Source organism: Hymenobacter tibetensis (assembly GCF_022827545.1).
GTDB classification, from domain to species: domain Bacteria; phylum Bacteroidota; class Bacteroidia; order Cytophagales; family Hymenobacteraceae; genus Hymenobacter; species Hymenobacter tibetensis.
Window position 1 is genome coordinate 305,686 of record NZ_CP094669.1, and the last position, 57,671, is coordinate 363,356.

Sequence of the window (57,671 nt, forward strand, 5' to 3'; positions counted from 1 at the left end):
AGGAGCGTGGAAACCATAGTCCATTAGGCGCTTGGCAATGTCTTCTACCTCGATGCCGGCCTTCTTGAACTGGCGGCAATCCAGAATCATTTCGTGGGCGCAGCGGCCATTGGCACCCGTATAGAGCACAGGGTAATGCTGCTCAAGGCGAGCCTTGATGTAGTTGGCATTCAGAATAGCAATGCGCGTAGCTTCCGTTAGGCCTTCACCACCCATCATGCTGATGTAGGCGTAGGAAATAGGCAGAATGCTAGCCGAGCCCCACGGAGCCGAGGACACGGCCCCGCCAGTGCGGCCATCCGCATCTACCACCACGTGGCCAGACAGGTAAGGAGCCAGATCAGCTACTACGCCGATAGGTCCTACGCCCGGTCCGCCGCCGCCGTGCGGGATGCAAAACGTTTTATGCAGGTTGAGGTGGCACACATCGGCGCCAATGGTGGCGGGGGAGGTAAGGCCCACTTGGGCGTTCATGTTGGCTCCGTCCATGTACACGCGGCCACCGTGCTGGTGGATGGTGGCGCAGATGTCGATAATGGTTTCCTCGTACACGCCGTGCGTGCTGGGGTACGTCACCATCAGGCAGCTTAGCTTCTCGGCGTGCTGGGCAGCTTTAGCCTTCAAATCTTCCACATCGATGTTGCCTTCTTCGGTGCTTTTCACCACCACTACCTGCATGCCTGCCATAACAGCTGAAGCAGGGTTGGTACCGTGGGCCGAAGCCGGAATCAGGGCAATGTTGCGGTGTTGGTCGCCGCGGGCATCGTGGTAGCCTTTGATGGCTAGCAGGCCGGCGTACTCGCCTTGAGCACCAGAGTTCGGCTGCAAGCTTACGGCCGCGAAGCCAGTCACCTCACATAGCCACTGCTCTAGGTCTTGGAAGATCTGGGTGTAGCCTTGTGCCTGCTCGCGAGGCGCGAACGGGTGCAAGCCCCCGATTTCCGGCCACGTCACCGGAATCATTTCGGCGGTGGCGTTCAGCTTCATGGTGCATGAACCCAGCGGAATCATGGAGTGAGCCAAGCTCAAGTCCTTGTTTTCCAGATGCTTCATGTAGCGCAACATCTCGTGCTCGGAGTGGTGCGTGTTGAAGATGGGGTGGGTCAGATATTGGCTGGTGCGCACCAGTGCCTCAGGCCAGTTCACGGAAATTTCGGCGGGCAGTGCCACCGACTTCACGTCCTTGCCCAGCACTTTGGCAAACACCGCTACGATGTCAGCTACGTCCTGAATTTCGGTGTTCTGGTGCAGCGAAATGCCTACGCGGGGCGTGCCGTGCTCTTCGAAGTAGCGGAAGTTGATGCCGGCTGCTTCTGCTTCCTGGCGAACAGCGGCTTGTAGCTCGGCACTTTCCAGCTTGATGTCGAGCGTGTCGAAGTAGAACTCGTTGCGCTGGTCGAGGCCGAGGGCTTTTACCTCCTGCTCCAGCACCTGCGTGAGGGCGTGCACATTGGTCGCGAATTGCTTGATGCGCTGCGGCCCATGGTACACAGCATACATGCCCGCCAGCACCGACAAGAGCACCTGCGCCGTGCAGATGTTGCTGGTTGCTTTTTCGCGGCGGATGTGCTGCTCGCGGGTTTGCAGAGCCATGCGGTAGGCCTTGTTGCCAGCGGCGTCAATGCTCTGCCCGATAATACGGCCCGGAATCACGCGCTTGAACTGGTCTTTGGTGGACAGGAAGCCTGCGTGCGGACCACCGTAGCCCATCGGTACGCCGAAGCGCTGGGAGTTGCCCACGCAGGCGTCGGCGCCCATCTCGCCAGGAGGCGTAAGGAGCGTGAGCGACAACAGGTCGGTAGCAACTGTTACAAACAAATTGCTGTCGTGCGCTTTAGAGATAAAGTCGGTATAGTCATACACGGCGCCATCAGCAGCCGGATATTGCAGAATAGCACCAAACAACGAATCATCCGTGAGGTCTACGGTGCGGTGGTCACCTACCACGAGCTCGATGCCCAGCGGTGTGGCGCGGGTGCGAAGTACGTCGATGGTTTGCGGCAGCACCTGCTCCGACACGAAGTAGCGCGTGGCGTTCTTCTTTTTGGTCAGTGAGTGGAACATGTGTAGGGTCTCGGCGGCGGCAGTGCCTTCGTCGAGCAAGCTGGCGTTGGCAATTTCGAGGCCCGTGAGGTCAATTATCATTGTCTGATAATTGATGAGGGCTTCGAGGCGGCCTTGCGCAATTTCGGCCTGATAGGGCGTGTACGCCGTGTACCAGCCCGGATTTTCCATGATGTTGCGCTGGATAACGCCCGGCAGTCGGGTGTCGTGGTAGCCCAGGCCGATATAGTTTTTGAAGAGGCGGTTCTTACTGGCAATGCCTTTGAACTTCGCCAAAAAAGCCCGCTCCGTGAGGGCAGCGGGCAAGTTCAGCGGCTGTTTCAGGCGGATGGCGGCCGGCACGGTCTCATCAATAAGCTGGTCGAGCGAATCGACACCGATGGCACGCAGCATGTCCGCTACGGCGACGGCATCGGGCCCGTTATGACGGTCGATGAATACGTCGGCGGCCTTGGGTTGGAGCAACATAAAAGAAAGAAGTCAGAGTGGCACAGATAAGTGGCAGTGAGGCCTCAACAAAGGTAACCTGAAAAAAGCTTCCTCAGATTGTCTGCTTGCTTAATCCGATATTCTCTTAAAAGTTTAGGGCAGCAACCCGAAAACTTGTTTCGCGCTGCTGCCCTATAGCTGGTTCGCTGGAAATGCTGGTCGAAGGCGCGGTTTTTCGGTGCGCAAAATCAGGTTAAAGCCTGAGCCGAAGCATCTCTGGTTTCTTCTGGGATGCGGAGCGTAGCGCGCAAATCCTGTGGGTTCCGTTCCGTGACGAGCAGCGCGAGTTCCTGCGCGCAGGCCCAGTGCCGGCTACTCACGCTGCTCGTCGCGAAACAGGTTTCCGCGCTGCACAGTAGGCTGATTATGTAGAAGCTACTCTTTCAGCACCTTGACGGTGGTTTGCTCGCCATCGGCAGTGCGGACGCGTACCAGGTACAGGCCAGGGTTGAGGTGGAGGCCTCCGCTGAAGTCGTTGCGCCGCTCCCCTTGCTCTACTACTTGGCCCGCCATATTGTAGATCTGGTATGAGAAGGTGCCAACCGTTTGGATGGTGATGGCACTGCTGGTTGGGTTCGGGTATACGTTCACTACCAACTGGTTCGGCCGGATAGCGCGGGTGCCTAGCACGTTCAGGCTATCAGCCAACACAATGTTGGGCACTGGTGGTGGGGCCATGCCGGTACCCAGGTAATAGCTGGTATGAGGCGGCTGATTGTAAGCCGAATTCTCGTGGGCCACTGCCAACCGGTACTGCGAATCGTGCATGAGCGTGTAAATCCGCTCGGTGGTAGGCGCCGAGGTGGAGTAGAGAATCAAGCTCTCGTTGTCGCGCGACCGAAGTAGGATTTCCTCGCGCCAGTCGCCGAGAATATCGGCCGTTATGCAGGGGTTGGCTTTGGTGGTGTTATTGGTTTGCGCATCACCATCGGCCACGGTGCTTGGGGTGAGTAGGCGGGTAAGGCTGTTGGTGGCCGGAACCCACTTTTCCAGCCGAACCGTAGCCACGTTGGTAGTGGAGTTGTACCCGGCATCCAGCAATTCACGTGACAGGTCGCCATCCCACCACACGGCAAAGTTGATGGTGGGCTTCGAGGTGCTTATCTGTGTGCCAGTACAGGTATAGAGCCCCCCAGTGGAGCCCCACATTTCGTAGCCTCGGTGGTTGGGGTCAACGTCGGCGGCTAAACCCCGGCCGATGTCGCCGGTGCCGGGCACGCCCCACAGGGGCTGGCCGGTGAGAGCGTCGCGGCATTCCAGTCCGTAGATGCCGTAGGCAGTCCGGTCTTCATGCGGCTGCCACACTTCTTGGCCTGGCCGGTCGGGGTTCATGTCGCTCATGTGCAGGGCGTCGCCGTGGCCGAGGCCGTTGGCGTAGAGCCCGGTGCCATTGTCGCGGATGGCGCTGGAGCCGTTCACCACTTCGTCGCGGCCATTGCCGTCCACGTCGCCCACGGTGAGCTGGTGGTTGCCTTGGCCGGCGTAAGCACTGTTGCCTGCTTCGTCGCTGTCGAAAGTCCAGCGGCGGGTAAGCTGACCGTTACGCCAGTCCCAGGCCACACGCACCAAGCGGGTGTAGTAGCCGCGCCCCATCACGAGGCTAGGCCGCACTCCGTCCAAATACGCCACCGTAGATACAAAACGGTCGACGCGGTTGCCGTAGTTGTCGCCCCAGGAAGTTACGGCACCGCGGGCCGGCAAATAAGCTGTAGTAGCCATGGCAGCACCTGTGCGGCCGTTGAAAACCGTCAGGAACTCAGGGCCCGTGAGAATGTAGCCGGTAGCGTTACGGTAGTCGGCGTTGGCGTCGCCAATGACGGTGCCTCTACCATCTATGGTGCCATCGGCCGTTTTGCAGGCTACTTCGGCTTTGCCGTCGCTATCCAGGTCGTATACCATCAGCTGCGTGTAGTGCGCGCCTGCCCGAATGTTTTTGCCTAAGTCGATGCGCCACAGCCGGGCGCCCGTCAGCCGGTACGCATCAATGTACACGTTGCCGGTGTAGCCAGCCTGCGAGTTGTCTTTGGCATTGGAAGGGTCCCACTTCACAATGATTTCGTACTGCCCGTCGCCGTCCACGTCGCCTACGCTGCAGTCATTGGGGCTGTAAGTGTAGGCTTCGCCGCTGGGGGTGGTGCCGCCGGCGGGCCGTTGGAGCGGAATGTTCAGGCGGGACTGCGCCCACACGGTAGCGCTTTCGGAGGCGGGTTGCTCCACTCCGTTCAGCACTGGCCGCACGGTATAGGGTTCGTTGGTTGGCGTCTCGTCCACGAGGTTGGTAGCCCCCGTGATGGGCGTGCTATTAATGCGGGTAGCACCCCGGTATACGTTGAAGCCAAGCCCGCTCGGGTCGGTGCCAAATAGGCGCCAGCCTACATACACCGAGCTAGCGGTGGCCCGGATGGCCACTACGCCCCGGTTGAGTTTTTCCATGCGGCGTTGCGCTTCCGCTGCCGAGGCGCTTGTCAGGAATACTAGCAAGAGCAGCAAGCGGCTGGCTGTTAGCACACTGTGCCGCAGCTTCGGGCCACGCAATGCAGCAGTACCTAGCCGTACGTAAAGGGTTTGAGTCATAGAGCTGAACAGAAAAGAGTGGACGGGAATTGTGGCACTCAAATACGTCCACGGCAGCGCCGTATCCATCCTGTGCTCTACTGTCTAATGCGCTATGTCATAATCATGTACGCTGCGGCAGATGTATGGAAAATATCCGGTGACAAATGGCCAGCAGATCCTGCCCAAGCCAGCGGAGTGAGGAGCTAGGTTAACGAAAACCAATAGATTTGAAGCGGATTCCCACCCCCTCCCACGCCAGCGCTATGCCTTCTATGACCATCGGCCTTCTTTGCGAAGGCAAAGTCCCACCCGACAAACGAGTACCGCTCACTCCCAAGAAATGTGTGGAAGCCGAAGCCCAGTATCCCGGCCTTCGCATCGTGGTGCAGGAAAGCCCACACCGCTGCTTTTCCGATCAGGAATACCGTGACCTAGGATTGGAAGTGCGAGCCGATGTTTCGGATTGCGACATTCTGATGGGCGTAAAAGAAGTGCCAGTAAAGCAGCTGATTCCCAACAAAACCTACCTGTTTTTCTCGCACACGGTAAAGAAGCAGCCCGCCAACCGCGAATTGCTCCGCGCGGTGCTTCGCCACCATATCACCCTCGTCGACTACGAACTGATGACCAACCGCGACGGGGGGGAGCGGATAGTAGCCTTTGGGCGTTGGGCAGGTATTGTGGGCGCTTACAACGGCTTGCTCACCTATGGGCGCAAACACAACCTGTACACGCTAAAGCCTGCCTACCAATGCGTGGATATGGAAGACATGCAGGAAGAGTTTTTCAAGGTGAAGCGCCTGCCGCCCATCAAAATGGTGGTAACCGGCTCCGGTCGGGTGGCGCAGGGCGCCTTGGAAGTGCTGGACCGAATGGGGTTGAAGCGCGTCAGCGTGTATGATTATCTGTATCAGGATTTCAAGGAGCCCGTGTACACCCAGCTGCGCAGCTCCGACTATAACCGGCGGCGCGACGGTCGGGTGTGGGACACCCCCGACTTTCACCGCAACCCAGAGCAGTATGAGTCCACGTTCGGCATTTTCCTGCCCGTGACGGATCTGCTAATTGCCTGCGCCTACTGGCATCCGGCTGCGCCCCGCCTGTTCACAGAGGAAGACACCAAGCGTGCAGATTTCCGCATCAACACCATTGCCGACGTTACCTGTGACGTGGACGGCTCCGTGCCCACCACCAAGCGCAGCACCACCATTGCAGAGCCAGCCTTCGACTACAACTGCCAGACGGGTACACTAGCGCCAGCTTACTCTGGCGCCTCCAATATCACGGTTATGGCCGTAGACAATCTGCCTTGCGAGTTGCCCCGCAATGCCAGCCGCGACTTCGGGCGCCAACTCATTGACAATGTGCTGCCGCATTTGCTGGGCGAACCAGGCCAAGATGAGGTGGTAGAGCGAGCCACCATTGCCCGCAACGGCCAGCTCCTGCCGCGTTACCACTACCTAGCGGATTATGTGGCGGACAAATAAGTATAGGCCGCTGGCTGGTAACGGGAAAGTAGTGCGTGGAAGTGACAAGGCTCTTTGTAACTCCTAGTTCGCGTGACGCGCATCAACGCTACTAATGTTTAGTGCAAGCCGTAGGTAAAAAGAGCAGCTAACACTACCACAGACCACGTTGCTGCGCCGGCACCTACGCCGGCTGCCGCACTGCCTATTTTCTTGTTTTGCGCCTGTTTGCGGTATCCCGCCACATAATAAGGGTTTTGCAGCAACTGCGCTTCCGGCACCACGAGTTTGCGGACCGGGGGCTTGGTCGCGGCTATGGCCGCACCCGTTATTGGGCCACCATAGCCCGTCAAGAAGGTAGCAGCATAGGTGCCCCAGAAAGCGCCGGACGCTTTGTAGTAGGCGCGGGCATGGAGACGTCCTTTGCTGTAAGCTTCCTCTTTGGACATCGGTGCTGTGGTAGGACTAACTTCGGGCTGATGTAGTACTTCCTTGGTGCCATTGGCGTAGCGCACCATAAACACATCGGTGCGGCATACGGTAATAAGTGGGCCATCAGGATTGTCGGTGCGCTTGTAGCGTACTTCGGAAGAGGTTATTTCCATCACCTTCACGTTCAACTCTTCCCCATTGCTTTTGGTAAGCACATCCTGCGCCCGTGCCGACAAGCTTAGCAACAGTAAAATGATAACAGTAGAAAAGCGAAGCATAAGAAATTGGGGTTGAGAGAAGTGAGGTAGGAAAGATGCACGTCCGTAACTCATGCCGACAACCACATTTCTCTATGTTTTGACTTTTAAAAGTTCCTGGTATTGCACATAATAAATTGATAATTAGAAAGATAAATAATATTTGCCAGGCTTTGTGCTTAGCTATTCGAGTACTCCTATTACTATCTATTGACCGAAGTAGGCGATATCCGGTTACTGTTTATTAGCTCTGAACTCACCTCCAGCACCAAGGTCTTGTGTCGAACTACTCACCTGGGTATGTTTTAAAAGTTGAGAGGCCCAAAACAACATTGTTTTGGGCCTCTCAACTTTTAGAACAGTACTACTGCAAGAGCAGCTACACGCCGTTCAACACCGGATATCGGGCTTGGACCAGCATGTAAAGGCCATAAGCCATCAAGCCCAGTGCCACCACACCCAGTACCGAGGGGCCCATTGTGGCCAGCAAATCAAATGCTTCGTCGGTAGTTCCAGCCGCTGATGCACGCGACTGTTGACCGGCTTGCACGAAGAAGTAACCGATAATAGCCATGACCACGCCACGTGCCGTGTAACCTACCTGGCCCGTACGATACACAACATTTTGCTGGTTAGCTGGCAGATTGCTGGAGTTCACATGCTTATGAAATTTGCCGGAATACGCTCTGATAATCTGGTAGATACCGCTACCGATGATAATCAGTCCCACGGCCATGATAATCCAGTCGCCACCGGGCCAGCTTAATACTTTCGCGGTTAATGTCTGTTGGCTGTTGCCGCCTTCGGAGGCAGAGCCGTTCATTGCCAATTGCGCCGCGTACCACGCCAAGCTAGCGTACAGTAGCCCGCTGCCGGCGTAGCCCAGCCGGCGCCCAATACCCTTGGCGCCAGAGCCTTTATTTTCAGTGTCGCGGATGGCTTGCACGAAGCGCCACACAATGTAGCCCAGCAAACCAAACGCAATAATACCTAGCAGTACGGGCCCACCAGGCAGGTCCTGGAGCGTTTGGACTGCCTGTTTTTTGTCGGCAGTCTGGCCGCCGCGCTGGCCGGTAGCAGCCAGCAGTGCTAGTACACCTACCAACAGGTATACCACTCCTTTGGCTGCGAAGCCAAAGCGCGCCAGTGCCCTGATGCCCGCAGAAGGGGAAGCAGAGACAGCAGATGAAATTGAGTTAGCTACGGACATAAGGCATCACTTAAGGGAGAGAATGCCTGTGGTACGCAAAAAGTACCTGTTTAGGTTAAATGGCAGGCGAGCGGGGAGGGGTATACCGTCCGGTACTGCGTCCTAGCGCCCCCATTGGGCAATATAATCGGGCGCCGCGTTGGATCAGTGGCTGATTAACAGGTAGATCCAACGTGAAAACGGGCTTGCCTTTCGCCAGCGGGTGGTTGAGCAGCCGGTCAATGTTGCCCTCGGCGGTCATGTAGGGGACAAAAAACTGGTCGGCCATGTCTGCCACCAGCATGTTGCGGATTTCCGCGGTTTCGGCCGTGATGCTGCGCACTGTACTCTCAAAAGGCGACACGAACAGCAAGTTGCCAGCCTCTATTTCTTTGCCGTATTCGAACCGCAGATTAGGCTGAATACCACGCCCTAAGGCATATAGTATGGGCTGACCTGTGCCCTGAAGCAGATAGCGGAACACCGCTTGCTCTAGCTTGGAATGGAACCCCGATACCACGCAGTTGTGCGCATAGCGTTGCTCTAAAGCCCACAAGTACGTGGGTCGTTCAATGGATTCCGGGTATTGGCGCGAGCAGAAGAAAGCGGTTTTCGGCTGTCGCAACAAAGCCGGATTACCCAGGGTGCGTAGTTCCTCTGGATTAATCCTCATATGGTTGTGAAAGAGGCCGTATTTGTTGCAAATATAAAGGCATTGACTATAGTAATACTTGGTATATGAAAATTGTTTCCAAGAAAAAGAATAAAAATATTCCTTAGTCAGCTGCCACCTGTAAAAGCAATTGCCTCACACTAGAAAGTGTAAGGCAATTGTCTTTCAAAAGAAGAACCACTGCAGGTACTTAAAAAGTGCGTTTGAACCACGCTTTTATGTCATCAATGGTTTCACCGGTTTTGTGCTGCAACGAGCCGAACCACTCGTCTTGCTTGCCTTCTTCGTAGGCAAGATCATCGTCGGTGAGGTTGCCCCACTTCTGCTTGGCTTCGCCTTTGATTTCGTTCCAGTTACCGCGCGTGCGCAGTTCGGTGCTGTCGTCGATGCCGTTGTTATTAGCGTCCATGATCGTAGGTGTTAAGGTGGGAGATAACAGGCTATACGGTTAAGCTTCACGCTCAGCCAACAAAGAGGAAAGTTTTTCAGGTGAGCAGCCATTTTTGCGCCCAAAAAGGCGGCAGTATAATGTTCTACTACATCTTTGCTGGCATTCCTTACTAGCTCCACTTGCTGTAGCGGTGGGTAGCCATGAGGATTGTACCCTTCGAATGCGCTAAGTCAGCTTGCATATTGAAAACAAGCTGTTTTCTTTAGGAGTGTGACACTCACCCCTGCTTTTTACTTGTTGGGAATGAGGTTTCTACACGATGTATATCTTATCCGACTAAGCCCATTATGGACGACCTGCGAACTACGCTGGCTACTTTCTCGCCCGAGGACCGCAAGGATTTCGCTCAGTTTATTCAACGGCAAAAGCGCAAGCAAAAAGGGCGCATGGACTTGCGCCTCTATGAGCTGCTGCTGCACCCCAAGGAATACACCACGCCTCAGCTGCTGACCCGTCTGTACGCCGACCAGCCAAACGCCACGGCCTACTATGCATTGCGCAAACGCCTACTGCGCCATCTTACCGACTTTCTCTTGCTACGCCAGCGCCAGCACGATCCTACGGCGGCGTCATCGGTGCGCGGGTTGCTTACGCTGGCGCAATACCTTTTTGAAGCCGGCGTACCGCGGCTAGCGTGGTCCACGTTGCGCAAAGCCGAAAAGCTGGCCCGGCTCAACGAGCAGTACGAGCTGCTTAACACCGTGTACAACCTCCAAATTGCGCAGGCCGCCAGCGAGTTTGCCGACCCACTAGAAGACATTATTCGGCAGCGCCACCTCAACAAGAAGGCCGCCGACGAGGAGGAGCGCGCCGGTATTGCTGACAGTCTGATTCGGCAGCGGCTGCGCCAAGCGCGTGTGAAAGGCCGTGCAGGAGAAGCCTTCGATGGTATTCTGCAAGAGGTACTCCGCGAGTACGACTTGCAGGAGGCTTTTGCACGGCGGCCAGCAGTGCTCTACCGGTTGATGTCTATTGCTCGCAATGCCATGCTTGTGCGCCGAGATTTTGCTTCCTTCACCCCGTTTGTGCTGCGCTGCTACCATCTCATGGAAAAGCGGCACGGGTTCCAGCCAGCGCACCGCTACTATCAGATCGGGCTGCTTTACATGATTGCCCACGCCTTGTACCGGGTGCGGCGCTTCGAGGAGGCAGTACGGTACCTGGAGCTCATGCGAAAGGCGTTGGCGGAGGAAGGAGGCCAAAGCTGCCGCGCGGAGTGGCTCCCTCGCTACACGTTTCTGCTGGCCGCCAACTACGCTTTTCTGCGTCGTAATGCCGAAAGCATCCGGCTGCTGGAACAGATTTTGAGCCCTACGACCACGCTAGCACCCCGCGACGAGCTAACGGCGCGCTTAGGGCTGGCTTTCCACTATTTTGCCGAAGGCCAGTTCGCTAAAACCAACCGCACCCTCATCGGGATAGGCCGCTCCGACCATTGGTGCGAGCAAGAAATGGGGTTGGAGTGGCTGATCAACAAAAACATCGGGGAAATGCTGGCGCAATTCGAAATGGGCAACGCTGACTTAGCTCTCAACCGGTTACGCGCTATCGAACGGTTGTTGCGGGAACGGAGTGGTGTTGATGATGGGGGACCCTACGCGTACGTGCTCAGCTATTTGGCCCTGGTTCGGGAGATTATAGATAATCCGCAGGCCTTGCAGCACCCTGGCTTTGCCAAGCGTGTAGAGCAAATGCCGCAGTCTTTGCCGCTGCAGCGCGAAGATTTGCAGGCTCTTAGCTTCTACGCTTGGCTACAGGCCCGCATGGTGCAGCGCCCGTATTATGAAGTGCTGTTAGAGCTAGCAGATGCTCCCACCGAAACGGAAGCAAAGAAACAAAGCGTGTAGCCGAGAGAGCACAAAAAAGAGGGCCGCCCACAGCCGGAGTACTAGGCATGGTAGATACACTCGTACACCACCGCCTAGTACTCCGGCCGCGCGCGGCCCGCGTAGTTCACTAGGAACTAGTCTTTGATTTCGGCTTTGGCTTCAGCAGCAGCTTCTTCGGTTTCAGCAGCCGTTTTCTCGGCAGCGTTTTCGATTTTGTCGCCTGCTTTCTCGGCAGCAGCTTCCGTGTTTGCAGCAGCTTTGTCTACTGCATTTTCGGTGGCAGCGGCAGCATTTTCAGCTTCCACTTCCACGGCGTCGCCAGTGTTTTCAGCGGCAGCTTCGGTGTTTTCGGCAGCAGCATTTGCGTTTTCTTTGCCGGCTTCAGTGCACGAAGCAACAGAGAAAGAAACAGCAACAGCAACGAACAAAGATTTCAAGGACATTTTCATGGATAGAGAACGTTAAGAGTAAGAGTTGAAGCAAACCTGCTCTTTATGTTGCTTCCCAGAAAAAGTAACCCAACAGTACCAATAATTATTAGCTGAAATCGGTAACTGCGCCATTGCGCCAGTATGCTTACAGACAAGCAGCTAGCCCAGATACTATACTGTAGGGTAGCAGACCGGTTCTGGCAGCAGCGCGCCTAGCAGATGTTGGGGCGCACTCAACTTTTCCGGCCGCGAGCAAGTATAGCATAGCTGATTCTCCCGCTCACCGACTTCATATTCCCATGGATTCCACTGCTTCCACTCCCCAGACGCCTGCTACGCCCAATGTACCGCTTGGCGTAACTGACCAGCAGAATAGTGCCCTGCTCGAAGACACTCTTACCTTGCTCAATGCGGGGGTACCCGACCAGCGCGACCAGCACGGGTTGGCTGAAATCGAGCGGTGGGAAGCTGTTCTACAATCCTCTGAGCGCCCTGGGTTGGCCAAAATCATTCAGGAGCTAGCCACGCTGCGCGAGCAACTCACTGCTTCCGACACCCAAACGCATGACTTAGCCGAAACCATTGCTACCCTAGGCGCCGAAACCGCCAAGGTAGCCGATGAGTCAACGGGCGATTATGCCGGGCCACTCGGTCATTTAAGCAAAGTGCTCATCAAAATGGGCTCTTCTCTTTCTCGCTAGGCCAAGCCATAGCACAGAAAAAAGCCCTGGTCACTTTATGTGGCCAGGGCTTTTTCGTTTGTGGTTGAGGCAAGCAACTAACCTGCTTCTAGGGTTTGTCACTGGCGGATCAACACGTAGGCTTCCATCTGCGGGTTCTGTGTGGTTACCTTTGCGGGCCTTTATTCAAGGTTGCTTGCTTATGTCTGCTTCTGCTGCCACTCCGGCTCCCAACGATTTCACTTTCTACGACCCATTCGACGGTATGCGTTTTGGGCCGCAGCAATGCTTTTTGTGTGGTACGCCCACTATGCCGCGTGCAGATTCGGTGCCCGTCTTCGCCGAGTGGCTGATGACGCGCTACAACTTGCACGAGCGTCAGATCAAGCTGCTGGATTTAAGCATCGTGCAGTTCAACGACTTACGCATTCCTTGTTGCCCCCAGTGCCGGACTAAGCACGTCGAGCCGTTAGAGCAGGAAGTGGAAGAAGCTGCGCAACAAGGAGTGGAAAGCTTGCGGGCTCTCGGCGACAAAACCTTGTTTTTGTGGCTAGGCAAGATGATGTATGGCGTACTGGTAACCGAGATTCTTAATGAGCTAGAACCACTGGCCGTACCGCAGTATCCGTTGGCTGAAAATGCGCAGATGCTACGCCGGTTTCAAGCCTTTTTCCAGGCGTTCCAAGCGTTGCGAGTGCCTGTTGAGTTCGATGATTTCTCGCCCGCATCGGTGTTTGTGCTAGAAGTAAGTCAGACGCAAGACGACATGCCGTTCGAGTACGACGACGACTTAAGTACGCTGACCTTCAGCATCAAGCTAGATAATGCGGTGCTTACTGCCTGCCTAGTGGACAATGGTATCATCCGGCAGGCCATGCGCCGCGTGTATCAGGATGCTCTCCGGCCCTTGCACCCAGTGCAAGTAGCAGAGTTTAAGGCGCGCGTGTATTACGCCTCCTACATCCTCAATGTAGTACCCGACTATTATCCGCGTGCACTAGCCCCAGGAGCTACGCATATAGTCATGGATACGCTGATCGACGATATAACCGGCGACATCTTCAACCCATGGGACAATGCTGCCTACGGGCAATCTTTACTGGAAATGTGGAAGCGGTGGCATATCCCGCTGGAAGAAATTATGCGCGAACCTGATCAGCCGCTTTCTTTCTTATATGATGCAGATGGTGCGCCTCGGCTACTGGCGCGTTACCCTGAAGAGGGTGGAACGGAGCAAAATTTAGCGGCTAGCTAGCCTGCCAAACGGGTTTTGGAGCAAGTTTGCTAAGCTTTATTTCACTCCAGCGGCCTTCGAGGCCATTCTTACATTCTCGCTCGTTTACCAGCACGTCCACGCAGTGGCGGTGGCGGCGGTTCATCGTGTCATGAATGATGTACACGCCATCCAATGCTTCAGACATGCCTTGGACGCGGACTTTTTCGCCGTAGCGGAAAGGACCGCCCGAACCTTCGAGCAGGTCGCGGGATACAGCCAGCCAACGGGTGCGGCTGGAGTGGCGGGTAGGGATGATGGAACCATCAGCAGTTTCCATCGGATTACTGTCGGTCTGGCCGGGTTCAGGCCAGTAGGTAGTAGCCGTAACGGTGTACGACAGGGTGCGGGGAGGCCGTTGAACAGGCTGGATTGGTACCGCTACGTGTACCGAACGAGGGCTAAGGCTGGCTACAGTGGAAGGCAACGCTAGCGCGGGAGTGGAAATAGTACGAGGAGGAAAAAGAAAGGTCAGCAGGAATAAAGCAATAGACATGACGGTTGGGTTCGTGTACTCTCACTTCGTCTGGAGAGGATAGACAGCCGGCCCGACTCGGCTTCAAGGGAGGAGCATAACTTTTTCTTTTCAGAAAAGGTTGCCCCTGATTTTATGTCAACAGCCGAAAGGCTGAATTAAGCGTTTCAAGCAAGAATTAAACTGTAAAATCGGATAATAGTTATAAAATTTTGTACTTATATGTTTTTGAGCGCTAAGAGGGGCCAAAGATACAGCAATTATTAGAACTCGTTTTCGAGTGGTTATTCCACCGTGGAGGCGGCTATGTGCAAGCAACTCGTCTTTGTGCACCAGCTTAGGATCCCCTGACCCTCTGGTGAAAGCGGCCTGCTGGCCCAACTTCGCGCATTACTAGTCGTATCTACCAGCAACCTCAACCACGCTTCTTACGCGCTGATATCCTGTGTCGTAGGGAGTTTGCACAACCAAAATCGTATGTTATCTTTTTTCAACCCTCGCACTGTCGGCGCCTTGTTGCTGCCAGTTGGTCTGGGCGCAGCCTTGGTGTCTGGTGGCTGTTCGTCCCCGTCCTCCCCAACCACCCAATCCGGTGGTACTGCCTCCACCGACTCAGTAAGTACGGCTGGGCCACAAGCACCCGCTAACTCACCGCTCCAAGTGGTGGCCGGGTTCCGGGAGCCACAGATGGTGGGCGTAGCCGTACTGCCCGACGGCCGGGTGTTTGCCGATTTTCCGCGTTGGGACAACAACCCCGTAAATCCGGTGGCTGAAGTGAGCACCGACGGTTCCGTTAAGCCGTATCCGGATGCCACTTGGTGTACCTGGAACGAAACCGTGCGCAACGAACCCCAAAAGCACTGGATCTGCCCACAGAGCGTATACGCCGACAAAACCGGTATGCTCTGGGTGCTTGACCCAGCTTCGCCCGGTTTGAAAGGAACCGTAGTTGGTGGCCCAAAACTGGTTAAGATTGACCCCAGTACCAATAAGGTGGTGCAGAATATAAGCGTGCCCGAAAGTGTAGCGCCTCGCAAGTCCTACCTCAACGACGTGCGGATCGATACGCAAAACAACTATGCCTACATCACAGAGTCTGGAGTTGGCAGCTTGGTGGTAATTGATTTGAAGTCCGGCAAGTCCCGCAAGCTGCTCAACCAGCACCCCTCCATGCTCGGCGATACTACGCTCAACATCAAAGCTGACGGCAAGGAACTGGTTGACCCAACTGGCAAGAAGGCCCGCTTCAATGCCGATGGTATTGCGCTAAGCCAAGACATGCAGTACCTGTATTGGAAGCCGCTAACCAGTTACGCCCTGTATCGCATTAAAACCGAAGCGCTCCGCAACCCGGCCTTAACGGACGCGCAGCTAAGCCAGCAAATCGAGGATTTAGGCAAGGTACCAGCTTGCGATGGGATGGAAATAGATGCCAAGAACAATCTGTACATGACGGCTTTCGAAAACCACTCGATTGTACGCCGCACCCTAGCCGGCAAAATAGAGCCGGTTGTGCAAGACCCACGCTTGGAGTGGCCTGATACCTTTGCCTTTGGACCCGACGACATGCTATATGTTACAACATCGGCCATTCATAAAACGCCTACTTGGAACAAAGGCCTTGGTAAACAGGATCAGCCTTACTACATCTTTAAGATGAAGCTGCCACAATAGTATAAAAGCTGTTTTCGGAAGTCAATAGAAAGTAGCGCAGAACAAATTTCCTGCGGTTTCCGCGCCACTTTCTACCGGCTTATCATGCATGAATTGCGCCAGGCAATAACTCTGATTCACTGGTAACAGAAAGCTCTTTCCTTCGTTGAGAAAGGGCTTTCTGCTTTATTTTGAATAGATTGGTTTTCTGTTTTGGATGTTTAACAAAGCAGATTTGAATGTAAAATAATGATAGTGAAGCGTATTCGTGTACTCGAATACAGGTTTCTGGCTTACAGTCAGGCTCATTACCTTTACACCCGACCTACAAGCTCCCACCGCATGGATGCATATTCTTATATCGCCAACGCCCATGGCGACTACATCGACCAACTCTACCAGTCTTACAAGAACGACCCGGAATCGGTTGACTTCGGCTGGCGCAAGTTTTTCGAGGGCTTTGATTTCTCACAGCAATACGCTGATGGGGTGCCGCAAACTACCGGCGAAGGGGTATTGGCTAGCACGGCCTCTACCAACGATGCCGGTCAGGTTCGTGCTGTAGACACGGTATCGGCTGACAAGGAAACGCAAGTGCGCAACCTGATTCATGCCTACCGCAGCCGTGGCCACCTCCGCGCCAACACCAACCCGGTGCGCGCCCGCAAAGACCGCAAAGCCCGCCTCGACCTCGCCGACTTCGGCTTGGGGGAAGCCGACCTCGATACCGTTTTCAAGAACGGTGAGGTAATCGGCCTTGGCCCTGACGCTAAGCTGCGCGACATCGTATCGGCCTTAGATAAGGTATACACCCGGACCATCGGGTTCGAGTACATGTATATCCGCGACCCACAGATTCTCGACTGGTTCCGTGGGAAAGTGGAAAAAGATTCGCTGAGCTTCAACCCCAGCATCGAGTACAAGAAGCGTATCCTCAGCAAGCTGAACGAAGCAGTGGTATTCGAGAACTTTTTGCACACTAAGTTCTTGGGGCAGAAGCGTTTTTCGCTGGAAGGCGGCGAAACCACTATCCCGGCTCTCGATGCTATTATTCAGCGCGGCGCTGAGCTAGGCGTGGAAGAAGTAGTGATTGGGATGGCCCACCGCGGCCGTCTGAACGTGTTGGCCAACATCATGGGCAAGACGTACGAGCAAATCTTCTCGGAGTTTGAGGGCACTGCCGTACCCGACCTGACCATGGGCGACGGCGACGTGAAATACCACATGGGCTATAGCAGCCAAGTGGACGCCGCCGGCCGGACAATCAACCTGAAACTGGCACCCAACCCCTCGCACCTAGAGGCCGTGAATCCCGTAGTGGAAGGCTTCGTGCGTGCCAAGCTCGACCACGGCTACGCCAACGACTACGACAAGATGCTGCCCATCTTGATTCATGGCGACGCCGCGTTGGCGGGCCAGGGCATCGGGTTTGAGGTAACGCAGATGTCGCAGCTGCAAGGCTACAAAACGGGCGGTACCATTCACTTCGTTATCAATAACCAGGTAGGTTTCACCACCGATTTCGAGGACGCCCGCTCTTCTATCTATAGCACCGACCTTGCAAAAATTATTGACGCCCCCGTAATTCACGTCAACGGCGATGATCCGGAAGCAGTGGTATTTGCGGTACGCCTAGCCACGGAATACCGGCAGGAGTTCCATGCCGATATCTTCATTGATATGGTGTGCTATCGCCGCCACGGCCACAACGAGTCGGACGAGCCCAAGTTCACCCAGCCCACGCTCTACAACATCATTAGCAAGCACCAGAACCCACGGGAGGTATATAATACCACGTTGGTGGAGCGCGGCGATGTAGATGCCGAGCTGGCCGCTCAGATGGACAAAGAGTTCCGTGAAACGCTCCAGGCTCGTTTGGACTTGGTGAAGCAAAAGCCGCTGCCCTACAACTACCAAGCGCTTGAGAACGAGTGGCGCAGCCTGCGCCGCAGCAAGCCCGAGGATTTCGAGCAGTCCCCGCAAACAGGTGTTAGTGAGGAAGTGGTAGCCAAAGTAGGCAAGGCTCTAACCACGCTGCCCGAAGGATTTCGCCCGCTCAAGCAGATCGAGAAGCTGATTGAAGAACGTCGTAAGATGTTCTTTGAAACGCGCGTATTGAACTGGGCCGCCGGCGAACTGCTGGCATACGGGTCGTTGCTGACCGAAAAGCACATTGTACGCGTAAGCGGCCAGGATGTGCAGCGGGGCACGTTCTCGCACCGCCACGCCGTACTGCACGACGCTGAGACTTCCGCTCCGTACTCTTCTCTCGACCATATCGAGGAAGGCCAAGAGAAGCTGAACATCTACAACTCTCTGTTGAGTGAGTATGGCGTGTTAGGCTTTGAGTTCGGCTATGCCATGGCCAACCCTACGGCACTGGTGGTGTGGGAAGCACAGTTCGGCGACTTCGCTAACGGTGCTCAAACCATGATCGACCAATTTGTGGTGTCGTCGGAGAGCAAGTGGCAGCGTATGAACGGAGTAGTGATGCTGCTGCCCCACGGCTACGAGGGCCAAGGCCCGGAACACTCCAACGCCCGCCCCGAGCGTTTCCTGCAGCTCGCTGCTGAAAACAATATCGTAGTGGCCAACATGACCACGCCGGCCAACTTCTTCCACGCGCTGCGTCGCCAGCTGACGTGGGAGTTCCGCAAGCCGTTGGTGGTAATGTCGCCGAAGTCGATGCTGCGCCATCCGCTGTGCGTATCGCCAGTAGAGGAGTTCACGAGCGGTAGCTTCCGCGAAGTGCTCGGCGACACGTTTGCCGAAGCCAAAAAGGTGAAGCGCGTACTGCTGTGTTCAGGCAAAGTCTACTTCGACCTGCTGGAAGAACAGCATGCCTCGGGCCGAACGGATGTAGCTATTGTGCGCCTAGAGCAGCTGCATCCGTTCCCTAAAAAGCAACTGGATGTTGAGCTGGCGAAGTATCCGAAAGCCAAGGTGTACTGGGTTCAAGAAGAGCCCGAAAATATGGGCTATTGGAATTTCATGCTTCGCTTCATGCGTCGCGAATTAGAGGATGTTATTGCCCGCAAAGCTTCTGCTTCGCCCGCTACCGGCTACAACAAGGTCCATGTGAAAGAACAGAAGGAACTCGTGGCCCGTGCTTTCGACAAGCCAAGAGAGGCTGTAGCCGATACCATCATCAAAGAAACCGCAGCAACTGCCCAACGAGCAGACTAGGTAGCACCACCTCGAAAGAGCTACGGGTAAGCTGCTCCAACCACTCACGGATAGGCTGGTAACCGCCGGCGTATCATGGATGATAACCTAAACAGCAAACGCAAGCCACTGTCCGCCGCCATGTAAAACCTGCATGCCCAACACATGAGTTCGGCATGCAGGTTTCGAGCACACCGACGGAGGGCAATGGCTTGGATTTGCTTGGTTATGAAGGCAAGTATCGGTGCGATTCGTGTCCTTTGTTGCAGTTGCTTTCCGCAATACCTTCTCACCCACCCTGAAACCATTCAATTTTCCCACTTATGGGTCTGGAAATTAAAATCCCCGCCGTTGGCGAATCCATCACCGAAGTAACCATTGCCAAATGGCTGAAGCAGGACGGTGAAACGGTGAAGCGCGATGAAGTAATTGCTGAGCTGGAATCAGACAAGGCAACGTTTGAGCTACCGGCCGAAACCGACGGTGTGCTGAAAATACGCGTGGCGGAAGGTGAAACCATTGGTATCGGTACCGTAATCGCCGATATCGGCGGCGACGGCGCATCGTCATCTAACGGCGCGGCAGCTCCTGCCGCCGCCCCTGCGGCGCAAGCTGCTCCTGCCGCCCCCGTGGCCCCGGCTGCTGACCCCCTAACCAAAGGCGAAGACAACCCGCAGGCCAGCGACCAAAGCGGCTACGGCGGCTCAACCTCAGGCTCGGCCGACAAGCCTACGCCGCCTGTGGCCGCTCCAGCAGCCAGCGCGCCTAGCAGTGGTGGTGCAACTGTAGAGATGAAAATTCCGGCAGTGGGCGAGTCCATAACGGAAGTGACCGTAGCCAAGTGGTTGAAAGAAGACGGCGCCCAAGTGCAGCGCGACGAAATTATTGCCGAGCTGGAGTCAGACAAAGCAACGTTTGAGTTACCGGCCGAAGGAAGTGGTACGCTACGTCACGCGGCGAAAGAAGGCGAAACCATTGGCATCGGTGCTACTATTGCGCGTATTGAAGGCGGCAGTGGAGCAACTGCCGCTGCGCCTGCTCCTGCGGCCGCAACTCCTGCTTCAGCTCAGAACGCTCCAGCCGCTGCTCCTGCCGCCTCGGCTTCTACCAGCTATGCTACAGGCACACCTTCACCGGCCGCCGGCAAAATCCTTGGTGAGAAAGGGGTTAATGCTGCAGACGTACAAGGCACCGGCCGCGACGGTCGTATTACCAAGGAAGACGCGCAAAATGCGCAAGCAAAGCCCGCTGCCCCGGCCGTAGCGCCTGTTGCATCGAGCCCTGCCCCAGCTGTCAAGCCAGCGGAAGCCGCTCAGCCTGCTTCTGGCAACCGCAACCAGCGCCGTGAGCGGATGAGCAACCTCCGCAAGACAGTAGCGCGGCGCCTGGTGTCAGTGAAGAACGAAACGGCTATGCTCACCACGTTCAACGAGGTGAACATGCAGCCTATCATGGACTTGCGCACCAAATTTAAAGACAAGTTCAAGGAGAAAAACGGGGTTGGCCTCGGCTTTATGTCGTTCTTCACCAAAGCTGTGTGCGTGGCTCTGAAAGAGTGGCCTTCGGTGAATGCCCAGATCGATGGCACCGACATCGTGTTCAACGACTTCTGTGATATCAGCATTGCCGTATCAGCCCCTAAAGGACTGGTGGTGCCAGTTATTCGCAATGCCGAAGAGCTGTCGTTTGAAGGCATAGAAAAAGAAGTGGTGCGCCTCGCTATGCTGGCCCGCGACAACAAGCTGACCATCGAGCAAATGACGGGCGGTACGTTCACTATCACCAACGGTGGCGTGTTCGGCTCGATGATGAGCACCCCGATTATCAACGCGCCGCAGTCGGCTATTCTGGGCATGCACAACATTGTGCAGCGTCCTGTGGCAGAGAATGGCCAAGTGGTAATTCGCCCCATGATGTATCTGGCCCTGAGCTACGATCACCGCATCATCGACGGCCGCGAGTCGGTGTCGTTCTTGGTGCGTGTGAAGGAGTTGCTCGAAGATCCAACCCGCCTACTGCTCGGCGTGTAAATTCCCTTCAAAACCCAGATGAAAACGAAAAGCCTCCTTGCGTACTGCAAGGAGGCTTTTCGTTGGGTGGAACTTTAAAAGGAAGGAATTGGGCGGGCGTGATGCGTAGGTTAGTCTACTGGCAGCTCCCGCGAGCGAAGAATACCCAAACGCGTAGCCATTTGACGCGCTACGTTTTTTGCTTCTTCTGCTTTGGAGCCAACAAAGTGTTCTTCAACAGTTGTTGAGAACAGCTGTAGCCAATGCTCGATGTGTGCACCGCTACGTGGCAGTACCACTTGTTCGGGCAATGGGTCACCGCCTGACTGGCCTTTGCCAAGCAAGGTGCTGCTCCAATAATGATACTGGGTGGTAAGGTAATGCGGCCAGTGAATACGAGCAGCGGCTCCAAAGCTGGCACCTAATAGCGTGTCGTTGGTGGCTTTGTAGCAAAGCGTATCCACCAGCGTCTTAATGTCGCCTTCGGTCTGAATGTCGTGCAAGGTAGCAGAGTTCTTCATGGGCTTAGGAGGATAAATGGGATACCAGATACGCAGCGAATTTACGCAGGTTGCGTAGGTTTCGCTAATAATTTATTATTGAAATTTTACAATCCAATTCAATATGCGTTTTTATGCATTAAAGCCAGTATAGTATTAGTATGTTAAAAAAGTATTAATACGCCTTACTGAATTCTTGTTAGTTGAAGATGGTCTAGCAACGCGTGATTGACCTCGCCATGCATGTTGCGGTTGGCCCGTTCCAAGCTGAGCGTTAGCACGTAAGAACCTTCTAGCAGGGGAGCCAACACGGCATTGCTGAATCCCCAATTCGACCATTCCTCCGCGCCGCGTTGTGGCAGCACCACTGTGCCAAGGAACTGCTCCCCGTTGCGTAGTGTCCGGATAGCGCACTTGTTGCTGGTGTTGATGGGGCCATTGCCGTTGGCATAGCGAAAATCCGCGGCGTACAGGCCAGAAACCGGAATATCGACACGCACCGAAACTGTTTGGTTGACGCTGGTGCTGGTTTCCACAACACCTCTACCTGTGTAGCCCTGGCATGCTTCGTTGGAGGGCGGACAGGCAGCATCGAATTCGAAGACGTAGCGAACCTTCTCGACGTCTATCAACAATGGCTCACTGGCGAAGCTCTCGAAGCCGTGCGTGTCCACTGCCAGCACTTGGTACTCGGTGTAAACAGTAGGAGAAGGTACCGGGAAAGAAGTGTCGATGGTGCGAGCCACAGGTTTGCCGTTGCAGAGCACCTGGTACGCTTGCGCACCTGCCACTGCAGTCCAGCGCACCCAGCCCGCCTCGTATGTCACCGACGGTGTTATCGGCGCGACGTGGTGGGCCACTTTGTGTTGGGAAGCAACGGGTACCGCTTCGTTAGCTAGTTCGATGTGTAGGGTATGCTGCCCCGTCAGGTTGCCCGGCACGGTGGCTTGTGGCAAAGGGGCACCGTCAAGCGTAATAGTTCGGATGGTGTTGCCGTAGCCGTGCAACTCGATGTCAAGAATAGCTTGCCGGTACCGAAAGCCCGTGAGGTGCCGCGTCCCTTGCAAAGCGTGCGGCACAAACGGTCGGAATGTAAGGCCGTGCGCCTGCGGGTCCAGTCCAAACAAACCTTTATACACCAGTCCCAGAGTGCCTGATAAACTCCATAGCATTACGCTGCTATTCACTTGCGTGCCAGCGAAATCCCCGTTGCTGGCTACAAAGTTTTCTTTGTTGGTTAGAAACAGAGCAGCAGGCCGAGTGACTGCGGCTATACTTTCCATGAAGGCAGTTTCGTTGGCGGTTTTGGCTGCCGCCAACCCCCAGTAGCTTTCCACAAAAGGCCACACCCCGTTGTTGTGGTACGGTAAAACACCCGGAATCTGTGGGTAGATGCACGGAACCCCGTAGTCCATAACGGGGGTGTGGGCTACCACCGACTTACTGCGTTCCTCGTCAGCTACCTCAAACAACACAGCCAGTGCTTCTCCCAGGGCTTCCGACTTAGGTGAAGTCTGTTGGAACACGCGGCCGTAACGATACTGCCCGTAGTAGCCCTTGTCGGGCAGCCACAGATGCTGATTGATACCTGCTTTGATGCGGTCGGCTCGCGCGTTAGCAAGCCGGGCCACATCCGGTTCGCCTAGCTTGTGGGCTATCAAAGCCAGCACTTTGTTGCCTTGATAATGCGCCGCGTTTGTGCCCAGGCTTTCTGATTCGTAGATGTCGGCGGGCTGCATCCACTCCGGGTACGTTTGCTCGCGCCAGTCCAGAAACGATGATTCCCCACGTACTAGGTTTGTCAGGCGGCCAACCGGGTTCCCCTCGCTGTGTTCTGTGGCCTGGCTCGGTTGCACCACTGCCGTTGCACTGCTGGCAGCGTATGCTACCAATTCGTCGTCCTCAATGGTGTTCTTAATAATCGGGTACACTTGCTTCAGCCACTCTTCGTCGCCAGTCGTCACGTAGATTTCCCAGGCTGCCGTAGCCCATATAATCCGGTCGGTGGAGCAAGGGTAGGCGCCGCCGGTACCGGTGTCCTGAACGATGCGACTGTCGGAGGTAACTTTGCGCAACAAGCTGGTTTTGGCTACTTCCGGCTGCAACATGGCTTGGGACAGAAGAATGCTGTAGCTGATGTCGCGCGTCCAGACGCCGGCCCACTCTTGGCCCGTACGGAAGGTGCCATCTGATTCCACTGCGCGCTTAGCTTCCTCCAGCGCCAGGTTATAGAGGGCATCAAGCAGCGGATAGTCGGAGGTGTACTGCGGAAACTCCGAGGTATTAAGCTGTTGCTGCCACCGGTTAAGCGTCGCTGGTGCGTTAGATGAAGCATGAAGCCTCAGCGTAACTTCGTAGATACCATCGCCGTGCGTGTCGTGTAGCTCTACCTCTGACTGGCCGAACAACTCATTGAAATTCCAGCTGAGCGGCGCCGTATCACCAGTCACGAACACGTGCTTGAAGTCGTCTTTATAAAGCTGTTGCCCGTTGTAGAGAGTATAGAAGCCTTGACGCTTGAAGTCGGCGAGCACCGGCCGCATATCCAACCGAATTTTTAGCAGCGTGTTAGGCGCAAGGGAAGTAGTAGCAGGCGTTTCTGTTGGATCAGCATACACCTGCCCGAACACGATAAGAGGCGTTTCTAGAATAGGGGTCTGCTCGTGCGCTACAGCTACGAATAAGTGGTTTTGGCCTGGCGGCAACTCATTGTCGTGGCCGTTCAGGCTGAACTTGAAGCTCACCCGCGGGCTTTGAAACGCAGCAGTTGGGCTCTGGTAGTTCGAGGTTAGGGTGGTGCGCGACACAGCGCGGGCGGTGTACTCGCCTTGCACTACCGCATTATGGTAGAGCGTGTAAGCCGCCGATTGCCACACCGGTGTTGGGGCCGCAGCCAGTTCAGTAGCCATAGGCGGGAGAGAAAAATCAGATATGTGATACGAGCCTAGCCGCCGAAGCCAGCGCAGAACTACAGGAAGTAAAAACTAAAAAGACAGCCTGCCCAGAGAGTAACTGCGTGCCTTGCAGCAGCCTAGGGCAAACGCAACAGGTGGGGCTTGCACTGCAGCGCACAGGCTGTCTTTACTGTTTGGGGGCTGGTTTCTTGCTCCCACCCAGCACGACCAACGCTACTGCTACCACAATCAGGGCGGCTCCACCTAACATCTGCGGATTTAGGGCCTCACCGGCAAAGGCCCAGCCCAACAGTACTGCCACTACCGGATTCACGAAAGCGTACGTACCTGCCAGCGCTGGCTCCACCACCCGTAGCAGCCAGATATACGCCGTAAAGGCAACAATCGACCCGAAGGTTACCAGATAAGTGTAAGCCCACCACGACTTGGCGGTTACCTGTGCTACATCAAACTCTGTTGCTTCGCCTCGCACCAGACCAACTACCAGCATCACTAGCCCCCCACAAATCATCTGCATGCCGCCCGAAACAAAAGGGGAGGGGCTGGGCTGATGGCCCTTTGAATACAAGGACCCCACCGCCCACAGAAGGCCTGCCGTCAGAACCAGCACCATGCCCAGGCCCTCATGGCCAGGCAATGCCACATGGCTGGCGCCGGGAGTGCGAGCCAACAGATACACCCCCAATAGCCCGCAAGCCAGCCCTATGGCTACCCACAGCGTAGGCCGGGCTGCTACGCCACTCCACCAGCCCAGTATTGCCAGAAACATAGGTACCGTGGCTACTAGCAGGGCCGCCAGCCCGGAAGGAATATACTGCTCCCCCAACGTGACGCCCCCGTTGCCAAAGGTTAACAGGCAAATACCAATGAGCAGCGCAGTTGCCCAGCCGCGCCCAGCCGGTGCTGGTTCGCCACGCAGCCGCATAAAGCCATAAAGCACGACCCCCGCCAGCATGTAGCGTGAGCCCGCCATAAGCAGCGGCGGCATAGAGTCAATAGCGAAGCGGATACCGAGGTATGTGGAACCCCAGATGATATACACGGCCGCAAAGGCAAGCACTACAGCCACGCGACTCGGAGTACCAGGCAAAGAAGAAGCAGACATAAGCGCGAAAACAACCGCCTAAACCTACGTTCGTTTTCTCTTTTGGTGGTTTCAACCTCTGCTTTTCGTCTTTCAGCGAATAATTTTTTTTGTTGCGCTTCATCTAAGACCTACTCACTAGGCACAATTTGTCCCAGGTGTAGAAATAATAGAAAACACCAAACCGCTTGACAATCAATAGCAAGTAGAAGGTATAACTAGCTTCGTCTTAATTGTAGAATTCAGTTTGTCAAAATGGAAAAGTAAGTCTAGTATAAGTACGTATCTATCTGGGTTTGAGGTTTTAAAATGACATAAAAGTTTTTTTACTTGCCTCTCTAACGAGGTGGCAATTTGCATTTTTGTACGAACAGGAATAATTTGAGCAAGTACGTCGGAATTGATTATTTCGAATATGCGCCAGCGAGTGTCACCACGCTAGAGAAAAGAAAAACAACATACAGAGTCCTTGCCCTTGTCGTCAAGCAGGCAAATAAGTTTAAGTAACAAGCACTACCGTTAACCCCAGAAGTATACAGCCATGGTCATGTCAGCTCCGACTAGTTGTCAGAATTGCCCTTATCTGCGGCAATCATTGCTGGGCTCTTGCCAGATAAGTGAATTAGCACAGCTCTCGAACAGCAAGGTATCGCAGCGGTACCAGCGCGGACAAGTTATCTACCAGGAAGGTAGCCGGCCTGCCGGGCTCTATTGTATCCACGAGGGTCGGGTGAAGGTCTCGACGATGAGTGGCGAAGGAAAAGAGCAAATCCTGAAGCTGCGTAAGGAAGGTGACGTGCTAGGTTTTCAAGCGCTAACTGCCTGTGGCAACTATGCCTCTTCGGCCATTGCCCTGACCGATTGCGTGGTGTGCATGGTACCCCGCCCCGACTTCTTCAGCATCATGGAGCAAAACACCCAGTTTTCTCACGAGTTGATGCGTCTGTTGGCAGCGGCACTCGGTGATGCGGAGAAGCGGGTAGTGCACACGGCGTACAATCCAGTGCGTGAGCGTTTGGCCGAAGCTCTTGTGCAACTCTATACTTTCTTTCTGCCCGAAACAGCTGATGCGTTCAGCATTCCTATCTCACGCGAGGACTTGGCAGCTCTTATGAGTACAGCCAAAGAAACCGCCAGCCGCCTGCTTTCCGAATTTCGCGACGAAGGACTCATTGCCACGAAAGGCAGTAGCATCACGGTTCTGAACCTCGAGAAGCTGAAGAAAATAAGCACGGTATACGCTTAGCCAATTTCCATTTACCTGCTCCTAAAAGAAGCTTTCAACTGTAATCACAAGTTGAGGGCTTCTTCTTTTTTTATAATTCAATATATTGCTTTTATAAATTGTATTTTTAAGCAATATATTTGCTTAATTAACTTGTAAAAGGGCTTTAAAATTTGATTAAAATCATTTTAAAAAATGATCAAAGTCATTTTTTTAGAGAGGTGAATAGTGGAAATTTGCATAGTAAGTTATCCAAATGGCAGGCGTTGCGCCGATAGTTCACGCACTTATTGTCTGCTTTATTATAGTTCGGATAGCGCCCTTTGACTGGCCAACGCGTGGGTCAGCAACGAAGCTTCTGAAAACACAACAGGCTTACACACTTGGTTTTTATCTCATTCTCTTTTTTTAAACGAGTTATGGCTTATTCAGTCAACAACCCAGCTGGTAAAGTAGTACAAGACATCATCACGGATTTGCCAGGTTTGATGGCAATTGCTGTGGTGGACATCAACTCGGGTATGAGCTTGGCTTCGCATTCCAATGCGCCCCATATCAACCCCGATACCGCTGCTGCCTACAACACAGAAGTGGTGAAGCAAAAGCAGAAGGCTATGTCAGCGCTTAAGCTCACTGGCGAAACAATTCAGGATATCCTGATTTCGCTAACCAACCAGATGCACCTTATCCGGCTTAATGAAGCTGGCAACAAGTTTATCTATCTGGTAGTGAGTTCCCGCGACACCAACTTGGCTATTGCCCGCGACGTTATTCGCACCCATGCTGCTCAACTCAGCTAATAGCGCTGATCGTTGTTGTTCAAAGTATAAAGTGAAGGTGCTGAGGGGCGTTGTGGTCTGGATCTAGCCAGGCGTGGGATAGGCTACAACGCCCACAGATACCACGGTATAGGTATAGGACAGACACGCCCCGGCGCTACGTATTCTTCGCCCATAGTTGAGGCGCTGAAGGCCCGGCGTAATGAATAGGCCTCCATGCAGATTCCTTTTCTTCAACGCTTTCAGGCACTCACTGGGCCTGTAGTAAACAAAATAGTGTCGGTAGGCTCAGGTCCGGAAATGGCCGCTGCTGAGCAATTGCTTCAGCGGGTCCTGAGCGGCCTACCCGAACTGGTGGGCGCGTCGGTAGTGGACCTGGCCTCCGGGCAACCACTGGCCTCGTACACCACGGCCCGCGAATTCAACGTCAGCAAAGTAGCTGGGTTCAACGCCGAAGTGATCCGGCAGCATCAGCAGGCGATGCAAATACTGCAAGTTCCGGCCGATGAGCAGCTGGAAGATATTTTAATCACGCTCCACACCCAGCTGCACTTACTGCGGCTGCTGCCTGATGGCCAGCGTTTTTTATATGTGGTGGTCGATTGTCGCGACACGAATTTGGGCATTGCCCGCAGCGTAATGCGCACTTGTGATTTATAGCAGGTTGTAGGCTACGAGGCGGTATCACTTACTTTTCTTTCCCTCCCCCATTTCTCTCACCCTCACAATTTTACGTGTATGAAACTGACCGCTTCTCCCTTCAATCCAGAGTCCGGCGAATTGCTGCCGGTATACCGTGATGCTTATTTGAATGGTGACCTTAGCCGGGAGTCGGCTAAGGCAGTAGAACAGTACCTGGGCCGGGACGCCGACCTCGCCCACGAAACGCTCAACCGCTGGCAAGACCTGCAAGCCACCGAGCCGAGCGCAGTGGTTGCTCCTACGTGGGTCGAAAAACAAATCCAATTTATCCGCACCGAGCCAGTGCGCTTCCGCCGTCGGGCGGCCAGCATGGTAGGAGCCACCGTGCTACTCGGTACTATGGTATTTGCGGGCACCAACCTGCCTACCACCAGCTTGCCCACCGAAGGTGCGGCCCTAACGGCCACTGCCGCCCTCGAAGCAGCCGAAGCTTCTTCAGCTGCCTCTTCCATGCGCCTCATGACGGTGCGCGGCCGCATCCTCGACGAAGAAGGTGCTCCCCTGGTAGGCGCTACCGTAATGCACGCTGGTAGCAGCCAAGGCGTATCAACCAACGCCAAAGGTGAATACCTACTGCACGTACCAGCTGGTGCTAGCACGTTGCAATACGGCTACGGTGGCTACCAAGATGAAGAAATTACGCTGAAAAGCGGTGGTACCAACAACGTAACGCTACTCCCTAAAAAGCACATGCAAGCCGACCAGGAGCAGGTGCAAAAGCAGAAGCGCCGCTGGTGGAAGTTCTAGGGCTGAGGATGTCATTTGTGTAGTTGTAATCCAGTTGCGTGAAACCGAAATTCTACCGTAGTAAAGCACCGCGTCGATCTGAGCTATCAAAACCAATCATTCCTGATCCAGCCGCTGCTCGGGTGGTGGAGCAGGTGCAGGTAGAGTTGCCGGGCCTGATGGCTGTCGCCGTGGTAGATGTCGCCTCAGGCACTAGCCTGGCAGCTCATGCCACTGCCTCCATCAACCCCAATACAGCCGCGAGCTTCAACGCAGAAGTGGTAAAGTTGAAGTTGAAGGCCATGGCGGCCTTGCAGCTGGAGGGAGAGCAGCTACACGATGTCCTCATCACGTTGTCCAGTCAGTTGCACTTGCTAGTGCTTACGCCCAGTGGCCGGCGGTTTATTTATCTGGTGATAGCAGAGCAGAACACCAACCTGGCTATTGCCCGGGAGGTGCTACGGGCGCAGGTATCCCAGCTGGAAGTGTAGAACCATAACATAGCTAGCCTTAACATAAGCTCCTTTCCCGACGCTGGGAAGGAGCTTTTTGTTTGTAACTGGTTGCGGGCAACACCGGCTGCTTGCTGCAGAACAGGCGTTGGTGCTTCGGCCGCAACAACAGCCACCGTTGGCTGCTGTGTAGAAGAGAAAGGGAGCGTACTCAGCTAAAATCACCTTTGCAGGTAGCGCTCCAACGATTCATCCGTACCTTCGTGACTGTTGATTTCCACCGAACTCACCTTCTGAGTATGACCCAATACGACGTTACCGTTATCGGCTCCGGGCCCGGCGGTTATGTAGCGGCCATCCGCTGCGCCCAGCTAGGCCTCAAAACGGCCCTTATCGAGAAGTACAGCACGCTAGGCGGCACTTGCCTCAACGTAGGCTGTATTCCGAGCAAAGCCCTCCTCGACTCGACGGAGCACTATCATAACGCGCATTCCACGTTCAAGGAGCACGGCATTGAGCTGAGCGACTTGCAGGTGAACATGAACCAGATGATAGACCGTAAAAACGGCGTCGTGAAGGCGAATACCGACGGTATTCAGTTCCTGATGAAGAAAAACAAAATCGATGTCATCTACGGTGTCGGTTCGTTCGTGGACAAAAACCACATCAAGATCCAGCCTACTGCTGGTGGTGAGGAGCAGCAGATCGAAACCAAAAACGTCATTATTGCCACTGGCTCCAAGCCCACGGTGCTGCCCTTCATCAAGCAAGACAAGCAGCGCATTATCACCAGCACCGAGGCCCTGAATATCCGGGAAGTGCCCAAGCACATGATTGTGATTGGCGGCGGCGTAATCGGGCTGGAAATGGCATCGGTGTACGCCCGCCTCGGCGCGAAAGTATCGGTGGTGGAGTTCATGGACTCGCTCATCCCGACCATGGACCGCGGCCTTGGCAAAGAGCTGAAGCGTATCCTGGGCAAAATTGGCATCGAGTTCTTCCTGAGCCACAAAGTAACCGGCGCTACCCGCGAGGGCGACACTGTGACCGTAACTGCTACCAACCCGAAAGGAGAGGAAGTGAAATTTGAAGGCGACTACTGCCTGGTAGCCGTGGGCCGCGTGCCCTACACCGCCGGCCTGAACTTGGAAGCTGCCGGGGTAGAAATGGAAGAGCGCGGCCGCATCAAGGTAGATGAGCACCTGCAAACCAACGTGCCCGGCATCTACGCCATCGGCGACGTGATTCGCGGGGCCATGCTAGCGCACAAGGCAGAGGAAGAAGGCGTGTTCGTGGCCGAAACCATTGTAGGCCAGAAGCCGCACGTCAACTACCTACTCATCCCCGGCGTGGTGTACACCTGGCCGGAAGTGGCCGGCGTCGGCTACACCGAAGAGCAGTTAAAGGAGCAGGGCAAAGCCTACAAAACTGGCTCGTTCCCGTTCCGCGCTTCGGGCCGCGCCCGCGCCTCCATGGACCTCGACGGCTTCGTGAAAGTGCTAGCCGACAAGGAAACCGACGAAATCCTGGGCGTGCACATGATTGGCCCACGCATCGCCGACCTCATTGCCGAAGCCGTAACGGCCATGGAATTCCGCGCCTCCGCCGAGGACGTAGCCCGCATGAGCCACGCCCACCCCACCTACGCCGAAGCCATGAAGGAAGCCTGCCTAGCCGCCACCGAGAACCGCGCCATTCACATGTAATTCCTTTTAAATAGAAACGAAAAGAGGCTGTAGCTCAGAGCTACAGCCTCTTTTCGTTTCTATTTAAAAGGAATCATCTAAATCAATATCACCCTCATCCTCAAAAAATTCTTCTATGATAGGTTCGTTATCTTCGAAAATCTCTTCCACAACAGGAGTGTCGCCTTCTTCTGGGAGAGCTATAATCTCTTTCTTTGAGTCGATCTTCTGACTTGACAGTTCTACTGCATTTGTAGTAGTAGATTTGGCTTGACTCGGTTTAATATCGTTTGTTGGTTTAGCAGGATTGGCAGACTTTTTTAAAGTAGACTTTATATCTGTAATCCATTTCGCCTCCTGCTCTTTGTCGAATTCATCTAAATTTGATATTTCAACATATTGCTTCGCGAATAATACTTTATTCATCCCCATGTTTTTGTCGAAGAAGCCTTTGAGTAACTTTTGTTGACTTGGTTTTAAGTCTAAAGTATCTCCTGAAACTTTTGCTTGGCTGTTGTATTCGTTAGTTGCTAATATATTTTTTATGTCTTCATCTTTGTCCGCAAATGATTGCAATGTCTTGAAGTATATTTTAGGATTTAAGCAATCTTCTATTTCTGTAGGAGGCGTGCTTGCATTACTATCAATGTTTACTAATTCTGTTTCCTGTTGTTTGTTTAATAAGCGTTTAAAATATAGATTTTTTATTGATTTTACTTCTACTTTAAGAATTTCAGTATCAGTATCTATGAGGCAGTAAACCGTTCCTTTTATTGAGTAATCAGGGTCATTCATAGGAGAAATTAAGCTTTCGTATATTTTTTTTACCTCCTTGTATCCCCCGACTGGTAGTATTTTTAAATTGCTGTCAAGGATTTTGTCAGAAAAAATGTGTTCAAAGTAAATTTTTTCCGATATTCCTTCGCAGATGAGCCAATTATAAGTGGATGCACCTATTAGGGAATAGGTTATAGATTGAACAAGGTCATTGTGGCTTTTGAGGCTTATATCGTAAGGAAGGATGCCATTTATTTTCTTTCTGTCTTGGGTTATTTTTTCTCGATAATTGTATAGGTCAAAAAAGTTAACATCAACTTCATTTGCTGATGTTTTCTTCATTGAAGTTGCTGATCCTTCAGATATAATTGGCAAATAGCCGTACCAATGTGTTGTAATAATTATTTGATGTCCAAGTTTGACAAGCTCAAATAATCTGGAAAACTGCTCGTAACAAGCAGATATGTGTAGTGAAGCGTCCGGTTCGTCGACTGCAAGTATGATTTGTTTATCTCTTTCTTGGCTTCTTACTAGAAAGGAATAGGCTACATCAATAAGTGCTTTCCTTTTTTCTCCTGAACTTAAATCATACACAGCTACTAAAGGCGAATCCTTGTTTTTTTATTGAGAATTTTTATAGAAAAATATGCCTCTATTATTTTAGATATCAAGTCGGGCATTGTTAATGAATTCTTGCTTTTGCCCTTATATTGATATGATTCTAAAGTTGCTTCAATTTCCTCTACAAATTTATTCAATTCTATATTTATCCCTTTTAATACCTTGTTTGTAATAGCTTTTTCTATTTCTTTGTGTATATTTTTATCCATCAACTTTTGCATATCTTGAGTTTCTAACTTTGTGTATAGTTGGGCGTCGGTTTCTACAGGTATATATAAGTAAGCGTAATGTGATATTATGTAGTCATAAAATCCTTCAAATTGCTTTTGTAAGTCTGATTCATTGTGCTTTCCTTCTGTATTAAAAAAACCCAATTCATAATGTATTGGCCCAAAATAAATTCCTGGTTCATTAGCTCTTTTGCCAATCATTACAAGTAGGTATTCATCTTTGTTATACTTTAATGCAAGATTATTTCTATACTCATTAAACCCGTCGGATGTTCTAGAGTTTGATTTTATGTTTGATTCCCATAATTGCTTTGATATTCTTTGAGCAGTTTTAAAATGCTTACTGTCTTCTGCGTTTGTGTGTCTTAATGATTCTTTTTTAATTAGCAGTGTGATTGTTATAAAAGGACTATTTGCTCCCTTTATACCACCTTTTGCTTTTGCATCGTTATTTATTGGCCATTCCTTTATATCTTTCTTGTTAAGAACAAAATCAATAGCTTCAAGTATTGAGCTTTTGCCAGTTCCGTTCTCCCCTATTAGGCTGCAAAATTTATCCCCATTTGATAATGGAACAAAGTGAATTCCTTTATAAACTTTAAAATGTCGAAGGTGTAACGCTACTATCATTTGTTTGAATCAAAAAATGCTTTAAAAATTTTGTGCCAAAGAAAGTTGTTAGTAAATATTTATATCGATAATAAGATTTGAGCTGTGTTCTTGTTTATACAAAGATTACGTCTTCTGCACCAATTTAAACCCGTCCTTGGTCACTTGGTACTGCTGGCCTTGAATGGTGATGGTTTCGCCTTCTAGCAGCTTGCTCAGGTTCACGATGTCGCCTTCGATGGTGTGAAGGGTGAAGCCGTGCATGCGGGCTAGGGCGAGGTACTTGGATTTGATGTAGTAATGCACGCCGCAAAGGATGATGCGGACGTGCGCCGTGGTGTTCTTAAAGAATCGGTTACTTCTGTTACCACAGCCCTAAGAAGCCCTTTTTGGCGGCGACATTTGGGCGGTCGAGGTCTATCACGTCGGAGATGCGGTGTTGCTCAAACTTGTCGATGAGGGCATCCACGCCTTTGCGCATCTTCAGGTCCATTTCCTCCTTGTAGATGGCGTAGAGGCAGTAGAAGTAGACGGTTTTCTCCTCGTTGATTTTCAACTCCCGAAATTCTTCGGGCAGGCTGAGAGAAGGTAGCAGCAACATGCAGCCCAGCTTGGTGTTGGAGGCAAAAGGCTCGGCGTCTTCCCCGTTGGGGATGGTGTGGCCGGAGCCCAGCCAGGTGCGATACTCGTGGGGGAAGCGGGCTAGAGACTTCAACCACCGGATAGGCCAGTACTGATCTTCGATGTCGTCGTCTTCGTTGTCGGCATCCGGACCCAGGTCCGGAAACTCCCAGGTGCTGGGCAGCAGGATGCACAGCTCGGCGTAGCGCCACTCCTCAGCGCCTTCGGGCACCGTCATGGGTAGGTCGCTCATGCCGGAAGTCACTAATGCTCTGAACGGAAAGTCGGCGCTAGGTTCCACAAAATGCACGTCCAGATGCACTTTGTCGGAGATGATTTCATGAAATACCCCGCTCACTGGGCCAATGTGGCGCTCAATGTGGTCGGAAATGGCTTGGATGGTGTCTTCATCGCCGGAAGCCAGGGCAAACTCCGCGGGCTCTACGTTTTCGTAACGGTAAATGGGGCCACCAGCGGGGGTAGGCTCTTGTTCGGATTCAGGATCTTGCTCAGTCATCGGATAGTAGGAATGGAGTAAGTAGTTAACGGGTATGTAGGTTGCGAAATGTAGCAACAAGATGCCACGCTACACGCCTAGAGTAGGGGCCGAACAAGCAATTTGGCAACTGAAATTTCCAGCTTCCTTCCCTGAGCATACCAGAAGGCACGAAACCCGTAGTGAAAGACAGTTGCACTGCTGCTTCTAAGGAAGCTAGCTGCGCACAGATGGATACTGTGGTGTTGGCTACACAGAACGCCAAAAGTGCCGTGTACCACTCTGGTTTGTTGCTATGCGTCGCTCATGAAAAAGCTGCTCAGTGGTGTTGTAGGAAGTGTTGGTGTGTTCTGGCCGGGGCTAGTACGTGCCAGTGATATAGAAGTGAAGGCTGCCTTTCTTCTGCAAGGAGGCATCGGTGGGATACTTATTGGCGCGGGCCTTTATGCTGTTTTCATGCTTCTGGCAGCGGTGTTGTTTAAGCGTAGGGTCCATGCGGGAATAGCGTTTGCACTGGCAACGGCGTTTTTCATTTACATCGAATACAAGTCCTTTTACTTCCTGGCTATTGCAACTGGCTTCATGCGCACGCGCCAGATGCGGTACGAGTTCGGTGAGCTGACCACGGTGCTGTATTGGGTGTTGGTTGGCATTGGGGTATGGAGGGTGGCTGTTGTTGGTATTGCGCTACGCATGCGGGTAAGGCGGCACCGAAGCACTACCACAGATTGGGTCAGTGAAGGATAGGCGACTATCGGTACTCCCATGTTTTCTGGGCAAGCAAAAGACAATACAGATACCCATGTTTCCGCTGCTTTCCACGGACACGCAATAGGCGTTTGCTATGCCATCATGCTGCGTCTGCCTACCCATGAAAAGTGCCCATACGTAGCTCAGCAGTACAGCGCGGCAGGTAAGCCAAGCGCAAAAAACGGCAACCTTACGCGCAAGGCTTGCGAATAAATGCACCCGTGAGGCACACGTATTGGACCGTGCAGCACGAGCAACGAACTGCATTTCATTAGCACCCGCACCACCATGAGCAAAGGCAAAAAGAAGGATTCGAAAAAAGGCAACCAGTCGAATGATCTGCTGGATGAGGCTGCTGTGTCGCTCAAGAAGTTTCGCAAAGTCACGAAGCAGCTTACCAAGCTAACGACTGGTCAGAAAGTAGTGGGCGGCCTTGCCTTATTAGCGGCGGGCCTTACGTACTTGGCCAAGCAGCAAGGCGAAACCGATGCCGCCGTAAAGACCACACCCGGCGCTGAAGCCGCCGAAGCTGCTTTGGCTACGCTTACCAATGAGCATAGGGAAAGTGAACCTGAGCAGAAAGGCCCCGATCCTATAAGAAAGCCTGCCAAAGCCGCCTCCAGACACAAAAAGCCCAAACGCACCCTAGAGTAGTATTGATTTTGCTGCAAAATACCCTGCTGGTGCGTATGCAGCTAACGCCCTGTTAGCGAGTGCTATGCTAGTGGAAAAGGCGGTATTCAAGTGAGCAACGAAAACAAAATCTGCTTTTCTGTGCTATGCAAGCCGCTTTTTCCTTGCAAGTCCCAAATTCACCCTTACCTTTGCAGCACTTTAAGGGAAAGCATCGGCTTTTCTGGTGAAGAAAACGGTTCGGTAGTTCAGTCGGTTAGAATGCCGCCCTGTCACGGCGGAGGTCGCGGGTTCGAGTCCCGTCCGGACCGCTCTGAAGCACAGTAGATGCTTCAAAGCAATAAAAAAGGCCCTTAGCTTTAGCTAAGGGCCTTTTTTATTGTCAGTGGTTTTTCGCTTGTGTGAGACAACTGGTGCAGGTAGGTGCTAGTAGCGTGCCCACCGCAAGGCTTCAAGCCAGAGGCCTCTATGCAGACAGGTGGGGGCGAATCGGCTTACTTTTTCAAGACATTCTTCAGTTCTGTTAGCTTGAAGGTGCTGTCGTAGGTAACGAAATCCTGGATGATAGCGGCATGGCCCGAGCCTACGAGAACCATCACCTTATCGTCTTGCGGTTCCACCATTTTTTGCAGCAACGAGTACATGTACAGGTTGCGCCGATACCATTCAGATACCATCCGGGGGCCGGAAAAATTACTGGCGGTGCCGGCTCTGTTGAACTTGTCGAGGTAAATGCCTTTGTTGAAGGTCAGGTTCTCTTTGGTGTTGGCGTCGAGCAAGAGCTGCGTGAGCGTGTAGGTTTCTATTTTCTTGTTTTGACTGGTCTCTATACTTGCTCTTGCATCATTTAGGCTCTTCAGCAACGGCTCTTGTTTGGCAACCGCAATGGCCTGCATAACACTATCAAAAGGCAGCGAAATCTTGTTGTAGTCGAAGGCGTGAATCCGGGTAAGCTTGGCTTTCTTGCCGGCCCGAAAAGCTAGCTGCACAATCTCGTTTTTCAGATAGAAATCTCTTTTTCCGGGCGTCGGGTAGGTGGCTTGAATGTACTCTTCGTACTTGCCCCCGAGGTACTGCGTGTATAGCTCGTCTAATCCGCGCTGGTCGCTGTAGTCCCACTCCACAAAAATTTTGTCGGGGCGAAACGCCGCTAGGTTATTGGTTATGTTTTCCAACTCTGCCTGAACCTTCGGGGTCATCACGTCGAACGTTTTCACTTTGGCTACATCGCCCCCGGGATTGTGAAAATGGAAGGTGCCTACTAGCAACAAATCAGTCGGTTTGGACTGGGCAATGCTTTGAACGACAGAACACAGGCCGAATAGGAGTAAGAACGCTTTTTTCATTGACCTAAAGAGAGAAGTAGGAAAGAGAACATCCCAGAACCAAGCACTGCCAAGCCTGGTGCAGCAGAAAGCTACCACAATTTGCAACGCTGCAGGTTGAGTATATTCTTAGCTGCCACCGGCAGCACAGAGTGTTCCTACAGGCACACAACATGCACTTGTGGGCTGAACGGCCGTAGGAAGTAGTATCCAACCCAAAAGCTCCGTACTTGCCAGGTATGCTTTCTGAACCAACGTATCTAGCGGCTCGTGTAGTCGCTCCCATGATTGAAATGTATTTTGCTCGCCACCATGCCGCCGCGAGCCACCAAGACACTAGCGTACTGGCTTCCCCACCGCCGCCACAGTTGGTAGAGGTGATGATTGATGCCGCCTTCTGGGCAAGCTTACGCCGGGAGGAAGGGCACCCACCTAAAATCTCGCTGGCACTGCTGGAGCCGACGCAAGCCACCCAGCCGGTGGTATTCAGCAAGCGCCGCCTGATACCCTACAATCTGCTTAAGTTAGCGCCAGCGGTAGAACAGCCCGGTATTCATTTGGGTGTATGGCACGATGAAGAAGGCCTTTATGTGTGGGGCACGGCCACCGGAATTCCGCCGCTTTGCTTGGTGATAGAAGTGGTGGAGCCGGGCTTGCTGGTGGTAAAGCACCGCCGTGCCGATGGCTTCGGCAAATTTGTGAACGTGGCCATTCTGCGCGGCGACCAACTTCAACTGGTAGACGCGGAAAGTACCATCATGGACGACTGCCCGGCCCTACAGGCGTTTCTGCCGGGCCGCAGCCTCCCTACCACCGCCGGCGAAACCGACAACGTGCTGGGAGAACTGGCGGCCGTCATGCGGGCGCACGGGCGGGGTGGATTGGTACTGGTGGTTCCGCCGAATTCCAACCAGTGGCAGGAGTCCATTGTCAAACCGATTACCTACCCGGTGTTGCCCGCATACATTGGTATTGCCGAAGGCCGGCAGCAAGAGCAAGCCAAATGGCAATGGCGCGAGGAAATTCGGCAGGCCATCGGGATTGTAGGTGGTTTCACGGCCGTAGATGGCGCTACGGTTATCACTCGCGACTACCACCTGCTGGCGTTCGGCACGAAGGTATCTCGGGCCGAGTCCAGCCAGCCCGTTGATAAGATGGTGCTGACGGAGCCGGTGGTAGATAGCGTGGCCCGGCATCTGCACCCCGCCCAAAACGGGGGCACCCGCCATTTAGCCGCCGCCCAGTTTGTATACGACCAACGCGATTCGCTAGCCCTAGTAGCGTCCCAGGATGGCTACTTCACTGTTTTTGCGTGGTCTACCAAGCTGGAAATGGTGCACGCCCACCGCATTGATGTGCTACTGCTCTAAGGCCAGAGCAGCTAGCACGCCAGCGGTAAACGCAAAACGGCAGCCACTCCTTGGAGTGGCTGCCGTTTTTCAAGTAAGGTTCACTCTATTCGGTGGCTTTTTTCACGCTGATGGCGCTAGGACCTTTCTGGCCCATTTCCACCTCGAAAGTTACTTTGTCGTTCTCTTTTATCGTGATGCCACCAAGGCTGTTGGCATGCACAAAAACGCTTTCCTGCGTTTGCTGGTCTTTGATGAAGCCGTAGCCCTTCGAGTCGTTGAAGAACGTAACGGTGCCTTTCCGGATCGGGTCTTCCTGCTCCTGATCCTCCTGCTTCAGTGCCCCAATGCGGACATCTTCGACCTTGATTTCCTTTTTCTTGGTCGGATCTGGGGGAGTAGTTGAAATGTTGCCGTTTTCGTCTACATAGGCAAGCATCTCATCGAGGTTCTGCCCTTTCTTAGCGGCAGCTTGGCGCTCTTCTTTGCGCTCCTCCTTGTCCATCTTCTTCTTTTGGCGCTTTTTCTCGTTTTCCTTTTTGCCGAAGCTTGCTTGGGATTTCCCCATGTGTTGTTGGTTTTATTGGTCTGAATGCTTTCACTGATAAAGTTAAGCATTTGAAATATAGCATAGAGTATTACAAGGAAGCCGACAGTAAAGTTCAGGTGGATAACAAGGCCTGATCCAAGTGTCAAGCAACAAGCAAATATCCAACTGATTACGCTCTGCGGGCGCTTTACTACAAGGCCTTGTTAGTAGTAAGAAAAGCAAGGCAGGGAAGAAGTGCTAGATTGCTCGTATTCGTTCAATATCTTTGTAAAGCACAGATTTTTTGCCTTATATTTATATATACAAGGGCTTGTACCCCAGGTGGTTACCATATATTAAATAAATTTAACTTAACAATTATTATACTGGACAAAAGCTTGAAGATATTTAGTCGTTACCTTTATTAAGGAAAATAAGTGCAATTCATATTGCTAGCAAGTACCATGGAAGAAGATCTGTATAAGAAAATATGGGAGTTGTCGCGGTATAGTGATAAAGCTGCACCTTATAAGGAGTTGAAGCGGTTGACCAAGGAATTGATTAGGTCATACTACTTGCAAGGCCGATTATCCGAGCACCCATTTGCTTCGGCCCGGGAAAGAAGAATTAGCCTTCCATCCGAAAAAATTCATAGTGAGCTGAATGGTAGTATCTGTTTGATTACTGGAGGCTTAGGCTGTGTTGGTTCCGCCTTGATAGAAGAGCTATTGCATTTCAATGTACAGCGCATTGTTGTGCTACATAGGCTTGATCAAGCAACTGTTGCTAACGCTCCGGTACGCAGCGAAAAAATCGTTTATGTAAATTGTGATATCACAGATATAAAATCTATCAATTCCGCTTTTATTGCTCATCGGCCAGACCTTGTTTTTCACACCGCTGCGCAGCGCAATCCTGGCTACGCCGAAAAGAACATAGTACATACCGTCGATACCAATGTTCTGGGTACTTACAATGTAGTAAGGGCGTGTGAGCTTGCTAAGTCGGTTAAACAATGCGTGTTTTCCTCTACGGGAAAAGCCAGCAGGTATTACACAGAAGAGGTATACGCCGCAACCAAAAAGCTATGCGAGTATATCTTGGCTACTTATTCCAAAGAAAGCAAGATCAAGTATTCTATGGTCAGGTTTACCCATATTCTTGACAATAGCTTGATGGATAGGGAACTACGCTATGCCAGTGACAACGATGACTATGTAGCTGTACACTCGCCGGGCAAATTCGTAACGGCACAGAACGTAAAGGAGGCGGCTTGCCTGATGTTGAATGCGCTGATTTATTCAGAAGACAACAGGTGTAAGTTCCTTTTGGTCAGAAATTTAGAGTGGCCGGTTGAAAGCTTGCAAGTGGCTTTATATTATATCAAACAATCGGGTAGAGACATCCCAATTATATTCCAAGGTAATCCTACGGGGTATGACGAAAGCTTTTTCCGGGGGCAGTTAGATTGGTCTGATCCTACAGAACTCAATCTCCTCATCAATGTGTACGAAAACAGGCACAGAGAACATAATCAGGAAGGAGATATTATTATATCTCACATACACGGAAGCGAAAAAGAAAAGCTGGAGCTAGTAATTCGTCAGCTGCAAACAGCAAAAGGAGAAGCGCAAACAAAAGAATACCTGACAGAAGGATTGAAAATACTTGTTAAGGAAGCGCTTGAAAATGAGCCCGAACAAGAGACGCTGAATATATTGAAGTGGGGGCTGCAATTGCCTGCCGACAGTATAGACAAAGCGGCGGCTGCCAAGCATAGTCCCATGGCTTCTTTATTATTTGAAGCGTTGGAAAATAAATACGCTACGAGAAACCATCAATTTGTATAGAAAAACAAAGCTTGTATTTTTCTGTTGCAGAAACACAACGGTAGCGTGCCATGCTACCTGTAGTATATAGCAAGCGTAGCAGCTACTTCGCGTTTAAATTTCAAAGAGCAGCCGGCTCACGGAGCCCTTTTTCTGTGCCCGGTCTACACCATAAGTAGTTGGCTGCTTGGGAAACAACGGTAACTAATGATGCGCATCCATAAGGCCTTATTAGACAAAATTCAAGCTCACGCGGCATCCTCACCTGAGGAATGCTGTGGGTTTGTATTCGGTCACGACAAAGAGGCTGGCCGTGTTGTCACGGAAACTATGGCTGTGGCAAATGCCGAGCAAAACGACAAGCGTTTGCGGTTCCGCATAGCACCTAAAGATTACCTGTTTGCCGAGCAGTTCGCCGAGCAAAAGCAGATGCAACTGCTTGGCGTGTACCATTCTCATCCCGAACATTCCGCTGTGCCCTCGAAACACGATAGCCAAGCCGCATTTCCGTACTTCTCTTATCTGATTGTTTCGGTGCTGGGCGGAAGAGTTGACGATGTGCAATCCTGGCGTTTGAGTGATGAAGGGCACTTCGAGAACGAACCAATACACATCACCGATTCATTTTAAAGCCATGGCAACTGTAATTGTTCCAACGCCGCTACGGAAATTCACGGGCAACGCCTCGCGGGTACAAGTGTCGGCAACCACCGTGTCCGATGTTGTAAGTGAGTTGACCCTTCAGTATCCTGAGCTTAAAAGGCACCTGCGCACCCCAGACGGAAAAATCCCTTCGTTCATCAACATATTTGTGGGCGACGATGACATTCGTGCTTTGCAGCAAGAGCAGACCCCGGTGCAAGCCACCTCTGTTATTAGTATTGTGCCTGCCATAGCCGGAGGAATAGATCAACCAAAAGCATAAGTATATGGATCACAATGCCCTAGCATTCTCCGCGGCAGAGCTGGCTCGTTATGACCGCCACATTATTATTCCTGAGTTTGGGCTGGAATCGCAGAAGAAGCTGAAAGCAGCTAGAGTGCTGGTAGTGGGTTCGGGTGGTTTGGGGAGCCCTATGCTGCTGTATCTAGCTGCTGCTGGGGTCGGTACGATTGGCATCGTGGATTTCGATGTCGTTGAGGACAGCAACTTGCATCGGCAGGTGTTGTTTGGAGTGGAGGAAATTGGGCAGCCCAAAGCGGAAGCGGCGAAGCGTCGGCTACAGGCGTTGAATCCATACATCCAAATTGAGGTGTACAACACCCCGTTAACCTCTGCAAACGCCTTAGAGCTGATTGGAGAGTATGATGTGGTGGCCGATGGTACCGACAATTTTCCGACCCGCTACCTGGTAAACGACGCGTGCGTACTGCTTGGCAAGCCCAACGTCTACGCGTCCATTCTGCAGTTTGAAGGCCAGGTTTCGGTGTTCAACTACCGGGATAGTGCGGGTGAGCTAGGTCCCAACTACCGTGATTTGTACGCCACTCCGCCACCTCCAGGAATGGTTCCGAGTTGTGCGGAAGGTGGCGTATTGGGCGTGTTGCCTGGTATAATTGGCAGCCTACAAGCGCTGGAAGTTATCAAGGTTGTGACGGGCGTAGGAGAAGTGCTCAGTGGGCGCTTGTTTAATTTCGATGCGCTAAGCTTTCAATCCCGCACCTTCAACATCAAGCGCAGCTCCGATAATCCGCTCAACGGCACGAACCCAACCATCGACAAGCTGATTGATTACGAGCAGTTCTGTGGTATGCCGGTAATTGAAAAGCCAGTGCGGGAAATTACCGTTGCCCAGCTTCATGAGTGGCAGAACGCAGGGGAAGATTTTCAATTGATTGACGTGCGCCAGCCAGATGAATATGCCAGCGCCAACATGGACGCCCTGCTGCTGCCACTAGATACACTACAAGACAATACCGATAAGATTGACCGCCACCGAAAAGTAGTAGTACACTGCAAAACGGGCGGCCGTAGCACAAAAGCCATCCGCCAGTTGGAAGAGCACTTCGGGTTCGATAACCTGTATAATCTGAAGGGCGGAATAATGGCGTACCTGCAAGAGGTGAAAACAGGTTGAACGTACGGGAGCCCAACAGGAGGCCACACAACCACACCACACCGATACCAGATCAAGTGCAATGGGCTAGTTGGTCAGGTCAGTCCTGCATGGTTTTCCGTTGGTGATTTTGTGCAATTAGCGCTATGTTAAGGGTGTAGCTGAACCCCTTTCGCCTATTGTATGAACGATGCTGCCCCGTCGCCGGCCTTAAAGAAAGTACTGAAGCCGCTGCACCTATGGGCCATTGCGGTAGGGCTAGTTATTTCCGGCGAGTACTTCGGCTGGAACTACGGCTGGGCAGTTTCGGGCACCGTTGGGTTTCTGGTGGCCACGCTCCTGATTACGGTACTCTACATCACGTTCATTTTCAGCTTTACGGAACTAACAACGGCCATTCCGCATGCCGGTGGGCCGTTTGCCTATGCCCACCGGGCGCTGGGCCCCGTGGGCGGATTTGTGGCTGGCTATGCCACGCTAGTGGAGTTTTTGTTCGCGCCGCCGGCCATTGCGTTTGCACTAGGCAGCTACGTGCACTTCTTGTACCCGAGCGTACCCGTACTGGCTACGGCGCTGGGCAGCTACGTAGTGTTTATCGGCATCAACCTGCTGGGCATCAAGGAGTCGGCGTTGTTTTCGTTGGTGGTTACTTTGCTGGCCGTGGCAGAGCTGCTGGTATTTATGGGACTGGTGGCACCGCATTTCAAGGCCAGCAACTTCCTCGCCGACCCTATGCCTTTTGGCGCGGCGGGTGTGTTTGCCGCTTTGCCGTTTGCCATCTGGTTTTACCTGGCTATTGAGGGTGTAGCCATGGTGGCCGAAGAAGTAGAGGAGCCGAGGCGCACCATCCCCATCGGCTATACCTATGGCTTGCTCACGCTGGTATTGCTGGCCCTAGGCGTGATGGTCCTTACCGGCGGCGTTACCGACTGGCACCGCCTCAGCACCATTGACTATCCGCTGCCTGAGGCGTTGAGTTATGCGCTGGGCAAAGGCAGCCCTTGGACCAAAGTGTTTGCCAGCATTGGCTTGTTTGGCTTGGTGGCTTCGTTTCACGGCACCATCATTGGGTACTCGCGGCAGGTGTTTGCCTTGGCGCGCAGCGGCTATCTGCCGGGCTTTCTGGCCCGCGTTAACCCGCGGTTCCAAACGCCACACTGGGCTTTGGTGGCCGGTGGGGTAGTGGGTTGCGTATCGCTGCTGACAGGTACCACCGACAAGCTTATTATTCTGTCGGTGTTGGGCGCGGTGCTGATGTACCTGGTTAGTTTGCTGAGTTTGTTTGTGCTGCGGCGGAAAGAACCCAACCTGGTGCGGCCGTTCGTTACGCCGTTTTACCCTTGGTTTCCGCTGATTGCTACGGTATTGTCGTTGGTGAGCTTGGGGGCTATTATGTATTACAACTGGCTGCTGAGCTTAGTGTTTTTCGTGGGCCTGGGGTTGTTGCTAGGGGTATATAGGCTGCTGGGCTTGGCGAAGCCAAAGGCAGTGGTAGCAACACAAGAAAGGTAGTAGAACTGCCTTCCCAAGAATAATCTAGAAGCTGTTCGCGTTACCCAACAACGACTTAAAAAAGCCTACCGGCGTTGTAGCATTGACACCACGACGGTGGGCGTTGATGTAAAAGGTAAGACCCAACTAGACAGCTGTACACCGTTCTGGCGAACTAGAAATTAGCTTGAAATGCCTCTTAGAGAATTCTCTTATGGCCTACCACCATACCATTCGCAATAGGGTCTATCAATTTGTTGATCTGAAAACGCTGCTGGCAAAGGCCACCCCGCTACGGTCGGGCGACGTGCTGGCGGGGGTGGCTGCCGAAACGTATGAAGAGCGGGTAGCCGCTCAGCTTACGTTGGCTGAAGTTCCGCTCCGAAATTTTCTCAACGAAGCACTCATTCCCTACGAGCAGGACGAGGTAACGCGCCTGATTCTCGACACGCACGATGCCGCCGCGTTTGCACCTGTTAGCCACTTCACGGTGGGGCAATTGCGCGACTGGTTGCTGGCTGATACCACTGACACGCCTACGCTTCAGCTATTGGCCCCCGGCCTGACCCCGGAAATGGTGGCCGCCGTCAGTAAGCTCATGCGCAACCAAGAACTGATTGCCGTGGCTCGCAAGTGCGAGGTGATAACGCAGTTTCGCAACACGTTGGGCCAGCGGGGCCACCTAGCTACCCGTCTGCAGCCCAACCACCCCACCGACGACGCCCGCGGCATTGCCGCCAGCCTCCTCGACGGCCTACTCTACGGCAGCGGCGACGCCGTTATCGGCATCAACCCCGCCACCGACAATCCTGCTGCAGTTCGGAACCTGCTGGAAATGCTCGACGCTATTCGGCAGCAGTATGCCATTCCCACGCAGTCGTGCGTGCTGTGCCACGTCACGACCACGCTGGAACTGGTGCGGCAGCAAGCCCCAGTGGACCTGACATTTCAGAGTATTGCCGGTACGGAGGCTGCCAATGCCAGCTTCGGTATCAATCTGTCGCTGCTCGATGAGGCGTGGCAAGCCACGCTTAGCCTCAATCGAGGGACAGTGGGCCAGCACGTTATGTACTTCGAAACTGGCCAGGGCAGCGCCCTTAGCGCCAACGCCCACCACGGCCTCGACCAGCAAACCTGCGAAGCCCGTGCTTACGCCGTAGCCCGCCGTTTCAAGCCGCTGCTCGTCAACTCGGTGGTCGGCTTCATCGGCCCCGAGTACCTCTACGACGGCAAGCAAATCATCCGAGCGGCGCTGGAAGACCATTTTTGCGGTAAGCTGCTCGGCCTGCCCATGGGCATGGACATCTGCTACACCAACCACGCCGAAGCCGACCAAGACGACATGGATACCCTACTCACGCTACTAGGCGTGGCTGGCTGCAACTTCATCATGGGCGTGCCCGGCGCCGACGACATCATGCTCAACTACCAATCCACGTCCTTCCACGATGCACTCTACATCCGCAGCGTGCTCAATCTGCGCGCCGCCCCAGAGTTCGAGGCATGGCTACAGCAGCTAGGCGTGTTCGATGCGCAAGGCAGGCTACTACCCGCGCCGTTGCAACCATTGCTGTTGGAAAAGCTGCCTCAGGCGTTTCGTTGACCCCACCCTCGGCCCCTCCCCTGCAGGAGAGGGGTGCGTTCTAATGAAGCACTATCGTTCGGCACCCCTCTCCCGGAGGGGGAGGGGCCGGGGGTGGGGTCACGCTGTTAGCGCGTACAGCAGAATATTGACGCCGAATTTGGTGTTGTCTTCGGCTAGGAAGCGTTTGTTGCGGAAGTCGTAGTCCCACTCGCAGCCGTAGTCTTTGTTGGAATAGAGCACACCGAGGCGGCCGTTGATTTCAATGCCTTTCAGGTAGTCGTGCACCAGGTCGTCGCCCCAGCCGTTTAGCTCGAAGGATGTGGGTGGGGGCCCGTCAGGAAACTTGAAGAACTGCGAGTAGATGACGTGCGTTTTGGGAATCTTCTTGAGGGCGCCAGTGCCGAAGCATTGCCGCATCTGCTCCTCGAAGGAACGGGCAAATAGGCCGTCGATGTCGTGGTTGCAGTCGTCGACGAATACGAAGCCACCGTTGCGCACGTACTGCGTAAAATTCGCTTTTTCCTGCGCCGAAAACTGTACCAGCCGGTGCCCCGATAAGTAGCAGAAGGGGTGCCGGAACAGCTCCGGTGAGTCGAGGGCTACTACTTTCTCTTTCTGATTGACGGGTATTTTGGTGTACTGAATCAGAGAGTGTAGCAGGTTGGTTGGCATTCGCTCGTCTACGCCATCCCAGTCGCCGGAGCGGTATTGCAGACGCACGAAAGTGAAAGGAACAGGCATGCGGGATGATAAGGTGAAAGGCAAGACCACTACGGGCAGCCAATAACAGACAAAAATAAATGCGGGAGGTGGCTCACGTAGGAGAAAATCGGTTGCTGGCTCTAAAAATCCCTACCGCGCATGTGCTTGACAAACAAGTGAAAAAGATATTTCAATAAGCGGGTGAATATGGCAATGATTTTGCGTTTACATGGTTTATGTAAAAACATTCTTCTTTTTCTGCTATGAAATCCTTGCGACTTTTTGCCTTCCTTTTCTTCCTGCTAGGTGCTGCCAGCCACGCCCAAGCTCAATTCGGCATCAAAGCTGGCGTCAACAACGCCGTGCTCGATGGCCAGAACATCAACATGAACACCGATTACCAGACCACCTACCACGTAGGGGCCTTCGTTCGGCTACCGATACTTGGTCCGTTGTCTATTCAGCCCGAAGTGCTGTACTCCTTGCAAGGCTCACAGTTTAAGTCCGCTGTGGCCCACTACGATACCAAGCTGCACTACCTTAACATTCCGGTGCTGGCTCACGTGAAGGTGGGTCCGGTATATGTAGAGGGTGGCCCACAGTTTGGCGTACTGCTCGGTGCCCGCGAAAACGGCACGCTCCGCATCAATGCCGCCGACGGCTACGGCCCTGTCAACCGCACCGCCGACAATAACTACAAGAAAAACGACTTCGCCCTTGCTGCCGGAGCTGGTTTGGAGTTGGGTAGCCTCATCTTGGGCGTGCGCTACACTGCGGGCCTCAACAACATCAACGACGTAGCTGACCTAAACGGCGCCAACGACCCCCGCCTGAAAAACCGCGTGATTCAGGCATCCGTCGGTATCAAGTTCGGGAAATAGGTGCTGCCATGAGCACTCAAGCAGCAAACAACAGCGGCTTGCTCTGTAGAGCAAGCCGCTGTTGTTTGCTGCCAAACGTACTTCTGATCTTACACCGCGTCGGAGAGGCTAGTGAAGGTGAAGTCCCGAATCTTCAACGGGGGCACCATGTTGCCGCCCAAGCGCACCGACTTGCCCATGGCCTCGATGTTGTTGAGCATGATAACCGGGCTTTCGTTGAAGCGCATGTTCTTGATGGGGTGCTTGATCTTGCCGTTTTCGATGTAGAAGGTTCCGTCGCGGGTGAGGCCGGTGACAAGGAGTGTCTGCGGGTCAACGTCGCGGATGTACCAGAGGCGCGTGACCAGGATGCCTTTAGCCGTGCCTTTAATGAGGTCATCAACGCTCTGGGTGCCACCTTCCATGATGAAACCGCCGGGGAAGGCCGTGGCGGGCTTCTTGCTTTTCTCGGCCCAGTAGCGCGAGTAGTACAGGTTCTTCATCACGCCTTTCTCCACCCACGTCATGCGCTTAACGGGCATCCCTTCGTCGTCGAATACGCGGCCGGGAGCCGTGGCGTTGAGCGGGTCGGAGTAGATGGTCACGCGCGGGTCGAACATCTTTTCGCCGAGCTTGTTGCCACCGCCTTTTTTGCTGAGGAAGCTGCGGCCTTCGTCGGCTTCGCGGGCCCCCAGGGCATAGATCATGCGGTTCAGAATGCCTTCATCGGAAACCAGGGCGGCGGGCTCCAGAATAACGGTGTATTTGCCGGGCTCGATGGCCTTGGCCCCTACCGAACCTGCAGCTTTGGTGGCGGCAATGCTGGTGAGCGTCTTGGCGTTGAACTTAGCTACGTCGGTGTAGTCGGCCACGGCGTAGCCCGAGCCAGTGCCATCGGCAGTGCGCACCGTTACCGAATAATCTAGCTGCGTGAATTGCTGGTAGCCTTCCAGTCCTTTGTTGTTGCGGATAGCCACGAAACTTGGGCCGTCTTCGAGGTAGCCAGCGGCTGTGAGCTTACGAGGTTCGCAGAGCGCAATGCTGTCGGCGGCCACTTGAGCGCGGAAGTCGGCCGTGATGCCGGCTGTGGCCGCGGCGTAACTGTTGGGCGTGAGGAACTGCTGCTGCCCGAGCATGGGCATATATTCGGGGTCTTCGGGGGCCAGCTTGGCAATTTCTTCGGCCCGCTGCACGCACCGCCGCAGGGTGGCATCGTCGAACTGGTTGCAGGTGGCCACACCTGAGCGTTTACCGAACCGGGCTTCTACGGACAGGCTCACGTTGTCGGACGAGCCGGCGGTGCTCACGTTGTTGCGAGCGTAACGAATGTTGCCGGTGGTGCGGCCATTGAGCTGGCCCGCGCACTCGTCGGCGGTGCTGAAGCTCAGGACCTTTTTAAGGATGGCCTGCGCTTCGTCTTGAGAAAGTATTGCCATGGGGTGATTGTTGAGTTGTTGCTTGCTGGCTAGTTGTTGGTTGCTATAGAGCAGATGGCGCTGTCATTCCGAGCGAAGCGAGGAATCTGAGTGAAGTCGTTAACCGATTACTCTAGATTCCTCCTGCGTCGGAATGATAGTTCAAGCGCATTAACTAGCCAATTTTCCGTGCCGTGTTGATGACGTTGACGCCGTTGAAGCGGGTAGTAGCCGAACCGTGGCTCACCGCCGAAATCTGGCTCGGCTGACCCTTGCCATCGAAGAAGGTGCCCATGAGCCGGTAGTCGGACTGGTCGCAGGAGCCAGCGCAGGAGTTCCAGAACTCTTGCGTGTTGGCCTGGTAGGCCACGTCCTCAATCATGCCGGCTATTTTGCCTTTCTCAATGGCATAAAACACCTGGCCGCCAAATTGGAAGTTGTAGCGCTGCTGGTCGATAGAGTAGGAGCCAGCACCCGCAATGTAGATACCCTTATCCACCTTGCTGATCATTTCGTCCACGCTCTGCTTAGCGGTGCCGGGTTGTAAGCTTACGTTAGGCATGCGCTGAAACTGCACCGAACTCCAGGCATCGGCATAGCAGCACCCGTCTGATTCTTGCTGCCCAACTACGGCAGCTTGGTCCCGAATTTTCTGATAGTTCACCAACTTGCCTTCTTTGATGAGGTCCCACTGCTTGGTTTTCACGCCCTCGTCATCATACCCAACCGCGCCCAAAGAACCGGGCTGCAACTTGTCGGCTACAATATTCACTTGCTTGGAGCCATACGGAATGTTCTTGGCTTTCCACTCTAAGGTGGCGAAGCTCGTACCAGCATAGTTGGCTTCGTAGCCGAGCACCCGGTCCAACTCGGTAGGGTGGCCCACCGATTCGTGGATGGTCAAACCCAAGTGGCCAGGGTCGAGCACCAGGTCGTACTTACCGGGCACTACGCTTTTAGCCGTCAGCTTTTCCTTGGCGTGTTTGGCTGCCTGCGCGGCATCTTCCAGAATGTCGTAGCGCTGCTTGTAGCCGATTACCGTCGTGCCCGTAGGACCTGCTACTCTCTCGCTGCCGCCGGGCGTCAGGTACTCGTAGCCCAACCCCATGGCCGCCGACATCGACTCGCGCGAACGGAACTTGCCGGTTGCCTTGTCAATGGCCGTGACGGTAAACGTGGGCCAGATGCGGTGCACATCCTGGTCGATATAGGAGCCGTCGGTGCTGGCGAAGTACTTCTGCTCGTTCACCTGGAATAGCGCCGAATTGATGTAGTTAGCGCCGTTTTCGAGGGCCTTGGCATTGGCGGCCAGCAGCAAGTCGGCCTTTTCCTTTACGGGTACTTCGAAAGGGTTTTTCTGGATGGGCGTCTTCCAGCTGACCTCGCCGTAGCCTTGTTGTGGCGCCAACTGCACAGGTTGTTTCTGCCCCTTCTGGTTGGCTTTGGCAATGGCCGTTGCCGAGCGAGCCGCCGCCGCTACGCCAGCTTCCGTTATGGTGTTGGTTGACGCAAACCCCCACGCACCATTCACCAATACCCGAACCCCCGCTCCGAGGCTTTCCGTGCTGGTAATATTCTGCACCTGTTTTTCGCGGGTGAAAACGTACTGATTGAGGTAGCGCCCAATGCGCACATCGGCATACGAAGCACCGGCAGATTTTGCAGCGTTCAGGGCAGCATCGGCCAAGCGCTTTTTCAGGGCTGGGTCCATGACTTCGAGCAGTTGCTCGGGGTCCACGAGCATACCTCCCAACCCGGGTATACTCGGTAGCAGCAGGCCCCCGGCCGCCAGGCCAGTCAGCCCCATAAAGTCACGTCTTTTCAAAGTGCTTGAGAATTAGAAGGTGAGAAAAGAACTGAAGGAAGCAGGCAGGAACAGGTTTCCCATGTGCTATGGATGCTACTTCCAGATCAAGGTTGCTAAAATATTCAAGAAACCGAATGAAAAGTAAATGCCCGCCCGGCGCAAACCGGACGGGCAACCTACTAGGCGAAAAGCGACAAGCTTATGTCACCCGTTTCCCTAGCCAATTTTGCGGGCCGTATTGATGACGTTGACGCCGTTGAAGCGGGTGGTGGCCGAACCGTGGCTCACCGCCGAGCTCTGTGCGGGCTGTCCTTTGCCGTCGTTGAAGAAGCCCGCGAGGCGGTAGTCGGACTGGTCGCAGGAGCCGGCGCAGGAGTTCCAGAACTCTTGCGTATTGGCCTGATAGGCCACGTCTTCGAGCATGCCCGTAATCTTGCCTTTGTCGATGGCGTAGAACACTTGGCCGCCAAACTGGAAGTTGTAGCGCTGCTGGTCGATGGAGAACGAGCCGTTGCCGGCAATGTAGATGCCTTTATCTACCTTGCTTACCATCTCGTCCACGCTCAATTTGGCGGTGCCGGGGCGCAAGCTCACGTTAGGCATGCGCTGGAACTGCACATCCTGCCACGACTGCGAGTAGCAGCATCCGTCCGACTCTTTCTGACCCACCATAGCGGCCTGGTCGCGAATCTTCTGGTAGTCGATCAGCTTGCCTTCTTTGATAAGGTCCCACTCTTTGGTTTTCACGCCTTCGTCGTCGTACCCAACCGCGCCTAACGAGTTCGGCTGGAGCTTATCAGCCACAATGTTGACTTGCTTGGAGCCATACGGAATGTTCTTGGCTTTCCACTCCAGCGTAGCGAAGCTCGTACCCGCGTAGTTGGCTTCGTAGCCGAGCACCCGGTCCAGCTCGGTAGGGTGGCCCACCGATTCGTGGATGGTCAAACCCAAGTGGTGTGGGTCGAGCACTAGGTCGTACTTTCCCGGTACCACACTCTTGGCCGTCAGCTTTTCCTTCACCTGCTTGGCGGCAGCGGCGGCATCTTCCAAGATGTCGTAGCTGTTTTTGTAGCCAATAACGTTGGAGCCAGCCGGGCCGGCAACCTTGTCGGCCGCCTTGGGCGTCAGGTATTCGTAGCCCATGCCCATAGGAGAACTCAACGACTGCCGGGAGCGGAATTTGCCCGACGCCCGGTCGATAGCCGTAACCCCGAAGGTCGGCCAGATGCGGTGAATGTCTTGGTCGATGTAGGAGCCGTCGGTGCTAGCAAAGTACTTCTGCTCGTTTACCTGGAATAGCACCGAGTTGACAAACGAGGCGCCGTTTTCCATGGCCTTGGCATTGGCTGCCAATAGGATATCTACTTTATCCTTGATGGGCACTTCGAAGGCGTTCTGCTGAATAGGGGCCTTCCACGAGACCTCGCCGAAGCCTTTTTGAGGCGCAAGCTGCACCTGGGCCTTCTGTACTTTCGAGTTGGCTTTGGCAATCTGCACGGCCAACTGGGCAGCTTTGGCCAGGCCAGCTTCCGTTACTTGGTTGGTGGAGGCGAATCCCCAAGTGCCGTTGGCAATTACTCGGATACCAGCACCATAACTTTCAGTGCTCAGGATGTTTTGCACCTGCTTTTCGCGGGTGAAAACGCCTTGGTTGAGGTAGCGCCCAATCCGTACGTCGGTGTACGTGGCGCCGGCTGCCTTAGCAGCATTTAAGGCCGCATCGGCTAGCTTTTTCTTAACAGCAGGGTCCACGGCGGCGTCCAGCAGGCGCAAGGGGTCTACCTCGATGCCGCTGCCAAAACCGGGGATGCTAGGTATAAACAGAGCTCCGGTAGCCAAGCCGGTAAGCCCTACAAAGTCACGTCTTTTCAAAGCAGTACTGAATAGAGAAGTAGAAAGAGAGGATACGCAGCCCGAAGGCACGCTTCGGGCTACTGCTTACACCGCGTCCGAGAGGCTGGTGAACGTGAAGTCCCGAATCTTGAGCGGCGGCACGAGGTTACCATTCACGCGCACGGGCTTGCCAATAGCTTCCAGGTTGTTGAGCATGATAATGGGCGACTCGTTGAAGCGGAAGTTCTTCACCGGGTGCTTGATCTTGCCGTTCTCGATATAGAAGGTTCCGTCGCGGGTGAGGCCCGTGTACAGCAGCGTCTGCGGGTCAACGGGGCGGATGTACCACAGACGCGTCACGAGAATACCTTTGGCAGTACCCTTAATCATGTCTTGTACGCTCTGGGTGCCGCCTTCCATGATCCAGCCGCCGGGCCGTGGAATGTCTGGAATACCCGCTTTCTGGGCCCAAAACCGAGACGTGTAGAGGTTTTTCACTACGCCCTTCTCAATCCAAGTCATCTTCTTCTGCGGACGACCGTCGCCAGCAAACGTGAGGCTGGCAATTTCGGCGTTGGTGGGGTCTGAGTAGATGGTTACCCGCTCGTCGAACAGCTTTTCGCCTTTGCGGTTACCGCCGCCTTTTTTGCTGAGGAAGCTGCGGCCTTCGTCGGCGTTGCGAGCATCCAGCGCGTTCATTAAAGCCGCCAGCAACGAGGCGTCGGTATTGGCTACCAAGGCCGCAGGCTCCAGAATAACGGTGTACTTGCCGGGCTCAATGGCTTTGGCATTGCGCGACATAGCAGCCTTGTCGGCCGCTACTTGCGTCAGGGTGCCAGCGTCGAATCCGGCGGCATCGTTGTAATCACCAGTGGCGTAGCCGGAGCCAGTCCCGTCGGGGGTACGTACCGTGATGCTGAACGACAAGTTGGTGTACTGCTGATAGGCTTCCAGGCCTTTGTTGTTGCGCTTGGCCACAAAGCCGGCTTCGTCGTTGAGGAAAGCAGCCGAAGTCACTTTTTTCTCGTCGCAGATCTTCATGGTTTTACCGATCTGCGTTGCGCGGAAGTCGGGGGTGATGCCGGCCGTGGACGCTGCAAACGACTTGGGAGCAGCAATATACGTCTGGGCTCCGAGCAGGGGCATGTACTCTGGGCTCTCGGGGGCCAGCTTGGCAATTTCTTCGGCCCGTTGCACGCAGCGGCGCAGCGTGGCATCGTCGAACTCGTTGCAAGTGGCTACACCCGAGCGTTTGCCGAACCGCGCTTCCACCGCTAAGCTCACGTCATCAGCAGCACCGCTGGTACTGATGGCGTTGCGGGCCGAGCGGACGTTGCCGCCGTTGCTGCCGCTGAGCGTAGCTTCACACTCGTCGGAGGTACTGAAACTAAGGACCTTCTTAAGGATGGCCTGGGATTCGTCTTGGGAAAGAATTGCCATTAGGTAACTGTTGAGTTGTTGCTTGCTAATTGTGGTTGATGCTTGTTGATACGTAGCTGGTGGTTATGGAAGAGTTACCTCAACACCAGCCCCTGGCTATCAGCAATCAACCAATTTTCCGGGCTGTATTGATGACATTAACACCGTTGAAACGGGTGGTGGCCGAACCGTGGCTCACCGCCGATACTTGGCTCGGCTGCCCTTTGCCGTCGAAGAACGACCCAAATAGGCGGTAGTCGGACTGGTCGCAGGAGCCAGCGCAGGAGTTCCAGAACTCTTGCGTGTTGGCCTGGTAGGCCACGTCTTCGAGCATGCCCGTAATCTTGCCTTTGTCGATGGCGTAGAACACCTGCCCGCCAAACTGGAAGTTGTAGCGCTGCTGGTCGATAGAGTAGGAGCCGCGGCCAGCAATGAAGATGCCTTTATCTACCTTGCTTACCATCTCGTCCACGCTCATCTTCTCTTTGCCCGGCTGCAAGCTCACGTTGGGCATGCGCTGGAACTGCACCGAACTCCACGAATCCGCGTAGCAGCATCCATCCGATTCCTTCTGGCCAACGATGTGCGCTTGGTCGCGAATCTTCTGGTAATCGACGAGCTTGCCTTCTTTGATGAGGTCCCACTGCTTGGTTTTCACGCCCTCATCATCATACCCAACCGCGCCCAAAGAACCGGGCTGGAGCTTGTCGGCTACAATGTTGACTTGCTTGGAACCGAACGGGATATTCTTGGCCTTCCATTCCTGAGTGGCAAAAGAAGTACCGGCGTAATTGGCTTCGTAACCGAGCACCCGGTCCAGCTCGGTAGGGTGGCCCACCGACTCATGAATGGTCAGGCCGAGGTGGTTGGGGTCGAGTACCAGGTCATACTTGCCGGGCACCACGCTCTTAGCCGTTAGCTTCGCGCGGGCATGTTTGGCAGCGGCGGCCGCATCCTCCAGAATGTCGTAGCTGTTTTTGTAGCCAATAACGTCGGAGCCAGCCGGGCCCGGAATCTTATCAGCAGCTTTTGGTGTCAGATACTCGTAACCCAAGCCCATCGGGGCCGACATAGCATCCCGGGAGCGGAACTTACCCGAGGCCTTATCGATAGCCGTCACGCTTAAGGTTGGCCAAATGCGATGCACATCCTGGTCGATGTAGGAGCCGTCGGTGCTGGCGAAATACTTCTGCTCGTTGATCTGGAACAGCGAGGAATTGACGAAGGAGGCGCCATTCTCTAGTGCTTTGGCATTGGCCGCCAGCAGTAGTTCTACTTTCTGCTTCACCGGTACTTCAAAAGCATTTTGCTGAATCGGCGTTTTCCAGCTTACCGTGCCGTAGCCCTGCTGGGGTGCCAGTTTCACTTGCTCTTTCTGCACTTTCGAGTTGGCCTTGGCAATCTGCACGGCTAGTTGTGCCGCTTTGGCGAGGCCAGCCTCCGTCACCGTATTGGTAGCCGCAAATCCCCAAGTACCGTTGGCAATAACCCGAACGCCCGCACCGAAGCTTTCACCGCTGGCTATGTTCTGGACTTGTTTTTCGCGGGTGAAGATGCTTTGGTTGAGGTAGCGGCCAATCCGTACATCAGTATAGGTAGCACCCGCCGCTTTGGCCGCATTCAGGGCGGCATCGGCTAAGCGCTTATTAACGGCGGGGTCTGCGGCTATCAGCAGTCGAGCCGGATCCACTGGGTTGCCACCCAAGCCCGGAACGGTGGGCAGAAAAAGTGCCCCGGTAGCCAAGCCAGTAAGGCCGACAAAATCACGTCTTTTCAAATTAAGGAACGGTTTGGTTGGAAAGGAAGGAGTACAAACAGCAGTTTAGGCACAAGTATCAAAATACGCAAATCAAGGACGCTGCCAGTAAAAGGAGGCTGCATGGTTTTGCGCAGGTCGGAGCAGTTCTCACTTGAGGTAAGTGAACCTGTAGTTACTGCCGTCAGTGAGGCGAGCTTGTACGATGTATTACTTGCCTCACCGAGCATAAAAAAGCCTCTGCTTTGAGAGGCTTTTTTTATGCTCGGTGAGGCTACTCGTTGCGCGTCATCAAGCGGTTGGTTGCCAATTCCGTGCTTGGAATAGGCCAGATGTAATTGCGCGAAGCAGGATCAGTAGGGGAAACCGCACTAACGGTACCCTTAGCCGGAATCGGCAGCAAATTCCGCATGAGGTCGATGTTGCGGATACCTTCCCCTAGAAACTCGATACGGCGTTCCAGCAACACAGCATCAACAGCTTGCGCCGTAGAGGTGAATTCTGGGTACGTGACAGGAGGAGTTGGTGGATTGGTCGCAGGAGTTGGAATTGGATTGGAGCGTTGAAGCACGGCATTCAACAGGGCCACTGCCTGCGGATCGGTGGGGCCAACTGTGCGAAAGCGGGCTTCGGCCAAGCTCAGCATAACTTCCGCATAGCGAATGACGGGTGCCTTGTCGGTGTAAGGTGTACCGTTCGGGTACTTGTTCAGGTAGTAAGTCGTGCCGGTCATGCTAACCAGCGGCGTAATCAGGCTGGTACGACGCACATCGGTCTGCCGGAAACCTGCGTTGTTCAGGATACCGCCGGCGCCGTTGTTGAGGAAGTATTCCCCATTGCCTACTGAGGCCGGACGGTAGTAGAACGCCAATTGGTTCTGCGTGCCCGGTGCATTCTGGGCTGTAAATGGGAAACTCAGAATGCTTTCGGAGGTTTCCTGTGGAGCCGTAAATACGGCCGTTATGGAAGGATTCAGCTCGTGTCTCACGCCCGAAGGCGCAACAAAAGGAGCAGCAGTCGGCACTATCTTATTAGCCTCCCTGATTACGTCGGCATAGCGGCCCATACTTAAGTACACCCGTGTTTTTAGCGCAATAGCTGTGTTGCGGTGCGCGCGCGTCACATTGAGCGTAGCAGCCGAGGCACCATAAGTAAGCGGAAGCTTTGCCTCAGCTGAATCGAGGTCGGCCAGAATCTGGGTGTATACCTCCCCCACGGTGCTGCGGGCTAGGTCGTTGTTGGTGCCGTCCGTTTCGGGCTGTAAGCGCAGCGGGAGGCCAGGCTTGCTGCCATTGCCGTCGGTATAAGGCCGGGCGTATAACTGCAACAGCGAGTAGTAACTCAGGGCACGTAGCAGGCGCGCTTCGGCTCGGTATTGGGCAACGGTGCCGTTGTAGTTGGCTGGAAAAGGAGTGGCCGCAAACTTGGCCGTGTTGGCCTCAAGACCCGCCAAAAACAAGTTGGCCTGGTTGATAGCTGCATAACCAGCCGTCCATAGGTTCCAGACATCGTTCTGAGAAGTCTCATTGAGAGTGTGGTTCCATACCCCCAGCGCTGTTACGCCGTTGTTGGTACGGTTGATAAAATCATTGGCCCGCACATCACTATACACCTGGTAGCGTCCGCCCAAGAAGTTGCCCACTTTCACATAGGAATACAGGCTATTGACTTGCAACAGCACACGTGCTGGCGTGTCGAATACCACTTCCTGTGGATACAAAGTGGTAGGTACCGGGTCCAATAGATCGGACTGGCAGGAGAATAAGCTGAACGCCAGCGCAGAGGTGCATGCTCCGGCGGTAAGTATTTTTTTAAGT

General features: G+C 53.8%; 47 protein-coding genes and 1 tRNA gene (2 of these 48 only partly in view). 24 read left to right on the plus strand and 24 right to left on the minus strand.

Translation table 11 applies throughout. The annotated features are described in order from the left end of the window. Positions 1-2,532 carry the 5' portion of an aminomethyl-transferring glycine dehydrogenase gene (gene gcvP / locus MTX78_RS01210; protein WP_243799172.1) on the minus strand. 393 nt of this gene lie to the left of the window's left edge, so only the first 2,532 of its 2,925 coding nucleotides appear in the window; its start codon is at positions 2,530-2,532; its stop codon lies beyond the left edge, outside the window. 396 nt (positions 2,533-2,928) lie between these two features. Beyond that, positions 2,929-5,127, minus strand: coding sequence for a rhamnogalacturonan lyase family protein (locus tag MTX78_RS01215; protein ID WP_317258923.1), 2,199 nt, complete (start codon positions 5,125-5,127; stop codon positions 2,929-2,931). Positions 5,128-5,381: 254 nt separating this feature from the next. On the opposite strand from MTX78_RS01215, the gene MTX78_RS01220 reads away from it, so the two are divergent. Further along, positions 5,382-6,596 carry an NAD(P)-dependent oxidoreductase gene (locus MTX78_RS01220; RefSeq protein ID WP_317258924.1) on the plus strand — a complete coding sequence of 405 codons (1,215 nt, stop codon included), beginning with the start codon at positions 5,382-5,384 and terminating at the stop codon, positions 6,594-6,596. Between the two features lie 98 nt (positions 6,597-6,694). Here the strand turns inward: MTX78_RS01220 and MTX78_RS01225 are convergent, their stop codons facing one another. From MTX78_RS01225 to MTX78_RS01240, 4 genes are all read right to left on the minus strand, one after another. Further along, positions 6,695-7,285, minus strand: coding sequence for a hypothetical protein (locus MTX78_RS01225; protein WP_243799174.1), 591 nt, complete (start codon positions 7,283-7,285; stop codon positions 6,695-6,697). A 358-nt stretch (positions 7,286-7,643) separates the two neighbouring features. Next, positions 7,644-8,474 (minus strand): DUF1206 domain-containing protein, encoded by an 831-nt coding sequence (locus tag MTX78_RS01230; protein ID WP_243799176.1) that lies wholly within the window; start codon positions 8,472-8,474, stop codon positions 7,644-7,646. A gap of 55 nt (positions 8,475-8,529) precedes the next feature. Continuing rightward, entirely contained in the window at positions 8,530-9,126 is a 597-nt protein-coding gene (locus tag MTX78_RS01235; protein ID WP_243799178.1) for a hypothetical protein, read from the minus strand. Between the two features lie 190 nt (positions 9,127-9,316). After that, positions 9,317-9,535, minus strand: coding sequence for a CsbD family protein (locus tag MTX78_RS01240; protein WP_243799180.1), 219 nt, complete (start codon positions 9,533-9,535; stop codon positions 9,317-9,319). A 329-nt stretch (positions 9,536-9,864) separates the two neighbouring features. Here MTX78_RS01240 and MTX78_RS01245 point away from each other — a divergent pair, with 329 nt between their 5' ends. Continuing rightward, positions 9,865-11,424, plus strand: coding sequence for a hypothetical protein (locus tag MTX78_RS01245; RefSeq protein WP_243799182.1), 1,560 nt, complete (start codon positions 9,865-9,867; stop codon positions 11,422-11,424). 116 nt (positions 11,425-11,540) lie between these two features. Here the strand turns inward: MTX78_RS01245 and MTX78_RS01250 are convergent, their stop codons facing one another. Further along, positions 11,541-11,849 (minus strand): hypothetical protein, encoded by a 309-nt coding sequence (locus MTX78_RS01250; protein ID WP_243799184.1) that lies wholly within the window; start codon positions 11,847-11,849, stop codon positions 11,541-11,543. 287 nt (positions 11,850-12,136) lie between these two features. On the opposite strand from MTX78_RS01250, the gene MTX78_RS01255 reads away from it, so the two are divergent. Both MTX78_RS01255 and MTX78_RS01260 read left to right on the plus strand, forming a co-directional pair. After that, the gene (locus tag MTX78_RS01255) at positions 12,137-12,538 is read left to right on the plus strand and encodes a hypothetical protein (RefSeq protein WP_243799185.1); all 402 of its coding nucleotides are present in this window, start codon (positions 12,137-12,139) and stop codon (positions 12,536-12,538) included. 181 nt (positions 12,539-12,719) lie between these two features. Further along, positions 12,720-13,772, plus strand: coding sequence for a hypothetical protein (locus tag MTX78_RS01260; RefSeq protein WP_243799187.1), 1,053 nt, complete (start codon positions 12,720-12,722; stop codon positions 13,770-13,772). On the opposite strand, the gene MTX78_RS01265 is transcribed toward MTX78_RS01260, so the two are convergent. Continuing rightward, the gene (locus tag MTX78_RS01265; RefSeq protein WP_243799189.1) at positions 13,765-14,286 is read right to left on the minus strand and encodes an RlpA-like double-psi beta-barrel domain-containing protein; all 522 of its coding nucleotides are present in this window, start codon (positions 14,284-14,286) and stop codon (positions 13,765-13,767) included. The two genes, MTX78_RS01260 and MTX78_RS01265, sit on opposite strands and share 8 nt — an antisense overlap. Before the next feature lie 456 nt (positions 14,287-14,742). On the opposite strand from MTX78_RS01265, the gene MTX78_RS01270 reads away from it, so the two are divergent. The 3 genes from MTX78_RS01270 (at position 14,743) to odhB (ending at position 21,113) form a co-directional block, all read left to right on the plus strand. Further along, a complete protein-coding gene (locus MTX78_RS01270; protein WP_243799191.1) occupies positions 14,743-15,939 on the plus strand; it encodes an SMP-30/gluconolactonase/LRE family protein in 1,197 nt (398 codons plus the stop codon). Positions 15,940-16,260: 321 nt separating this feature from the next. Beyond that, the gene (locus tag MTX78_RS01275; protein WP_243799192.1) at positions 16,261-19,104 is read left to right on the plus strand and encodes a 2-oxoglutarate dehydrogenase E1 component; all 2,844 of its coding nucleotides are present in this window, start codon (positions 16,261-16,263) and stop codon (positions 19,102-19,104) included. A gap of 302 nt (positions 19,105-19,406) precedes the next feature. After that, positions 19,407-21,113, plus strand: a complete 1,707-nt coding sequence (odhB, locus tag MTX78_RS01280) for a 2-oxoglutarate dehydrogenase complex dihydrolipoyllysine-residue succinyltransferase (protein ID WP_243799194.1) — start codon at positions 19,407-19,409, stop codon at positions 21,111-21,113. Between the two features lie 110 nt (positions 21,114-21,223). Here the strand turns inward: odhB and MTX78_RS01285 are convergent, their stop codons facing one another. The 3 genes from MTX78_RS01285 to yedA form a co-directional block, all read right to left on the minus strand. Beyond that, entirely contained in the window at positions 21,224-21,613 is a 390-nt protein-coding gene (locus MTX78_RS01285; protein ID WP_243799196.1) for a group III truncated hemoglobin, read from the minus strand. A 164-nt stretch (positions 21,614-21,777) separates the two neighbouring features. Further along, positions 21,778-24,501: an MGH1-like glycoside hydrolase domain-containing protein gene (locus MTX78_RS01290; RefSeq protein WP_243799197.1), complete on the minus strand. Its 2,724-nt coding sequence runs from the start codon at positions 24,499-24,501 to the stop codon at positions 21,778-21,780. Between the two features lie 172 nt (positions 24,502-24,673). Further along, a complete protein-coding gene (gene yedA / locus MTX78_RS01295) occupies positions 24,674-25,612 on the minus strand; it encodes a drug/metabolite exporter YedA (RefSeq protein ID WP_243799199.1) in 939 nt (312 codons plus the stop codon). A 526-nt stretch (positions 25,613-26,138) separates the two neighbouring features. Here yedA and MTX78_RS01300 point away from each other — a divergent pair. From MTX78_RS01300 to lpdA, 6 genes are all read left to right on the plus strand, one after another. After that, positions 26,139-26,837 (plus strand): Crp/Fnr family transcriptional regulator, encoded by a 699-nt coding sequence (locus MTX78_RS01300; protein WP_243799201.1) that lies wholly within the window; start codon positions 26,139-26,141, stop codon positions 26,835-26,837. Positions 26,838-27,235: 398 nt separating this feature from the next. Continuing rightward, entirely contained in the window at positions 27,236-27,616 is a 381-nt protein-coding gene (locus MTX78_RS01305) for a hypothetical protein (RefSeq protein WP_243799202.1), read from the plus strand. Positions 27,617-27,811: 195 nt separating this feature from the next. Further along, a complete protein-coding gene (locus tag MTX78_RS01310; RefSeq protein ID WP_243799204.1) occupies positions 27,812-28,255 on the plus strand; it encodes a hypothetical protein in 444 nt (147 codons plus the stop codon). Between the two features lie 78 nt (positions 28,256-28,333). After that, positions 28,334-29,044, plus strand: coding sequence for a carboxypeptidase-like regulatory domain-containing protein (locus MTX78_RS01315; protein ID WP_243799205.1), 711 nt, complete (start codon positions 28,334-28,336; stop codon positions 29,042-29,044). A 38-nt stretch (positions 29,045-29,082) separates the two neighbouring features. After that, positions 29,083-29,514, plus strand: a complete 432-nt coding sequence (locus tag MTX78_RS01320; RefSeq protein WP_243799207.1) for a hypothetical protein — start codon at positions 29,083-29,085, stop codon at positions 29,512-29,514. Between the two features lie 260 nt (positions 29,515-29,774). Continuing rightward, a complete protein-coding gene (gene lpdA, locus MTX78_RS01325; RefSeq protein WP_243799209.1) occupies positions 29,775-31,181 on the plus strand; it encodes a dihydrolipoyl dehydrogenase in 1,407 nt (468 codons plus the stop codon). A 63-nt stretch (positions 31,182-31,244) separates the two neighbouring features. On the opposite strand, the gene MTX78_RS01330 is transcribed toward lpdA, so the two are convergent. From MTX78_RS01330 to MTX78_RS01345, 4 genes are all read right to left on the minus strand, one after another. After that, complete coding sequence (locus MTX78_RS01330; RefSeq protein WP_243799211.1) at positions 31,245-32,531, minus strand: AAA family ATPase; 1,287 nt, start codon at positions 32,529-32,531, stop codon at positions 31,245-31,247. A gap of 5 nt (positions 32,532-32,536) precedes the next feature. Further along, a complete protein-coding gene (locus tag MTX78_RS01335; protein ID WP_243799213.1) occupies positions 32,537-33,418 on the minus strand; it encodes an AAA family ATPase in 882 nt (293 codons plus the stop codon). Positions 33,419-33,523: 105 nt separating this feature from the next. Next, complete coding sequence (locus MTX78_RS01340; protein ID WP_243799215.1) at positions 33,524-33,703, minus strand: hypothetical protein; 180 nt, start codon at positions 33,701-33,703, stop codon at positions 33,524-33,526. A gap of 58 nt (positions 33,704-33,761) precedes the next feature. Next, positions 33,762-34,535, minus strand: coding sequence for a suppressor of fused domain protein (locus MTX78_RS01345; protein WP_243799217.1), 774 nt, complete (start codon positions 34,533-34,535; stop codon positions 33,762-33,764). A gap of 285 nt (positions 34,536-34,820) precedes the next feature. Between MTX78_RS01345 and MTX78_RS01350 the strand changes: the two genes are divergently transcribed. The 3 genes from MTX78_RS01350 to MTX78_RS01360 all read left to right on the plus strand — a co-directional run bounded on the left by MTX78_RS01350 (position 34,821) and on the right by MTX78_RS01360 (position 36,208). Then, entirely contained in the window at positions 34,821-35,261 is a 441-nt protein-coding gene (locus tag MTX78_RS01350; protein ID WP_243799218.1) for a hypothetical protein, read from the plus strand. A gap of 291 nt (positions 35,262-35,552) precedes the next feature. After that, a complete protein-coding gene (locus MTX78_RS01355; protein ID WP_243799220.1) occupies positions 35,553-35,918 on the plus strand; it encodes a hypothetical protein in 366 nt (121 codons plus the stop codon). A 216-nt stretch (positions 35,919-36,134) separates the two neighbouring features. Next, positions 36,135-36,208, plus strand: a tRNA-Asp gene (locus MTX78_RS01360). A gap of 183 nt (positions 36,209-36,391) precedes the next feature. On the opposite strand, the gene MTX78_RS01365 is transcribed toward MTX78_RS01360, so the two are convergent. Beyond that, positions 36,392-37,243 carry a DUF5694 domain-containing protein gene (locus tag MTX78_RS01365; RefSeq protein WP_243799222.1) on the minus strand — a complete coding sequence of 284 codons (852 nt, stop codon included), beginning with the start codon at positions 37,241-37,243 and terminating at the stop codon, positions 36,392-36,394. Between the two features lie 218 nt (positions 37,244-37,461). On the opposite strand from MTX78_RS01365, the gene MTX78_RS01370 reads away from it, so the two are divergent. Next, positions 37,462-38,592 (plus strand): putative sensor domain DACNV-containing protein, encoded by a 1,131-nt coding sequence (locus tag MTX78_RS01370; protein ID WP_243799224.1) that lies wholly within the window; start codon positions 37,462-37,464, stop codon positions 38,590-38,592. A gap of 85 nt (positions 38,593-38,677) precedes the next feature. On the opposite strand, the gene MTX78_RS01375 is transcribed toward MTX78_RS01370, so the two are convergent. Beyond that, positions 38,678-39,139 carry a cold-shock protein gene (locus MTX78_RS01375; RefSeq protein ID WP_243799226.1) on the minus strand — a complete coding sequence of 154 codons (462 nt, stop codon included), beginning with the start codon at positions 39,137-39,139 and terminating at the stop codon, positions 38,678-38,680. Positions 39,140-39,564: 425 nt separating this feature from the next. On the opposite strand from MTX78_RS01375, the gene MTX78_RS01380 reads away from it, so the two are divergent. The 6 genes from MTX78_RS01380 to MTX78_RS01405 all read left to right on the plus strand — a co-directional run bounded on the left by MTX78_RS01380 (position 39,565) and on the right by MTX78_RS01405 (position 46,080). Continuing rightward, positions 39,565-40,950, plus strand: coding sequence for an NAD-dependent epimerase/dehydratase family protein (locus tag MTX78_RS01380; protein WP_243799227.1), 1,386 nt, complete (start codon positions 39,565-39,567; stop codon positions 40,948-40,950). Positions 40,951-41,136: 186 nt separating this feature from the next. Continuing rightward, positions 41,137-41,559 (plus strand): Mov34/MPN/PAD-1 family protein, encoded by a 423-nt coding sequence (locus MTX78_RS01385; protein ID WP_243799229.1) that lies wholly within the window; start codon positions 41,137-41,139, stop codon positions 41,557-41,559. A gap of 4 nt (positions 41,560-41,563) precedes the next feature. Then, entirely contained in the window at positions 41,564-41,854 is a 291-nt protein-coding gene (locus tag MTX78_RS01390) for a MoaD/ThiS family protein (protein WP_243799231.1), read from the plus strand. A gap of 4 nt (positions 41,855-41,858) precedes the next feature. Next, positions 41,859-43,007 carry a molybdopterin-synthase adenylyltransferase MoeB gene (moeB, locus tag MTX78_RS01395; RefSeq protein ID WP_243799233.1) on the plus strand — a complete coding sequence of 383 codons (1,149 nt, stop codon included), beginning with the start codon at positions 41,859-41,861 and terminating at the stop codon, positions 43,005-43,007. Positions 43,008-43,169: 162 nt separating this feature from the next. Continuing rightward, positions 43,170-44,498: an ethanolamine permease gene (gene eat, locus MTX78_RS01400; RefSeq protein ID WP_243799235.1), complete on the plus strand. Its 1,329-nt coding sequence runs from the start codon at positions 43,170-43,172 to the stop codon at positions 44,496-44,498. 193 nt (positions 44,499-44,691) lie between these two features. Further along, positions 44,692-46,080 carry an ethanolamine ammonia-lyase subunit EutB gene (locus MTX78_RS01405; RefSeq protein WP_243799237.1) on the plus strand — a complete coding sequence of 463 codons (1,389 nt, stop codon included), beginning with the start codon at positions 44,692-44,694 and terminating at the stop codon, positions 46,078-46,080. Between the two features lie 99 nt (positions 46,081-46,179). Here the strand turns inward: MTX78_RS01405 and MTX78_RS01410 are convergent, their stop codons facing one another. Continuing rightward, positions 46,180-46,803, minus strand: a complete 624-nt coding sequence (locus MTX78_RS01410) for a DUF4159 domain-containing protein (protein ID WP_243799239.1) — start codon at positions 46,801-46,803, stop codon at positions 46,180-46,182. A gap of 224 nt (positions 46,804-47,027) precedes the next feature. Between MTX78_RS01410 and MTX78_RS01415 the strand changes: the two genes are divergently transcribed. Then, positions 47,028-47,645: a porin family protein gene (locus MTX78_RS01415; RefSeq protein WP_243799241.1), complete on the plus strand. Its 618-nt coding sequence runs from the start codon at positions 47,028-47,030 to the stop codon at positions 47,643-47,645. A gap of 89 nt (positions 47,646-47,734) precedes the next feature. On the opposite strand, the gene MTX78_RS01420 is transcribed toward MTX78_RS01415, so the two are convergent. The 6 genes from MTX78_RS01420 to MTX78_RS01445 form a co-directional block, all read right to left on the minus strand. Continuing rightward, on the minus strand, positions 47,735-49,060 hold the full coding sequence (locus MTX78_RS01420) for a TldD/PmbA family protein (RefSeq protein WP_243799243.1): 1,326 nt from the start codon (positions 49,058-49,060) through the stop codon (positions 47,735-47,737). A gap of 154 nt (positions 49,061-49,214) precedes the next feature. Next, complete coding sequence (locus MTX78_RS01425; RefSeq protein ID WP_243799245.1) at positions 49,215-50,864, minus strand: TldD/PmbA family protein; 1,650 nt, start codon at positions 50,862-50,864, stop codon at positions 49,215-49,217. A gap of 198 nt (positions 50,865-51,062) precedes the next feature. Continuing rightward, positions 51,063-52,718, minus strand: a complete 1,656-nt coding sequence (locus MTX78_RS01430; RefSeq protein WP_243799247.1) for a TldD/PmbA family protein — start codon at positions 52,716-52,718, stop codon at positions 51,063-51,065. A 66-nt stretch (positions 52,719-52,784) separates the two neighbouring features. Next, complete coding sequence (locus MTX78_RS01435; RefSeq protein ID WP_243799249.1) at positions 52,785-54,119, minus strand: TldD/PmbA family protein; 1,335 nt, start codon at positions 54,117-54,119, stop codon at positions 52,785-52,787. A 106-nt stretch (positions 54,120-54,225) separates the two neighbouring features. After that, positions 54,226-55,875, minus strand: a complete 1,650-nt coding sequence (locus MTX78_RS01440; RefSeq protein ID WP_243799251.1) for a TldD/PmbA family protein — start codon at positions 55,873-55,875, stop codon at positions 54,226-54,228. Positions 55,876-56,128: 253 nt separating this feature from the next. Then, positions 56,129-57,671, minus strand: the 3' portion of a protein-coding gene (locus MTX78_RS01445; protein WP_243799253.1) for a RagB/SusD family nutrient uptake outer membrane protein. It continues 11 nt past the right edge of the window; 1,543 of the gene's 1,554 nt are visible here — the last part of the coding sequence; its start codon lies beyond the right edge, outside the window; the stop codon is at positions 56,129-56,131.

Coding starts and splice junctions, on each gene's coding strand:
- MTX78_RS01215 (WP_317258923.1), bottom strand. CDS start 5,127: ATGACTCAAACCCTTTACGTACGGCTAGGTACTGCTGCATTGCGTGGC.
- MTX78_RS01220 (WP_317258924.1), top strand. CDS start 5,382: ATGACCATCGGCCTTCTTTGCGAAGGCAAAGTCCCACCCGACAAACGA.
- MTX78_RS01225 (WP_243799174.1), bottom strand. CDS start 7,285: ATGCTTCGCTTTTCTACTGTTATCATTTTACTGTTGCTAAGCTTGTCG.
- MTX78_RS01230 (WP_243799176.1), bottom strand. CDS start 8,474: ATGTCCGTAGCTAACTCAATTTCATCTGCTGTCTCTGCTTCCCCTTCT.
- MTX78_RS01235 (WP_243799178.1), bottom strand. CDS start 9,126: ATGAGGATTAATCCAGAGGAACTACGCACCCTGGGTAATCCGGCTTTG.
- MTX78_RS01240 (WP_243799180.1), bottom strand. CDS start 9,535: ATGGACGCTAATAACAACGGCATCGACGACAGCACCGAACTGCGCACG.
- MTX78_RS01245 (WP_243799182.1), top strand. CDS start 9,865: ATGGACGACCTGCGAACTACGCTGGCTACTTTCTCGCCCGAGGACCGC.
- MTX78_RS01250 (WP_243799184.1), bottom strand. CDS start 11,849: ATGTCCTTGAAATCTTTGTTCGTTGCTGTTGCTGTTTCTTTCTCTGTT.
- MTX78_RS01255 (WP_243799185.1), top strand. CDS start 12,137: ATGGATTCCACTGCTTCCACTCCCCAGACGCCTGCTACGCCCAATGTA.
- MTX78_RS01260 (WP_243799187.1), top strand. CDS start 12,720: ATGTCTGCTTCTGCTGCCACTCCGGCTCCCAACGATTTCACTTTCTAC.
- MTX78_RS01265 (WP_243799189.1), bottom strand. CDS start 14,286: ATGTCTATTGCTTTATTCCTGCTGACCTTTCTTTTTCCTCCTCGTACT.
- MTX78_RS01270 (WP_243799191.1), top strand. CDS start 14,743: ATGTTATCTTTTTTCAACCCTCGCACTGTCGGCGCCTTGTTGCTGCCA.
- MTX78_RS01275 (WP_243799192.1), top strand. CDS start 16,261: ATGGATGCATATTCTTATATCGCCAACGCCCATGGCGACTACATCGAC.
- odhB (WP_243799194.1), top strand. CDS start 19,407: ATGGGTCTGGAAATTAAAATCCCCGCCGTTGGCGAATCCATCACCGAA.
- MTX78_RS01285 (WP_243799196.1), bottom strand. CDS start 21,613: ATGAAGAACTCTGCTACCTTGCACGACATTCAGACCGAAGGCGACATT.
- MTX78_RS01290 (WP_243799197.1), bottom strand. CDS start 24,501: ATGGCTACTGAACTGGCTGCGGCCCCAACACCGGTGTGGCAATCGGCG.
- yedA (WP_243799199.1), bottom strand. CDS start 25,612: ATGTCTGCTTCTTCTTTGCCTGGTACTCCGAGTCGCGTGGCTGTAGTG.
- MTX78_RS01300 (WP_243799201.1), top strand. CDS start 26,139: ATGTCAGCTCCGACTAGTTGTCAGAATTGCCCTTATCTGCGGCAATCA.
- MTX78_RS01305 (WP_243799202.1), top strand. CDS start 27,236: ATGGCTTATTCAGTCAACAACCCAGCTGGTAAAGTAGTACAAGACATC.
- MTX78_RS01310 (WP_243799204.1), top strand. CDS start 27,812: ATGCAGATTCCTTTTCTTCAACGCTTTCAGGCACTCACTGGGCCTGTA.
- MTX78_RS01315 (WP_243799205.1), top strand. CDS start 28,334: ATGAAACTGACCGCTTCTCCCTTCAATCCAGAGTCCGGCGAATTGCTG.
- lpdA (WP_243799209.1), top strand. CDS start 29,775: ATGACCCAATACGACGTTACCGTTATCGGCTCCGGGCCCGGCGGTTAT.
- MTX78_RS01335 (WP_243799213.1), bottom strand. CDS start 33,418: ATGATAGTAGCGTTACACCTTCGACATTTTAAAGTTTATAAAGGAATT.
- MTX78_RS01345 (WP_243799217.1), bottom strand. CDS start 34,535: ATGACTGAGCAAGATCCTGAATCCGAACAAGAGCCTACCCCCGCTGGT.
- MTX78_RS01350 (WP_243799218.1), top strand. CDS start 34,821: ATGAAAAAGCTGCTCAGTGGTGTTGTAGGAAGTGTTGGTGTGTTCTGG.
- MTX78_RS01355 (WP_243799220.1), top strand. CDS start 35,553: ATGAGCAAAGGCAAAAAGAAGGATTCGAAAAAAGGCAACCAGTCGAAT.
- MTX78_RS01365 (WP_243799222.1), bottom strand. CDS start 37,243: ATGAAAAAAGCGTTCTTACTCCTATTCGGCCTGTGTTCTGTCGTTCAA.
- MTX78_RS01370 (WP_243799224.1), top strand. CDS start 37,462: ATGCTTTCTGAACCAACGTATCTAGCGGCTCGTGTAGTCGCTCCCATG.
- MTX78_RS01375 (WP_243799226.1), bottom strand. CDS start 39,139: ATGGGGAAATCCCAAGCAAGCTTCGGCAAAAAGGAAAACGAGAAAAAG.
- MTX78_RS01380 (WP_243799227.1), top strand. CDS start 39,565: ATGGAAGAAGATCTGTATAAGAAAATATGGGAGTTGTCGCGGTATAGT.
- MTX78_RS01385 (WP_243799229.1), top strand. CDS start 41,137: ATGATGCGCATCCATAAGGCCTTATTAGACAAAATTCAAGCTCACGCG.
- MTX78_RS01390 (WP_243799231.1), top strand. CDS start 41,564: ATGGCAACTGTAATTGTTCCAACGCCGCTACGGAAATTCACGGGCAAC.
- moeB (WP_243799233.1), top strand. CDS start 41,859: ATGGATCACAATGCCCTAGCATTCTCCGCGGCAGAGCTGGCTCGTTAT.
- eat (WP_243799235.1), top strand. CDS start 43,170: ATGAACGATGCTGCCCCGTCGCCGGCCTTAAAGAAAGTACTGAAGCCG.
- MTX78_RS01405 (WP_243799237.1), top strand. CDS start 44,692: ATGGCCTACCACCATACCATTCGCAATAGGGTCTATCAATTTGTTGAT.
- MTX78_RS01410 (WP_243799239.1), bottom strand. CDS start 46,803: ATGCCTGTTCCTTTCACTTTCGTGCGTCTGCAATACCGCTCCGGCGAC.
- MTX78_RS01415 (WP_243799241.1), top strand. CDS start 47,028: ATGAAATCCTTGCGACTTTTTGCCTTCCTTTTCTTCCTGCTAGGTGCT.
- MTX78_RS01420 (WP_243799243.1), bottom strand. CDS start 49,060: ATGGCAATACTTTCTCAAGACGAAGCGCAGGCCATCCTTAAAAAGGTC.
- MTX78_RS01435 (WP_243799249.1), bottom strand. CDS start 54,119: ATGGCAATTCTTTCCCAAGACGAATCCCAGGCCATCCTTAAGAAGGTC.